This window comes from Micromonospora sp. NPDC005174 (assembly GCF_040608495.1).
GTDB lineage: Bacteria > Actinomycetota > Actinomycetes > Mycobacteriales > Micromonosporaceae > Micromonospora.
Window position 1 is genome coordinate 1 of record NZ_JBEXIJ010000036.1, and the last position, 57,671, is coordinate 57,671.

A 57,671-nucleotide genomic window follows, 5' to 3' on the forward strand; every position below is an offset into this window, starting at 1 on the left:
GGCGCGGGGCGCGGGGCGCGGGGCGCGGGGCGCGGGGCGCGGGGCGCGGGGCGCGGGGCGCGGGGCGCGGGGCGCGGGGCGCGGCGATCTTGCACTTCCTGCGCCGACAAAGCACGCAAACCTGAACACTTCGTCGACCGTAAGTGCAAGATCGGCGCGAGCGAGTAGGTCCTACGGGGTTCTTGCCCGGCGGGGTTCAGCATGATCGTGCTCGATCCAGGATCTAGTGGCCTCACCTTGCGCCGATACAACTAGATCCAGGATCGAGCACGATCTTGACGTCGGCGACGTCCCTCTCGGCGTCGATCTTGCACTTTCGGTGGCGACATAAGGTGCGAAACCGGATCGATCGGCATCCGCAAGTGCAAGATCGGCGCAGCGGCGGCGCGCGCGGGCGCAGCGGCGGCGCGCGCGAGCGCGACGGGCACGGCGGCGGCGCGCGAGCGCGACGGGCACGGCGGCGCGCTGGCGTGTGCAAGGTAGTTGCGGCGGGCGCGCGGCAAGCGCTACGGGGCAGGGTCGGCGCGGCGGGGGGGCTTATATGTCGATGTTGAAGCGTTGCAGGACTGATGGGGCGATCAGGCCGGCGGTGGCGAGTACCACCACCACGGTCAGTACGGCGCGCAGCACGACTACCTCGGTCTTGCTGCCGGTGCGCAGAGCGATGCTGTTCGGGAGACCGATCATCGTCCACATGCGTCTGCGGATCGGAATCGGCCAGAGGATCGGCACCCCGGCCCTGGTGATCATGTCGCCGAGGATGTGCACGAAGCAGCCCACCCCGACGGCCGTGCCGATCAGCGGATATCCCCGCCCGCCCGGCAGGTTGGCGAAGGTGAACCAGGCGGCGCCGGCTGAAGCGAGCGTCACGATCACCCAGCCGGCCCGTTCGGCCCAGTCGTCGAAGAGCCCGCGTAGGGCGAGGCCGAACATGAAGAACAGGATCGTGATCACTGCCCACTTGCCGTACGCGGCGCAGAGCGCGGTGGTGCCCCAGCCGACCAGCAGCGTGAACGGGAGCGTGTGGGTGAGCGTCCGGTGCCCGTTGTTGCGACGAGGGTCCTTGCTGAGCTTCGTCGCGTAGTAGACGCCGAGGGAGATCTTTTCCATCACCTCGGCGACGAAGAGCGAGAACACCCCGAACGTACGGGCGACGGTTGCGCCTCCCTGGTTGCGGGTCACCTTGCCGGACAGGTCGAGGTCCGGAAAGAGCGCCCCACCGGCGCACACCGCTGTGCCCACCGCGAGCGCCAGGGGCGACTGGTGGTAGTCGGCGAACTGGTCCAGCGCCCAGGACCCGGCCAGCCATACCGCCGCGCCGGACAGCGCGTGCGACGGTCCCATCATCTCGGCTCACCCTCCCCAGGGATCTTGAGCGCCAAAACTACGCCACTGTAGTCAGCGCCGGTGTCGCAGGGGCGTCAGTTCGATCGTCTACAACGGACAGTGTCAGAGGGTGGGGGTGAAGCTCTGCCGGATCATCACGAAGTATGCCGCGTTGACCTGCCAGTCGAACTCCTTTGTCAACCAGGAGACGGTGTAGGCGCGCCCGGCCGAGGTGTTGGCGAGCAGTCGGATGCTGTGCACCTGGTCGCCGGCGGCATTCTCCCAACCGCACTCCCAGAGGGCCCCGCCGTCGAAGACGTCCAGCGCTGAAATGTCCACCTTGCGATAGCCGGGCAACGCTCCGGCGTTGACGAGCCGCTTCTCCTCGGTCTTGAGGTGCGCCAGCGGATCGGCCTGCGTCGGTCCTGCCTCGACGCTGAGTATGCGTGCCCCGCTGGGTTCCCGGAAGCAGGTCACCGCCCCTTCGGTCCAGCGTGCCCAGGCGACCGGCGCGGCGATGCGGAAGCCGGTCGGGTCGTCGTGCCAGGTCCAGCCCTCCCGCAGCCCGTACCGCGCGTCCTTTGGAGGTGACACCGAGGGCACCGGCGTGGCCGTCGGCGGCGGGGGTGCGGCGCAGGCGAACGCCGCCGGTCGGGTGGCGGTCGCGCCTCCGCCGGAACCGGACGGTGGCGTGCGTTCGTCCGGTCGGTGGAGCAGCGCCACCGTGACACCCCCGGCGACGAGCAGCGACACCGCGGTGGCCGCACCGCCCCACGCGATGAGCCGTCCCCGTCGGCCCACCGGGCCGGCGGCCGGCGGGCGGGCCGACGTCGCCTGGTCTCGGGGGAGACCCGGCTCGTCGACCCGGGCGGGCGCGGCGGCCCGGCCCGCACTACGGACCGCCGCCACCGCCGTCGAACGCTCGGGCGTCGACGAGGGCGGCCCATCCTGGCGGGCCGCCGCCGCGCGGAGCAGCGGCTCGGCCTCGACGGCGGTCAACCGCCGCCACGGATCGCGCTGCAACAGGCCGCTGATCGCCGGGCGCAGGGGGCCGGCCCGGCGCATCGGATCTGGCGGCTCGGTGGCCAGCGCGCTGAGCGTCGCCATCGCGCTGGATCTCGCGTACGGGGACTGTCCCTCGACGGTCGCGTAGAGCGTCGCGCCCAACGACCACAGATCGGTGCGCGGATCCGACACGCCGTCGCGCGCCCGCTCCGGTGCGACGAACTGCGGGGAGCCGAGCACCAGGCCCGGGCCGGTCATCGCCCCGTCGCCACCGTCGAAGGTCGCCAGTCCGAAGTCGGTGAGCACCACCCGACCGTCGTCGGCCACCAGTACGTTGTGCGGCTTCACGTCGCGGTGCAGGACACCGGCGGTGTGCGCGGCCCGCAACGCGGCGAGCACCGCCAGCCCGATCCGGGCCGTACGGGCGGGGCTGAGCGGGCCTTCGGCGTTGATGATCTGCTGGACCGACCGGGACGCCACGTACTCCATCACGATCCACGGGTTCTCCCCGTCGTGCACGACGTCGTACAGGCGGACGACGTTGGGATGGTTGAGGCGCGCGGCGGTGCGCGCCTCGCGGAGCGTCCGCAGTCGTAGCTCCGCGCGCTCGGCCTCGGCCAGCCAGGCCGGCGGCACGACCTCCTTCACCGCCACGTCCCGGTGCAGCATCTCGTCGCGGGCCAGCCACACCCGGCCCATCCCGCCGGTGCCGACCAGGTCGAGCAGCCGGTACCGACCCGCGATCAGCAACTGCTGCACGGTCGCTCCCCCTCGGTCACCCTGCGTTACACGATAGCCACCGCCGCCGGTTTTCTCATCCGCTGAGCGGCCTAGATCCACGCCGGACGGAGGGCCGAGCAGGGCCATACGGCGCAGGTCAGCGAGGTGGTCGGAAACTCTTTCGCACGGTGGTCCAGTCCGCGCTGGCGGCGGTCCAGTCCCGATCGTCGGTGATCCAACCCAGCGTCCAGCGCTCCGCGCCCACGATCTGTTGCCGTGCGTGCAGCCGGGGGCCGTTTGGGGCATCCCACCGGCACTCCCACTCGACGCCACCGTCGCCGGTGCCGAGCCGGATCTCGTCGTAGCCAGGCAGTGCCCCGGCGCGGGAGGCCTCGTCGCGGACCGCGCGCAGGCGGGTCAGCGGGTCCGCCGCGCCGCCCTCGGCGACGCTCAACGCCCGGCCGGTGGCCGGGTCCTGGAAACAGGCCACCGTGCCCTCGCGCGAGTAGTACCAGGTCGCCGGGACGGAGACCCGGAAGCCGGTCGTGTCGGCATGCCACACCCAACCCGGCGGCGGCCGGAACCGCTCGCCGGCGTCGGGTGCCCCGACCGTGACCGGTGCGCCGGTGATGTCCGGGTGGACGCAGGGAAACGGCGGCGGGGGAACGTCCCGGCCCCCGGGCGGCGGGCCGGGCCGGCCCGGCCCGCCGCGGTGCGGGCCACCCCGGTCGTCGCCGTCCGGCCCGCGACCGTCGTCCACCTGCCCGGCGGTCGGGGTGGCGGACGGTCCGGCGGTGCCGGTCGGGCCGTCGTCGGCGACGGCCAGCGCGGTGACCACGCCAGCGGCGACGGCCACGAGCAACGCCGTGACCACAAGCGCCGCCTGCCGCGCCGGACGTCGGCGGCCCGCCTGACCCCCGCCGGCCGCGTCCGTCGGGGCCTGCCCACCCGGGCCGGTGCCCGACTGGTCGTCGGACCGAGCGTTTCCGCGCGCGCCCACGCCAGCGTCGGTCGAGTCGGACTCCGGCTGCCAGCGGCCGGCGGCGTCCACCTCCCCGGAGGTGGACGTCCCCGAAGCAGCGGAAGCAGCGGACGCCCCGGAGGCAGCGGACGCAGCGGACGCCCCGGAGGCAGCGGACGCGGGGGCCGCCCCGGAGGCAGCGGAGACAGCGGGCGCCCCGGAGGCAGCGGACGCGGGGGCCGCCCCGGAGGCAGCGGACGCGGGGGCCGCCCCGGAGGCAGCGGACGCCCCCAGGGCAGGGGAGGCAGCGGAGGCGGGGAAGGCAGCGGAGGAGGAGGCGGGGGATGCAGGGGAGTACGGCGTACTGGTCGGGCCTGCGGGGCTGGTCGGACCTGCGAGGCCTGCGAGGCCTGCGAGGCCTGCAAGGCCGGCGAGGCCGGTCGTGGGCGAGGTGGAGTCGGCTACGCCGTGCGGCGGGTGGTCCGGCAGGTTGGTGCGGCTGGACGCGGCGGCGGTGAGCAGCCGGCGAGCCCCGTCGTGGTCGAGGCGGTCGTCGGGGTCGCGGCGCAGCAAGCCGTCGAGGACCGGCGCGAGCGGCCCGGCGTGAGGGGCCGGGTCGGGTGGCCCGGCCGCCAGTGCGCTGAGGGTGGCCATCGCGTTGCTGCGGGCGTACGGGGAGCGGCCCTCCACGGCGGCGTGCAGGGTGGCGCCCAGCGACCACAGGTCGGCCGCCACCGTGGACACTCCCTCGGCGGCCCGCTCGGGTGCGACGTACTGCGGGGAGCCGAGCACCATCCCGGGGCGGGTCATCGCGCCGTCCCCGCCGTCGAAGGTGGCCAGGCCGAAGTCGGTGAGCATCACCCGGCCGTCGTGGGCGACGAGCACGTTCTGCGGCTTGATGTCGCGGTGCAGCACCCCGGCCGTGTGGGCGGCTTCCAGCGCGTCGAGCACGGCCAGGCCGATCTGGGCTGCGCGGGTCGGCTCGAGCGGCCCCTCGGCGTCGATGACGTCCTGCAGGGTGCGCGACGGGACGTACTCCATCACGATCCAGGGACTGCCCTCGACCTGGACGACGTCGTAGAGCCGGACCACGGCGGCGTGGTTGAGCCGGGCCGCGGTGCGCGCCTCGCGCATGGTGCGCGAGCGCAGTTCGGCTCGCTCGTGGTCGGCCAACCAGGTCGGCGGTACGACTTCCTTGACCGCGACCTCGCGGTGCAGCATCTCGTCGCGGGCTCGCCAGACCCGACCCATGCCCCCGCGGCCCACCAGGTCGAGCAGCCGGTACCGACCGGCGATCAGCACCTGCGCACGCTCCTCCTCAGCCGCTGTCCGGTGTACACCCTAACCAGCGGATCGGAGGGTACCTATAGGTCGTCCGACCCAGGGCCTGTTTCATAAGAACTGGTCGGCCTGCGGCGGGCCCGGACGGCGCCCGGCGGCGTTGCGGTTGTGTCCGGATACAACACCGGTATCCGGACACAACCGCGCCTTGCCGGATCGCCGCCCGGACTCCGCCTCGGCTCGATCGCCCTTATGAAACAGGCCCTACCTCAGCAGGCGGCGTGGTCGGCGGCGGCGAGCAGATTGCCCTCTGGAATGGCGATCCGGTCACGTCCGCCGACCAGCCGGGCGGCGGCCCGGCGGGCCTGGAGTGGGCCGTGCTCGCGGCGGGCCGTGGCGTAGCTGGCGGCGGTGCGGGCCGCGATGGCTGCCCAGCCGTACCGTTCGCCGACCATGGTGCGGGCTCGCCGGGCCACCCGCCGGGCGAAGACCTCGTCGCCGAGCAGTCGGTCGACCGCGCCCGCGAGAGCGACCGGGTCGCTGTGCGGGAACGTCACGCCGGTGACGCCGGGCTCGACGATCTCGGCGAGGCCGCCGGTACGGGCCACCGCGAGGGGCGCTCCGGCCGCCGCGGCCTCCAGGGCCACCATGCCGAACGGCTCGTAGAGGCTGGGGACCACCGTCGCGTCGGTCGCGCCGAGCACCGCCGGCAGTTGGGTGGCGTCGAGGAAGCCGGTGAAGCGGACCGTCGAGCCGAGGGCCAGCTTGCGGGCCTGGGCCTCCAATTCGGGGCGGTACGGGCCGTCACCGGCGATCACCACGCGCAGTCCGGGGTGCCGTTCGCGCAGTCGGGGTACCGCGTGCACGAGGTGCTGCACGCCCTTCTCGTAGACGAGCCGTCCGGCGTACCCGACGAGGGGGCCGTCCGCGGCGAACCGGGCGCGGGCCGACGCGACGGCGCGCGGTCGGGCCCGCCAGGCCCGGTCGTCGACGCCGTTGGGGACGACGTCGACAAGCCCGGTCGGTACGTCGAACAGCGCGCTGACCTGGTCGCGCATGTAACCCGAACAGGTGATCACCCGCGTGGAGGTTCCGCTGAGCCAGTGCTCGACGCCGTGGATGGTGCGGTTCATCTCCTCGGGCAGCCAGCCCTGGTGCCGGCCCGCCTCGGTGGCGTGGATGGTGGTGACCAGCGGCAGGTCGAGGTGTTCGGAGAGGGTGACCGCAGTGTGGGCGACGAGCCAGTCGTGGGCGTGGATGACGTCGTACGCGCCGGCCTGGGTGGCGCGCAGGGCGGTGCGGGTGAGGGTGTGGTTGAACGCCATGGTCCAGGCCAGGAGTGAGCCGGTGGCCAGGGGAAAGGCGACGGGGTCTTCGGGGGCGCGCAGGATGCGGACGCCGTCGGCGTACTCCTCCAGGGGCGCGCCCTCGGCGTGGCGCGTGACGACGGTGACCTCGTGCCCGGCGGCGGCCAGGGCGACGGACAGGGCGTGGACGTGGCGGCCGAGGCCACCGACGAGCACCGGCGGGTACTCCCACGACAGCATCAGCACCCGTAGCTGGCGGGCGGGGTGGATGTCGATCACGTGGGCATCGGGTGACATGCGGTCCCCTTTGAGTTGTCCCCGGGCGCGCGCCGACCGACACCGGAGTCGGTGTCGCCGTCGCGTCTGGATCGGGGCCAATCCTGCCGGGGCCGAGATAACCAGCGGAGACACCGCCGTTGCGGTCGTGTAAAGCGCTACTGGCCTTTTCGGCGTACCCGCAGCAACTCGGCCACCGACCACGCCTGGAACGGGCAGCCGGTCGCGGAGTGCGGCGCGACGCCGTCGGCCGTCTCACTGACCGAGCCTAGCCCATATTCGGTCAGATGGGACTCAATACCGATCAATACGTCATCGACTGACATCTTGCCCCGGCGGGCAGCGTCCACGTACGGCCCGAGCAGCCACGGCCACACCGTGCCCTGGTGGTAGCCACCGTCCCGCTCGGCCGGACCGCCCCGGTGACGTGCCACGAACTCGGGCGAATCCTCCGCGAGGCTGCGCGGCCCGAGCGGGGTGAGCAGCCCGGCCGCGATCCGGCGCAGCGCCGTCTCGTCCGGCTCCAGCGGCGCGAACGGCAACGACCAGGCGAGCAGCTGGTTGGGGCGCAGCGCGTCGTCGTCGTGCAGGGCGGCCCCACCCAGGGGGTACGCGGGCGCGGGCGCGTCCAGCACGTCGTGCAGCCACCCGGTCGGTGCCGGGAACCGTGCCCGGAACGAGGAGCTGGCCGTGCCGTGCAGTCGCCACAGCTCGCCCGCGTCCTGCCCGGCCAGCTCGGTCAACTCGGCGAGACCGGCCAGCCCGTTGATCCACAGCGCGTTGACCTCGACGGGCTTGCCCGTGCGGGGGGTGACCGGCACGCCGTAGACGCGGGCGTCCATCCAGGTCAGGGCGGTACCCGGGGCGCCCTGGGTGAGCAGCCCGTCGGTCGTGTCGACGGCGATCCCGTAGCGGGTTCCGGCGACGTGCGCCTCGACGACCCCACGCAGCGCGGGCAGCAGCTCGTCGCCGAGATCGGTGTCGCCGGTGACCGTCACGTGCCGGCTCACCGCGTGCAGGAACCACAGCGTGCCGTCGACGGTGTTGTACTCCACCCGACCGGTGTCGGCGGTGTTGGCGAGCATCCCCTCGGACAGCGTCGCCGCGTACGCCCGCAGCAGCTCCCGCCCCTCGGTCGCCCGACCCGTGCAGAGGAACAATCCCTCGTACGAGATCATCGTGTCCCGCGCCCAGGCCCCGAACCACGGGTATCCGGCCACCACGTCGACCGCCGCCTGCTGGGTGCGGACCACGAACGCGTCGGCGGCCAGCGCCAGCGTCGCGTCCAGGTCGTCGGCCGGCTTCGCCGCCGTCACCACCTGCCGGTTGCGTCGCCGAGCCGCCGCCACGATCTCGTCGGCCGGCGGCGGCTCCTCGTCCAGCGGAGCGGCCCAGGCCCGCACCGACACCGTGTCGCCGGGGCGCTCCAGCTTGCCGGCGAAGCGGCCGGCGTACCAGAGGTCCTCGTCCGGGTGCAGCCCCCGGTTGGCCTCCTCGCGGTGGTGCACGCCCAGCCACCACTGCCCCTCCGGCGTCCAGCCGGGGCCGGCGAGCCGGTAAGCGCCCTCGACCACCGCGCCGTCGCCGACGGCCTCGACCTGCGGCGTCGGGCCGTCGGCCCGCCGCTCGCCGTGCGCGTCGCGCCAGGTGCACGCGGCGGACAGCTCCAGCCGGACCGGACCGCCGGCGACCAGCCGGTGCACGACCGCCACGCAGGAGCGGCCGGGGAGCATGGCCAGTTCACGTTCGATCACGACCGCGCCGATCCGCCACCGCCAGCGGGGCAGCCCGTCGACCAGTTCGAAGCGCTCCAGCAGCTCGAAGCCGCGCGGGTCCACGTCGCCGGAGGACCACTCGTGCGCGCCGAGCCGTACCCGCGCCCCGGATGGCAGGGTGACGGCCGGGTCGAGGCTGACCAGTCCCACCTGGCGGGACGCCGGAGTGTCACCCGGCACCACCAGCAGGCCGTGGTAGCGGCGGGTCCGCAGCCCGCCGACGGTGCCCATGGCGTACCCGCCGAGGCCGTCGGGCACCAGCCACTCCCGGCTGGACGCGCTGGTCAGGTCGCCGCAGACCTGCGGACCGAAACTAATGTCGATCAACTTTCCTCCACCGCCGTCGAGGTGTAACACGCCACGGCGAGAATGGCCGCTGTGGTGAAGTACCTCGGCGGCGTCAAAGATGTGCACGTGATCACTGACGGATCGTCCTCCGACGCCTCGCCACCCGACGCTGAGCGGCTTCGGCTCGCCCAGGCCGACTCGGGGGAGCAGGACTGGCGTGCATGGGGTCCCTATCTGTCCGAACGGGCGTGGGGGACGGTACGGGAGGACTACAGCGAGCACGGTACGGCGTGGGACTACTTCCCACACGACCATGCGCGGTCCAGAGCCTACCGGTGGAACGAAGACGGGATGGCCGGCGTCTGCGATGACCGACAGACGTTCGCGTTCGCCCTGGCGCTGTGGAACGGCAAGGACCCGATCCTCAAGGAGCGGATGTTCGGCCTGGGCGGCGACGGCGGCAACCACGGGGAGGACGCCAAGGAGTACTGGTGGTACCTCGACAGCACCCCGACGCACTCCTGGATGCGCTGGCGCTACCACTACCCGCAGGCCGCCTTCCCGTACGACCAACTCGTCGCGGTGAACGCGCTGCGGGGCCGGGACGACACCGAGTACGAGCTGGTGGACACCGGCATCTTCGACGACGACAGGTACTGGGCGGTGACCGTCGACTACGCCAAGGCGTCCCCGACCGACCTGTGCATGGTGATCACCGTGGCCAACCGGGGCGACCAGGCGGCGACCCTGCACGTGCTGCCCACCCTGTCGTTCCGCAACACCTGGGCCTGGGGGCTGCCCGGCGGTGACCGGATTCCCCGGCTGACCGGTGAGGGCACCCGGCTGGTCGGTGAGCACCGGGTGCTCGGCCAGCTACTGCTGGAGGGCGACGGCGGACCGGTGCCGCTGCTCTGCGACAACGACACCAACGCCGAACGGCTCTGGGGGCTGCCGGGCCGCTCGCCGTACCCGAAGGACGGCATCAACGACCACGTCGTCAACGGCGCGCCGACGGTCAACCCCGCCCGCGAGGGCACCAAGGGGGCGCTGCACTACGTGCTCGACGTGCCGGCCGGCGGACAGCGCCAGATCCGCCTGCGGCTGACCCGTACCGCGTCGCCTCCGGCCGCCGGCCCGCCGCCTCCGGCCGACCTGCGCGACGGCTTCGAGTCCGTGGTGTGGGCCCGGCGGGCCGAGGCGAACCGCTTCTTCGCCGGCGTGATCCCGGAGGCCGCCACGGCCGACGAGGCGCTGGTGGCCCGGCAGGCCATCGCCGGGCTGATGTGGGGCAAGCAGTTCTACCATTTCGACGTCAAACGCTGGCTGGACGGCGATCCCGGCTCGACGCCACCGGCCGGCCGTCGGCACGGGCGCAACAGCGCCTGGTGGCACATGACCAGCTTCGACGTCATCTCCATGCCCGATCCCTGGGAGTACCCCTGGTACGCGGCCTGGGACCTGGCCTTCCACTGCGTGAGCATCGCCCGGGTCGACCCGGGCTTCGCCAAGGAGCAGATCCTGCTCCTGCTGCGCGAGTGGTACCTGCACCCCAACGGGCAGATCCCGGCGTACGAGTGGGCGTTCGGCGACGTGAACCCGCCGGTGCACGCCTGGGCGGCGCTCAAGGTGTTCGAGATCGACGGCGGCAAGGACTTCGAGTTCCTCGGCCGGGTGATGCACAAGCTGCTGCTCAACTTCACCTGGTGGGTCAACCGCAAGGACACCGGCGGCAACAACGTCTTCGAGGGCGGCTTCCTCGGGCTGGACAACGTCGGGCCGTTCGACCGCTCGGCGGCGCTGCCGGTGGCCGGCGTGCTGGAGCAGTCCGACGGCACCGGCTGGATGGCGATGTACGCGCTCAACCTGCTCGACATGGCCATCGTGCTGGCCGAGCACGACCGCACCTGGGTGGACACGGCCACCAAGTTCTTCGAGCACTTCCTCTACATCGCCGCCGCCGCGTACGAGCAGGGGTTGTGGGACGACGAGGACGCGTTCTTCTACGACGTGCTGCGGCTCGCCGACGGCACGAAGGTGCCGCTCAAGGTCCGCTCGGTGGTCGGGCTGCTGCCGCTGGCCGCCACCACCCGCCTCACCGCCAAGACCCTGCACCACCTGCCGGAACTGGGGGCGCGGCTGCGCTGGTTCCTCACCAACCGCCCCGAGTACGCCGAGGTCATCGGCACCCGACGGATGGGCCCGGACGGCCGCCAGCAGCGGCTGCTGTCCATGGTCGGCCAGGATCAGGTGGTACGGCTGCTCGCCCGGATGCTGGACCCCGACGAGTTCCTCTCCGACTTCGGCCTCCGTACGCTGTCCCGCGCACACCTGGACAAGCCGTTCTCGGTCAACCTCGGCGGGCAGGAGTTCTCCGTCGGCTACGAGCCGGCCGAGTCGACGAGCGGCCTATTCGGGGGCAACTCGAACTGGCGTGGGCCGATCTGGATGCCGACGAACTTCCTGCTGATCAGCGCGCTGCGCGACTATGCGGCCTTCTTCGGGGACTACCTCCAGGTGGAGTATCCGACGCGCTCGGGGGTGAAGCTCTCGCTGGACGAGATCGCCGACGACCTGTCGAGCCGGCTGATCTCGCTCTTCACCCAGGACGACTGGGGCCGCCGACCGATCTACGGCGCGGCGCGGCTGTTCCAGACCCACCCCGACTGGCGGGACCTGATCGCCTTCCCGGAGTACTTCCACGGCGACAACGGCGCCGGCCTGGGCGCCTGGCACCAGACCGGCTGGACGGCCCTGGTCGCCGACCTGATCCTCACCCTGCGCCGCTGACCGCCCCCGACCCGCGCCGCGCCGGCCCGCGCCGCGCCGGCCCGCGCCGCGCCGGCCCGCGCCGCGCCGCGCCGCGCCGGCCCGCGCCGCGCCGCAAGATCCGCGCAACTTCAGGGATGTTGCTGCATCACGGCGGCCGGAGGCAGCAACATCCCCGAAAGTGTGCGGATCTTGCGGGCGGGTTCCGTCATGATCGCGCTCGATCCTTGTTGTAGTGGTGTCCTCGGCGCGGGAGGCCACTACATCCTGGATCGAGCACGGGCGTGCGAGCACGCGAGCACGGGCGTGCGGGATGACGCGGAGGCCATGCCGGGGTCCGCCGGGACGATCACGCATGCCGGACGGGCTTGACCAACGAGCCCGAAGCGGGCGTGGTGTCAGGACCCGCGCCGGTGTTCAATGGCGCGTTATGGAGTGGACAGTGCCCATCGCCGTCGTCTTGTCGCTCGTGCTCGTGTTCCTGGTCGCGGGAGGTGGCCGTCGTTCCGACGCGGATCAGCTGGCTCGCCGGCTCGCCGTGGTCGAGCGCAAGCTGGATCTGATCATGGCGCACCTCGACATCCGCGAGCCGGAGCTCGAGGCTCCCGGGGCGGTCCTGCAAGAGCTGCTCGCCGGCCGCAAGATCCAGGCCATCAAGGCGTACCGGGAGGCGACCGGTGTCGGTTTGCGGGAGGCCAAGGACGCCGTCGAGCTGCTCGCCCGGCAGCGCGGCCTGGGCTGATTGTCGGCCCCGGTAGGCCGTCGCCGCTGCCCCCGACCCTTGCCGCGCTGCGCCGTGAGCGCCGCTGCGCCGCTGCATCGACGCAACTTCAGGGTTGTTGCTGCATCACGGCGGCTGGAGGCAGCAACTTCACCGAAAGTGTGCGGATGTCGCGGGGCGGCTCACTCGTAGCCGACGTAGATGACCAACTGGCCGTTCCTGGGTTCCGCCACCACGTAGACGGACCCGGGGTCGAACAGCTTCGGCGGCAGGTCCTGCTGCTCGGCGAGACCCATCCGCTCGGCGAGTTCCTCCGGGGACTGCCCGGCCGGGGGCGCCACCGTGACCTGCCACGAGCACCCGCCGGAGGCGCACGTCTCGCTCTGGTCGACGACTGTCGCCCCGGCGGGCACGTCCGGGATACGCCACTTCGGCGGCAACGAACCCTCGTCGCCGAACGCCCACAGAGACAGGAACCACAGGCCCCACCCGCAGGCCAGCAGGCCCACGACGCCGAGCCCGGCCACGAAGAGGCGTCGCGTGCGTCGACGTGGCGGGGTCGGCGGGGTCGGCGAGGTCATCGCGCCAGGCTAGCGAGGCGATGTGGATTTCCAGTGCATGTCAGCCGCTGAAGGACTCGGGGCCGAGCCGACCCCAGGCCACGAAGGCGGCCAGGGCGAGGTACACCGCGTTCACCGCGACGAACCTCGCCTCCCTGTAGCGCAGATGGGTGATCATCGCGCCGATCATCAGCAGGACCCAGCAGATGGCGGTGACCGGCACCAGGACCGGCGCGATGTCCAGCACCGCGGGCAGGATCAGGCCGGCGGCGGCCAGGAGTTCGAGCACCCCCAGGGTCCTGACGAAGCCGTCGCTGGCGTCCCCGGTCCACCCGCCGCCGCGGTGCGAGGCCAGCTTCTTGCGGGGTACGAACGTCTTGGTGATGCCGCCGGCCAGAGCGACCGCCGCCAGCAGTCCGGCCGCGATCCACAGCGCGATGTTCATGGAAGTTCCCTCCGGGTTGGGGTCGACCAGGAGACACCGCCGGCCCGGTGGCTGTGACGCTCCGGCGGGTGATGTGCTGCACAGGCCCGTGGTGTCACAGGTGGGGATCGACCGGTGTCGGGTGGTGGTGAACCGACGTCGAGGCCAGGAGTCGCGCATGGATCCCTTCGTGGACGCGTTCGTCACGCACCGGAACCTGCTCTTCACCGTCGCGTACGAGATGCTCGGCTCGGCGGCCGATGCCGAGGACGTACTCCAGGAGACCTGGCTGCGGTGGGCGGACGCCGACCACGCGGCGGTACGCGACCAGCGCGCCTACCTGGTCCGGATCACCACCCGCCAGGCGCTGAACCGGCTGCGGACGATCGGCCGGCGCAGGGAGTCCTACGTCGGCTCGTGGCTGCCCGAGCCGCTGCTGACCACGCCCGACGTCGCCGAGGACGTCGAGCTGGCGGAGAACGTCTCGACGGCGATGCTGCTGGTGCTGGAGACGCTCGGCCCGACCGAACGGGCGGTGTTCGTCCTGCGGGAGGTGTTCGAGGTGAGCTACGACGAGATCGCCGCGACCGTGCAGAAGAGCCCGTCCGCGGTTCGCCAGATCGCCCACCGGGCACGGGCACACGTTGCCGCACGCCGGCCGCGCGGCCCGGTCTCGGCGGCCGAGGCGCGCCGCGCGTTGGAGGCGTTCCAGCGTGCGGTCGACCTGGGCGACGTGCAGGGCCTGCTCGACATCCTGGCACCCGACGTCGTCCTGCTGGGCGACGGCGGTGGCATCAAGCAGGCGGTGCTGCGGCCCGTCGTCGGCGCCGACAAGGTGGCCCGTCTGCTGGCCTCGCGAAAGGTGGAGGTCGCCGCGCTGTCGCTGCACCCCGCCGAGGTCAACGGCTGGCCGGCGTTGATCGTCCGGTTCGACGGCGAACTCGACACCGTGCTGACGGTGCGCGTCGACGACGGTCTCGTCACCGGCCTGTACGCCGTCCGCAACCCCGAGAAGCTGGCACACATGCGGCAGGCCACCGCGTTGCGCCGTTGAACGACCGCGCAGACGTCCCGAGTGCTCGGGCGTCGGTTCGCCTCGGGACGGTAATCCGTTGGCACTATCGCTGTCGTGGTCGGACACTGCGGCAATGGGACCTACGCAGACTGCGCTGATCGTGCCGATACCTGACGCGGAGCCTGCGGTGGGGCGGTTCCGCGCGTCGCTGGACCGCGCCGCTTCCTGGGGCGTGCCCGCGCACGTGACCGTGCTCTACCCGTTCCTCCCACCGGAACGGATCGATGCGGCGGTGCTGGCGACCGTACGGGACATCGTCGCGGCGGTTCCACGGTCCGACATCTCGCTGACCCAGGTGGGCTGGTTCGGCGATGCCGTCGTCTGGCTCGCGCCGCAGCCGGACGATCTGTTCCGAGAACTCACCGCAGCGGTATGGCACCGTTTCCCCGAGGCGCCTCCATACGATGGCACGCACTCGGACGTCGTGCCGCACCTGACGATCGGTCACGACGCTGCGCGGTCGGTGCTGGAGGACGCCGCCGAGGCGGTCGCGGAACATCTGCCGCTCAGGGCGACCGTCGAGGTGGTCAGGCTCATCGCGGGAACACCGGACGTTGCCCCGTGGCGCACGGTGTGTGAGTTCCCGATGGGGACTTCTCCGGTGACGCGGAGCAGGTGAAGAGTCACCAATCCGTCACGACGCCGGTGCGGACAGTGCGGGTCGTTACGCTCGGCCGGTGTCCGTACCTGCCGAGGAGGCCACCGACCAGGAGCGACGCTTCGTCATCGTCACCGCCGCCCGTGAGCTGGCCGAAGCCGAGGGCTGGCTGGGACTGAGCGTCCGTCGGGTCGCCGAGAGGGCCACCATGGACATCGGTGATCTCTACCGGCATTTCGCCGACCAGGATGCGCTACTGGCCGCCGTCGCGGTGCACGGCTTCGCCGAGCTGGCCGCCGCGCTGACCGCGGCGCACGCCGACAACCCGTGCCCCGAACGGGCGTGGGCGGTGATGGCGGGGGCGTACCTCGACTTCGCGTACGCCAATCCGGCTGTCTACGACGCGATGCTCGCGCTGACCCCGGACCTCGCCCTCGGCGTGGCCGGGGTGCCGGCGGCGCCGAGGGCCGTCTTCGCCGCGCTGCGGGCGGCCCTGCTCCCGCTCGCGCACGGCCGCGACCCGGACTCGCTCGCGGAGGTGGGCTGGAGTCTGCTGCACGGCGTCGTCATGCTCACCCGGGGTGGTCGCCTGCGCCCGGAGGCGCAGGAGGAGCGGGAGACGATGATCACGGAGAGGCTGCTGTCGTGGCCCTGCCCGGCGAGCGGAAACCCGGTGGGTGCGGGGCAGGCGATGCCCTAGAGTCGCGTCCGCACGAGCATGATCGCGAGGAGGCCGGCATGACCGTCGACCAGGAGGCCCGCCGACGGGCGCAGGTGCTGATCTTCGACGCGGACGACACGTTGTGGGAGAACAACGTCGTCTTCGAGCGGGTGATCGACGACTTCCTGACCTGGATCGACCACCCCACGATGAACCAGGTGGAGATCCGGACCATCCTGGACGACATCGAGCGGGCCAACGCGGTCGCGCACGGGTACGGCAGCAAGGTGTTCCTGCGCAGTCTCGGCGAGTGCCTGGAACGGTTGCGTGAACGGCCGGCCACCGACGCGGAGCGCCAGGAGATCGACCGGCTGGCCCTGGCGTTGGTGGAGCACCGGGTGGAGTTGATGCCCGGCGTCGCCGAGGCCCTCGACGAGTTGGCGCAGCGGCACGAGCTGCTGCTGCTGACCAAGGGTGACCGGGAGGAGCAGCAGCGCAAGCTGGACGCCTGCGGCCTGCTGCACCACTTCGGGGCCGCGCACATCGTCGCCGAGAAGGACGTCGACACGTACCGGTGGCTGGTCCGCGAACACGGGTTCGAGCCGGCCCGGGCGTGGATGATCGGCAACTCCCCGAAGTCGGACATCCTGCCGGCGCGGGCGGCCGGTCTGAACGCGGTGTTCATCCCGAACGACAACACCTGGGTGTTGGAGCACGACGAGTTGGACCCGACCGACAACGGCGTACTGCGGCTGGCCGCCTTCCCGGATCTGCTCCGGCACTTCTGACCGTCGAACCCGAACAGCGTCGGCGATCATGGTCGCGTTACGCGTACCTGCCGCTTTTTGCCCTTGAGATCAGTCACGCTCTGACCGGCCCGGCGACGCTTGTCCGGCCCGGCGCGATCCGCCTAGCCTGGGCCGGCGTTCGCGGCCTTTCGGGGTGTGCCGGGGACGCACCGGCGTCCGGCAGGCGGGCACCGTGGAGCTGAGTGCAGGGCGGCCCGGGCCTCCCCACCGAGCCGCGTGGCGTCGTGCCACGCCTACGCGCGTGGTGAAATGCCTGAGCTGTCCGCTCCCCCGTCGGACGGCCGGGGGTCAGGGCCGGGTAGTTGCGGACCCGGTCCTGACCCGGCCACCGGAGATCGCTGTGCCTAGGCGCGGTGCCGGCCGTCGCCGGCGTGGTGGGTGTCCGGCTCTCCCTCGCCGCCGCGGACGATCGAGATCGCCACGCGGCAGAACTCGTCCATGTCCGGGTTGAAGCCGGCCGCGATGTCGGGGTGCAACCCAGATCGGGTCTCGTCCAACAGCCGCTGGCACACCTGCTCGACCGGTTCACCAGCGTAGCTGGCTCGAATTCGGTCGGTGGCTGCCTGGAGAGCCGAGGTCAGCTGGTCCTCCAACGGGCCGCGCAGCTTCTGTTGCACAGGATCGAGCCCGCGTGGGTCGAGCGTGACATGTGGCTCCGACATCGGTGCTCCCTTCGTCGGCGTCCGCGATACCCCACCGCGGCCGTCGGTCAAACGCCGGTCGGTACGGCGGCGACCCGCACCTGGTAGGAGAAGTCCTCCGCCGGCTCCTCGTGGTACGACAACCGGCGGATCTGCCGGTCGTCGTCGTAGAGGGCGACGTCCACCAGGACGCCGAGATGCGCCAGGCCGATGGTGGCGACGCGCTTCTTGTCCTGGAGTACCGCGCAGACGCCACCGAGCAGCGTGCTGGCGTCGGACGTACGGTGCCCGGGCGGGCACCGCAGAATCACGTCCACCTCGATCGGCCCGGGCAGTGGCGTCCAGCCGGTGCGCTGGGCCGCGCCGAGGGCGGCCTGGAGCAGGGTGCGGACCCTCGTCGCCTGCCGGTGCCCGGCGGCGAAGATGGACAACGCTTCGGTCTTGACCGGTGGCAGGCCGCTCACCTCGAACGTCAGGGCGAGAGCGCGGGTGTCCTGCACGGCGGCACCTCCCTCATTGGGACGATCCTGCCGAACCGGTGCGGTGGCGCAGGGACGTTCCCGCGATAACCAACCGATCGGGCAGGCTGGGTCGGCCGGAGGCGTGTCGACGTCGGCGGCGAACGCGCTGGCTGCGGCGCTGGGAAAGACGCTAGTGCAGACCGCCCGCGCTCGGTAGTCGGTCGTTCACCCGGTGGTCGGCGGCGAAAAGGCGCAGAACTCGTTGCCCTCCGGGTCGGCCAGCACCCACCAGTACGCCCTGTCGACCGGCTCGCGTAGCAGCGTCGCGCCAGCGTTCAGCAGGGCGGTCGGCTCCGGGGCCACCATCTCGACGTCCCAGTGCATCCGGTTCTTGACGGCCTTGGGCTCGTCGACCCCGTCGAACACCCAGGCCTCCCAGGGAAAGCCGGCGGCGTCGTGCAGCGACGCGGTGTTCGGGCCGGAGGCGGTCGTACCGCCGAGCAGGCCGGCCCACCAGGCCGCCTGAGCGGCCGGGTCGACAGCGGCCACCACCAGCTCGACCGGGCCGGGGTGAGCCTCGTCGCCGGCCGGGAGCACGCAGAACTGGTTGCCCTCCGGGTCGGCCAGCACCCACCTGTCGACGTCGCCGTCGGGCTCGCGCACCGCCCGCGCGCCGGCCGCGAGGAGCGCCGCCGGGTCCGCGTCCGCCAGGCGCACATCCAGGTGTACGCGAGTGCTGCCGACCCGGGGCTCGGGCACCCGGTTCACCCAGATCGACTCGGCGTCCGAGCGCGCCGAGCGGGGGTCGAGCCGGGTGTCGCCGTCACCGGCGTCGGCGACGTCGGCGTCGAGCACCCGCGCCCAGAAGCCGCCCAGGGCGAGCGGGTCGACGGCGTCCAGACAGAGGTCCTTGAAGCGTGCGATCACCGTCCCAGCATGCCCGACCCGGGGCTGACCGTGGGGCAAGCGCCACGCCCGCCGGAGCCAGTGCGGCACAAAGCCCCGCTCGCCGCACGGAGCCCCGGTGGATCAAGATCGACCGGCGCCCGACCGCGATCTTGCACTTTCTGTGCCGACATAGGCCGCATTCCAGGCTTTTCGACGACCGGAACTGCAAGATCGGCGCGGGCGGCCGGGGCGGGGACGGGGACGTCGGGGTGACGTGCAGGGTGCCGCCGTCGCGGTGCTTGGTGTCGCGGACCAGCACGACGTGCGGCAGGTTGTCGGCGACCTCGACGCAGGAGCCGCCGTTGCCGCCCGACCGTGTCGACTTGCGCCACTGCGGGTCGTCGACGTGTCGACGAACTGCGCGGTGAGCTGGTTGTCGGCGTGCGCCACCCGCTCGCCGTCCGGCATCTCGGCGAGCTTCCTCTCGTGGGCGCGAGCCCGGGGCTGACGCTGTCGGTCGGGACGGGCAAGATCCGCGCAGTTTCGGTGATGGTGCTGCCTCCGGCCGCGCGAAGGCAGCAGTTTCCGGGATGTTGCGCGGATCGTGGGGGTGCTCGTCCTGCCCGTTGCGGGCAGGTTTCGTGGCTCGGCGAGCGGGGCAGTGTAGCCGCACGGAGTATCCGAGCGGAGCGTTTCCGCAGCTCCTCGGCTCGGAGGAAGCTCGCCGTGCGCCGGGGCACGGATGCCCTCCCCGGTCTGTTGCGCCAAGGAAGGGGGAGGGCGATGACGGACCCCGAAACGGCTCGACACCGACGCCGGCCGGTTGGACGGCTCGGCGCGGCGGCTGCCGCGTTGGCGTTGGTCGCGCCGCTGGCCGCGTGCGGCGGCGGCGAGAGTGGCGGCCCACCGACGCTCAACCTGTACTACCCGCCGGAGCAGAACCTGCAGAAGGTCGTCGACGACTGCAACACGCAGGCGAAGGGGCGGTACGAGATCGCCTACCGGGTGCTACCCCGGCAGGCCGACGACCAGCGGGTGCAGATGGTCCGCCGGCTCGCCGCCGAGGACACCGGAATGGACATCCTCGGGCTGGACGTCACCTGGACCCAGGAGTTCGCCAGCGCCGACTGGATTCGTGAGTGGACCGGTCAGGACAAGAGCGAGGTCGAGCAGGGCACCCTCGCCGGGCCGCTGGAGACCGCCCGCTACGAGGACAAGCTCTACGCCGCGCCGAAGAACACCAACGTGCAGCTCCTCTGGTACCGCAAGGACCTGGTGCCGCAGCCGCCGACCACCTGGGACCAGATGATCACGGCGGCCCGGCAACTCAAGGACCAGGGCAAGCCGTACCAGGTGCTGACCATGGGCGCGCAGTACGAGGGCCTGGTCGTCCTCTACAACACGCTGGCCGAGAGCGCGGGCGGAAAGGTCCTCTCCGACGACGGCAAGAAGGCCGTGATGGACGACGGCACGGTCCGGGCGCTGGAGCAGTTGCAGCGGTTCGCCACGTCGGGCGTGACCTCACCGTCGTTCAGCAACGCCACCGAGGACCCGGTCCGGTTGGAGTTCCAGTCCGGCGCCGGCGCGTTCCAGGTGAACTGGCCGTTCGTCTATCCGGCCCTGCAGGAGGCCAACCCGGAGCTGGCCAAGCAGGTCGGCTGGGCCCGCGTGCCGGGCGTCGACGAGGGCACCCCCAGCAAGGTCACCATCGGTGGGGTGAACCTGGCCGTCAGCTCGTACTCGAAGCACCCGGAGCTGTCGTTCGAGGCCGCGCGGTGCCTGCGCAGCGCGGAGCACCAGAAGTTCTCCGCGATCAACGACGGCGTGCCACCGACCATCGAGGCCGTCTTCGACGAGCCCGAGATGACCGAGGCGTACCCCATGAAGGACACCATCCTGGAAGAGCTGAAGGACCCGGCGACGCGGCCTCTGACGCCGGCCTACCAGAGCATCTCCACAGTCATGTCGGCGCTCCTGTCGCCGCCGTCCGGTATTCGTCCGCAGCAGACCGCCGACGAGCTGCGCGACGCCATCGCCGACGCCCTGGAGTCGAAGGGGGTGCTGCCATGACCCGGCCCGCCACCACGCAGACACCGGAGAGGACCGACGGCCAGCGTGCCGCGGTGCCCACCCAGCGAGGCAGCCGCCGCAAGGCGCCGCTGAGCGAGAACAAGAAGGCCGAACGTCGACTCGGCTGGCTGCTCTGCGCGCCCGCCGCCCTGGTGATGGTCGCGGTCACCGCGTACCCGATCGTCTACTCGGTCTGGCTGTCGTTGCAGCGCTACGACCTGCGCTTTCCCGACCAGCGCGAGTTCATCGGGCTGGAGAACTACGTCACCGTGCTCACCAACGAGTTCTGGTGGACGGCGTTCGGGGTGACCACGCTGATCACGGTGGTCACCGTGGCCGTCGAGCTGGTGCTCGGCATGGGACTGGCGCTGATCATGCACCGTACGCTCGTCGGGCGGGGCATCGTCCGTACCTCCGCGCTCATCCCGTACGGCATCGTCACGGTGGTCGCGGCCTTCTCCTGGCGGTACGCCTGGACGCCCGGCACCGGCTACCTGGCCGACCTGTTCAGTGACGGCGCGCCCCTCACCGAGCGGGCCAGCTCGCTGGCGATCATCATGTTGGCCGAGATCTGGAAGACCACGCCGTTCATGGCGCTGCTGCTGATGGCCGGGCTGGCCCTGGTGCCGGACGACCTGCTCAAGGCCGCCTCCACCGACGGCGCGACGGCCTGGCAGAAGTTCACCAAGGTGATGCTGCCGGTGATGAAGCCGGCGATCCTGGTCGCGCTGCTGTTCCGCACCCTGGACGCGTTCCGGGTGTTCGACAACATCTTCGTCCTGACCGCCGGCGGCAACGAAACGTCGTCGGTGTCGATGCTCGCCTACAACAACCTGCTGCGGGGTCTCAACCTCGGCATCGGCTCGACGATGTCGGTGCTGGTCTTCATCACGGTGGCGATCATCGCCTTCGTCTTCGTGAAGCTGTTCGGCACCGCTGCCCCCGGCAGCGACGATTCCGAGAGGCGCTGACATGGCTGCGGAAACCACCACCCGGGCGAAGCTGCGCTGGGGCCTGCTGGACATCCTCGTGGTCGTCTTCGCGCTGGTCCCGGTGCTGTGGATCGCCTCGCTGTCGTTCAAGACGCCGGCCACCCTCACCGACGGGAGGTTCTTCCCCCGGGAGTGGACGCTGGACAACTACCGCACGATCTTCGACACCGACCAGTTCGTGCGGGCACTCGTCAACTCCATCGGCATCGCGCTCATCGCCACCCTGATCGCGGTGGTGCTCGGGGCGATGGCCGCGTACGCGATCAGTCGCCTGGACTTCCCGGGCAAGCGGCTGCTGGTCGGCATCTCGCTGCTGATCGCGATGTTCCCGCAGGTGTCGCTGGTGTCGCCGCTGTTCGAGATCGAACGGCAGGCCAGGATCTTCGACACCTGGCTCGGGCTGATCCTGCCGTACATCACCTTCGCGTTGCCGTTGGCGATCTACACGCTGTCGGCGTTCTTCAAGCAGATCCCGTGGGACCTGGAGAAGGCGGCGAAAATGGACGGCGCGACGCAGGCGCAGGCGTTCCGGCGGGTGATCGCCCCGCTGGCCGCTCCCGGCCTGTTCACGACGGCGATCCTGGTCTTCATCTTCTGCTGGAACGACTTCCTGTTCGCCATCTCGCTGACCTCCACCGAGCGGTCCCGCACGGTGCCGGCGGCGTTGTCGTTCTTCACCGGCGCGTCACAGTTCGAGGACCCTACCGGGGCGATCTGCGCCGCCGCCGTGGTGATCACCGTGCCCATCATCCTGTTCGTCCTCTTCTTCCAGCGCCGCATCGTGTCCGGCCTGACCTCCGGCGCAGTCAAGGGATAGGTGAGTAGTCATGGCTGACATCGTGCTCGACAAGGTGAGCAAGAGTTTCCCGGACGGGACGGTCGCCGTGCGGGACGTCGACCTGGAGATCGCCGACGGTGAGTTCGTGATCCTGGTCGGCCCCTCGGGCTGCGGAAAGTCCACCACCCTCAACATGATCGCCGGCCTGGAGGACATCAGCTCCGGCGAACTGCGCATCGCCGGCAAGCGGGTCAACGACAAGGCCCCCCGGGACCGGGACATCGCCATGGTGTTCCAGTCGTACGCGCTCTACCCGAACATGACCGTCCGGGAGAACATGGCGTTCCCGCTGCGCCTGGCGAAGCTCGACAAGGAGACGATCAACTCCAAGGTCGACGAGGCCGCGAAGGTGCTGGAGCTGACCGCGCTGCTGGACCGCAAACCCGCGAACCTCTCGGGTGGCCAGCGGCAGCGGGTGGCGATGGGCCGGGCGATCGTCCGCCAGCCCAAGGCGTTCCTCATGGACGAGCCGCTGTCCAACCTCGACGCGAAGCTGCGCGTGCAGATGCGTACGGTGGTGTCCCGGTTGCAGAAGCAGCTGGGCACCACCACCGTCTACGTCACCCATGACCAGACCGAGGCCATGACCCTCGGCGACCGGGTAGTGATCATGCGGGGTGGCGCGGTGCAGCAGGTCGGCCCGCCGCAGGAGCTGTACGACCGCCCGCGCAACCTCTTCGTGGCCGGTTTCATCGGCTCCCCGTCGATGAACTTCCTGCACGCCGCCGTGCAGGACGGCAGCCTGCGTACCGCCCTGGGTGACGTGCCGCTCGACGACCGGGTCCGCCGGGAGTTGGAGGCGGCCGACGCGCCCCGCGAACTGATCCTCGGCATCCGTCCCGAGCACTTCGAGGACGCCGAACTGATCGACGACGACACCCGCCGCCGGGGCCTGGAGTTCGAGGCGCCGGTGGAGATCGTCGAGTCGATGGGCTCGGACAAGTACGTCTACCTCACCGTGGAGGGTGAGCGGGCCACCGCCGCCGAGCTGGAGGAGTTGGCCGCGGACGCGGGCGCGGGTGACTTCGCCGGCGGCGGCGGCAACCTGGTCACCCGGCTGTCCGCCGAGTCCGGCGCGACCGAGGGCGATTCCCGCCGAGTCTGGTTCAACCTGGAGAAGATCCACCTGTTCGACCCGTCCACCGGCCGCAACCTGACCCTGCACGAGGACTGAACCCCGACCCCCGACCCCCCGAACCCGAACCCCCGCCCCCTGCTCTCGCCGATCTTGCACTTTCTGTCGTCGACATAGGTGAAATGCCCTTTAGGTCGCCACAGAAAGCGCAAGATCGGCGAGAGCAGGGGGTGGGGGTGAGGGCGCGGGGGTGAGGGGGTGGGGGTGGGGGCGGGGGCGCGGGGGTGGGCTGCGGCTTGTGGCTGGGCGTGGCAGGGTGGGCGAAGGTTGTGGTGTTGGCGGGGAGCGGGGGACTGATGGATCGGCGACTTGTTGCGTTGGCCACCGCGCACGGTGTGTCCACCTGGTACGAGGACTGGCGACACCGCCGCGTCGAGGTCGCCCCGGAGACCGTCGTGGGTGTTCTCGGCCTGCTCGGCGTGGACGCCACCAGCCCCGCCGCGATCGCGGACGCGCTCGCCGCCGCCCGAGCGGTGGACCGGACCACGCTGCCGCCGACAGTGGTGCTCACCGAGGGCAAAACCCGCGCCCTGCCCGGCCCGGGCGTGGTGTCCCTGGAGGACGGCGGCCGACGGGCGGTCGACGGCGAGCTGCCCGGGGACCTGCCGCTGGGCTGGCACCGACTGGCCTGCGACGGCCGGGACGTGACCCTCGTCGTGGTGCCCCGGCGGCTGCCGGTGCCCCCGCGCACCTGGGGCTGGATGCTCCAGCTCTACGCGCTCACCTCCGAGCGGTCCTGGGGCATGGGTGACCTCGGCGACCTGGCCGAGTTCACCGAGTGGGCGGGAGCGACGGGCGCCGGGCTGGTGCTGCTCAACCCGCTGCACGCGGTCGGGCCGGCGCACCCGGTGGCCGCGTCGCCGTACTCGCCGGCCAGTCGACGCTTCGTGAACCCGCTCTACCTGCGCGTCAGTGACACCGCCGCGTACGCCTCGGCCGACCCGGCGACCCGGGCGGTGGTCGACGCGTTGCGTCCGGACCGTGGCGACCTGATCGACTACGACGAGGTGTGGACCGCCAAACGGCGCGCGCTGGAGCTGCTGCACCCGTACGCCCAGCCGGTTGACCTCGCCGCGGACCCGGCGCTGACCAGCTTCGCCACCTGGTGCGCGCTGGCCGAGCGGCACGGCAACGACTGGCGGGCCTGGCCGGCGGAGCTGCACCACCCGGACGCCCCGGCGGTCGCCGAGCAGCGTCGCGAACTCGCCGACCGGGTGGCCTTCCACGCCTGGCTGCAACACCTGTGCGACGAGCAACTCGACGCCGTGACGGCGGCAGCCCGCTCGGCCGGCATGCCGGTCGGCGTGGTGCACGACCTCGCCGTCGGCATCGACCCGGGCGGCGCGGACGGCTGGCAGCTCGCCGACGTCCTGGCCCAGGGGGTACGGGTCGGCGCGCCGCCGGACGACTTCAACCAGCTCGGTCAGGACTGGGGGCTCGCCGCGTGGCGACCGGACCGGCTCGCCGAGACCGGGTACGCGGCGTACCGGGACATGCTGCGGCGGACCCTGCGGCACGCGGGCGGCCTGCGCGTCGACCACGTCGCCGGCCTGTGGCGACTGTGGTGGGTGCCGCCGGGCGCCGGCGCGGCCGAGGGCACCTACGTGCGCTACGACGCCGAGGCGATGCTCGGCATCCTGGCCCTGGAGGCGCACCGGGCCGGCGCGGTGGTCGTCGGCGAGGACCTGGGCACGGTCCAACCCGCGGTGACGCGTGGCCTGCGGGGGCGCAACATGCTCGGGTCGACCGTGCTGTGGTTCGCGCGGGACGACGACGGCGCGTTCACCCCGCCGGCCCGTTGGCCGCGCAACGCCCTCGCCACGATCTCCACGCACGACCTGCCGACCGCCCCGGGCTTCCTGACCGGCGAGCACGTGCGGGTACGCGACGAGTTGAAACTGCTCGGCACCGATGTGGCCGTCGAGCGCGCCCGGGCCGCCGCCGACCGTGAGCGGCTGCTGGCGATGCTGCGCGACGAGGAACTGCTGCCCGAGGCGCCCGACGCCGGGGCGGTGGCCGACGGTGAGCCGGACGACGGTGACGTGGTGGTGGCGATGCACGCCGCGCTCGCGGCCAGCCCGGCGCGACTGCTCGGCGTGTCCCTCTACGACGTGCTGGGCGAGGTGCGCCAGCCCAACATGCCGGGCACGGTGGACGAATATCCGAACTGGCGGCTGCCGCTGCCGGCGAGCGTGGCACAGATCCGGACGGACCCCGGCGTGACCCGGATCGTCGACCTGCTCACCGCCGCCCGTCCTCGGCGCACCTCCCCCGACCGAGCCGGCCGGCGGACCAGCGCCGACCCGGCGGGGGAGTAGCCCGCCCGCTCAGGTCGCCCAGTCGAACCGCGGCGGCAGTCCGAGGAAGTCGGCGTACCGCGTCAGCGCCCGCTCGACGTCGGTCCGTCCGCCGGCGGTCAGCGGCGTCAACGGCCGTACCGTCAGGGTGACGGCCTCGCGGCCGGCCTTGCGCTTCCACACTCCCACCACCCGGCCGGCGCGAACCACGGTGGCCTGGAAGATGCCGTTGTTGCCGGGCACCACGGCCGCCCGGTGCGCGGTGTCGAGCATCAACGTGCGGTCCCGGTAGCCGAGGAGGTACTCGTCGAAGCCCGGCAGCGCCACCACACCGACCGCCGGGACGCGCGGGGTGTCGGCCAGCGCCGCGTCCACGTACATCGGCTCGCCGTCGACACGTACCGTGCCCAGCAGGTCGTCGGCGGCGGCCAGGCCGCGCCGCGCGTCGGTCAGGGTGAGGCCGCTCCAGCCGGCGAACTCGCGGTCGGTGACCGGTCCGTGGCCCCGCACGTAGCGGTGGGCGAGCAGCGCCAACGCCTCGTCCCGCTCCGGCCTGCGTTGCTCCGGCGCCCACTCGTCGAGCAGGACGAACGTCTGCTCGGTGCCGACGTTGGGCGCCACGCAGGTCACCCCACGCACGCTCGCGTACCAGAGCAGGTGGTAGCCGCGCTGGCCGTCGGTGCCGATCCCCGCCGCGCGCAGAGTGGCGAGGCACTGCGCCCGGGTGAGCCGGCCGCCCCCGGCCAACGCTGCGCCGAGCACGTCGAGCGCCCGGGCCTCGTCGGCCTCGGTCAGCCCGAGCTGCGCCCGCCGGGTCGCCGAGCCGGACATCGCGCGGACGCCGGTCAGCTCCAGCATCCACCGGGTGTCGGCGGGCGGGACGAGGTGCACGGTGCCGCGCATCGGCCAGGTGCGCAGCGCTTCGCGGCGCTCCAGCGCGGCCTGTACGTCGGCCACGGTCGACCCCGGCAGCCGGGCGCCCAGCGACCACAGGCCGCTCGCCAGATCCTGCGCCTGCATCGCGCCGAACCACTCGACCACCTCGGCGACGGTGCCGGGCCGGGTGGCGGGATGCGGTCGCAGCAGCAGGCTCGTCATCCGCAGTGCCAGCGCTTCGGCCGCGCTGAGGTCGGCAGGCATCGCGACGTCCCCTCTCCGGTGGTCGGAGCCCGTCAGCGTAGGCCAGGACCGGGCGTCTCCAGTTGCCCTCCAGAGTGTCGCGTTAGCGTCAGGATCGCCGACCACAGCCACCGGAACGAGGACAGCCATGAGCAGTGACGCCTCCGACGAGACCGAACCACCGCGGCACCCGTTGCCGCCCTTCACCGACCAGAGCGCGCGGATCAAGGTGCAGGCCGCCGAGGACGCCTGGAACACCCGCGACCCGCAGCGCGTTGCCGCCGCCTACACACCCGAGAGCGTGTGGCGCAACCGGTCGACGTTCGTCACGGGTCGCCGGGAGATCGAGGAGTTCCTGACCGACAAGTGGGAGCGCGAACGCGAGTACGCGCTGCGTAAGCAGCTCTGGGCGTTCCACGAGAACCGCATCGCCGTACGGTTCCAGTACGAGTGGCACGACGCCACCGGCCAGTGGTGGCGGAGCTACGGCAACGAACAGTGGGAATTCGACGCCCGCGGTTACCTGGCCCGGCGTGAGGCCAGCATCAACGACGTACCCATCACCGTCGAGGAGCGTCGCATCTTCGGCCCGAGGGCGACCGGGGACGACTCCGACCTGCCGCTTCGCTGACCTGACCTGCGGCCCGCGCCTGGATCGCGCCCACAGATCGTGGCGACACGAGGCGTAACGGTGACCGTCGTGGGAATGCCGCCGGCCGGAAGTACGCGCGCCGCGCGTACGGAAGGGAGTCTCATGACTGCCGCAAGCGAGCCGGCCCAGGGTGCCGGCGTACCGGCCGATTCTCGGGCCCGTCGGGCGTCCACCGGCGCCAAGACCAGCGCGGCCGCCACTTTCGCCCTGGTCTTCGGGGTTGCCGGCCTGTTCAGCGTGCTGACCGCCATCCTCGCCTGGCTGGGGCTGGTGCTCGGCATCATCGGCATCGTCCTCGGCATCGTCGGGCTGAAGATGGCCCGCCGACCGGGTGTGACCGGCCGGGGCGTGTCCATCGGTGGCCTGGTGCTGAGCATCCTGGCGGTCCTGATCGGCCTGGGCCTTGCCGCGGGCATCACCACGTTCGTCAACAACGAGAACGCGGTGGACCGCCTCCAGACCCAGGTCAACAACCTGCGGGACAAGCTCGACTGACACCGGTCCCGGCGTGTGGGGGGCCAGGGCGTGCCACTGGCCCCCCAGTAGGGTGGACGGCGTGCTCCGCCAGGTCACCGCGATCCGCTACGTCACCCCACTGCGGGAGGGTGGCTCGCTGCCGGGCGTCGTCGAGGCCGACGACCTCGGCACGTACGTGGCGAAGTTCTCCGGCGCGGGGCAGGGGCCCAAGGCGCTCGTCGCCGAGGTGATCTGCGGCGAGCTGGCCCGCCGGCTGGAGCTGCGGGTGCCGCCGCTGGTGGTCCTCGACATCGACCCGGTGATCGGGCGGGCGGAGCCCGACCAGGAGGTGCAGGAGCTGCTGCGCAACAGCGGCGGCGCCAACCTCGGGATGGACTTCCTCCCGGGTGCGCTCGGCTTCGACCCGGTGGCGCACCCCGTCGATCCGCTGCTGGCCTCGCGGGTGCTGTGGTTCGACGCGTACGTGGAGAACGTCGACCGGAGCTGGCGCAACCCGAACCTGCTCGTCTGGCACCGGGAGCTGTGGCTGATCGACCACGGTGCCGCGCTCTACTTCCACCACAACTGGCCGCGCGCCGAGGCCGCCGTGCACCGCGCCTTCCGGGCCGAGGACCACGTGCTCGCGCCGTACGCCGACCGGGTCGCCGAGGCCAACGGCGAACTGGCCGCCCGGGTCACCCCGGACCTCCTGCGGGAGGTGCTGGCTCTGGTGCCGGCCCAGTGGCTGACCGCCGCCGACTTCGACTCGGGCGACGCGGCGCGCGAGGCGTACGTGGCGCACCTGTCGCGGCGGGTCGCCCGTCCGGCGGACTGGCTACCGGCGGGGAGCGTGGCGTGAGGCATCCGTTCGAGTACGCCGTCATCCGGCTGGTGCCCCGCGTGGAGCGCGGCGAGCAGATCAACGTGGGAGTGCTGCTCTACTGCCAGCAGCGTGACTTCCTGGCCGCGCGGACGCACCTGGACGCCGACCGGGTGCGCGCCCTCGCGCCCGACGTCGATCTGCCGGCGGTGGCCGCGGTGCTGGATTCTCTGGACAGGACCTGCTCCGGTGACGGGCCGGCCACCCGGATGCGGCTCGGCGAGCGGTTCCGGTGGCTGGCCGCGCCGCGCAGCACGATGATCCAGGCCGGGCCGGTGCACACCGGCCTCACCGTCGACCCGGCGGCCGAGTTGGACCGGCTGATGGTGGCGCTGGTCCGCTGAGCGGGCAGTGACCCCTGATCGCGCTGCGCCAGCGCCGTTGCCGGCGGAGCGCGATCCCCCGTTCAGGCGCCGGTGCCAGGGGGGCGGCGGGATCGCGCGCCGGCACCGGTTGGCCTCAGGATCGTCGTCCGCGCGGGCGACCGGATCGGAACGTCCGGGAACTTGCGGAAAACTTGAGACCGGACGGCCGGAAGCCACCAATCTGTCGTTTGTCGCCGCGCCCCAGGGGTAGTCGCGGGAGCCGACCCGAGACGAGAAGGGGACACATCTGATGGCTGCCCAGACGAAGGTGGCGGTGATTTACTACAGCGCCACCGGCATCACCTACCAGATGGCGCAGGCCGCGTGTGAGGCCGCCGGGGAGGCCGGTGCGGACGTGCGCCTGCGCAAGGTGCGCGAGCTCGCACCGGACGAGGCGATCCGCTCGAACTCCGGTTGGCAGGCGCACCACCTGGACACCCAGGACGTTCCCGAGGCGATGATCGACGACCTGGCGTGGGCCGACGTGGCGCTCTTCGGATCGCCCACCCGGTACGGCATGATCGCTGCCCAACTGAAGCAGTTCATTGACACCACCGGACCGCTGTGGGCGCAGGGCGCGCTGGCCAACAAGGTCTACGCGGCCTTCACCTCCACGGCGACGTCGCACGGTGGGCAGGAGACCACGCTGACGTCGCTCTTCAACGTCTTCTACCACTGGGGCGGTGTCGTGGTGCCCCCCGGTTACACGGACTCCAGCCAGTTCATCGCCGGTAACCCCTACGGCGCGTCGCACACCAGCAACAACGGAGAGATCGCACCGGACGCGGTGGCGCTGGAGGCCTGCGGCCTCACCGCCCGCCGGGCAGTGCTGATCGGCACCGCGCTCAAGCAGGGCCTGGGCGGCTGACGAACGGGCGACCGGTGGCACGGGCGGGGGGCTCTCGGCCCGCTCGCACCACCGGTCGCCCCAGCCCTACCCCGCGACGGTGGTCCCCATACCGGACGAGCCGCGGCTAGGCGTGGTGGGCCGCGCGCGACGCCGGCAACAGGTCGGCCAGCAACTCGGTCAGCACGGTCACCCCGTCCGGGCTGAGCACCGACTCCGGGTGGAACTGCACCCCGGCGAAGCCCTGCCCGCGCAGGGCGTGCACGGACCCGTCGCGTACGTCCCGGGCCAGCTCCACCGTCCCGTACGCGGTGTCCAGCCGGTCCATCTCGGCGCGGGCGGTGAACGAGGAGTAGAAGCCCACCCGGCGGGACCGACCGAACAACGCGACCTCCCGTTGCAGCCCCTGATAGGGCGCGTCCCGGCGGTGCAGGCGCAACCCCAGCAGTCCGGCCAGCACCTGGTGCCCGAGGCAGACAGCGAGGGTGGGCCGGCCGGTCGCCAGCAACTCGTCCAGCAGTTCCCGCAGCGCCGCCATCTTCGGATCGTCCGGGCTGCTCGGATCACCCGGCCCGGGACCGGCCACCACCAGGTCGTACCCGTCCAGCGGGCCGCCTTCGTGCCACGGACGTAGCGTGACGGCGAGACCCAGCGCGCCCAGTTGGTGTGCCAACATGCCGGTGAAGGTGTCCTCCGCGTCCACGATCAGCGCCCGCAGACCGACCAACCCCGGCAGGCCGGGCGCGTCCGGCGCCCGCTGGTCCAGCCAGAACCGGGCCAGCGGCGTGTTACGCGCGGCGAGCGCGTCGCGTACCTCCGGGTCGTCGGCCAGCCGCACGACCGGCCCGCGCTCGCCGACGGACGCCGCCGGGCCCAGGCCGAGCGCGGCCAGCACCCCGGCCGCCTTGGCGTGGGTCTCGGCCACCTCGCCGGCCGCCGTCGAATGCCGGACCAGGGTGGCCCCCACCGGCACCCGCAGGCGGCCGGCGCCGGAGATCTCGGCGGTACGGATCAGGATCGGCGCGTCGAGCGTCTGCCGGCCCGCGTCGTCGTGACCGAGCAGCGCCAGCACGCCCGCGTAGTAGCCCCGACCCCGGCGCTCGTGCCGCGCGATGACCCGACAGGCGTTCTCCATCGGACTGCCCGTCACGGTGGGCGCGAACATCGTCTCCCGCAGCACCTCCCGCACGTCGCGGGTGCCCCGCCCGGCGAGCAGGTACTCGGTGTGGGCCAGGTGCGACATCTCCTTGAGGTACGGGCCGATGACCTGACCGCCGTGCTCGGCGACGGTCGCCATCATCTTCAGCTCCTCGTCGAGCACCATGTACAGCTCCTCGATCTCCTTCGGGTCGGCGAGGAACCGCAGGAGCGCCGACCGGTCCGGGGTGCCGCCGGCCGGTCGGAAGGTGCCGCTGATCGGGTTCATCATCACGAGCCCGTCGTCGACGCTGACGTGCCGTTCCGGGCTGGCGCCGACCATGGTCCGGGTGCCGGTGTGCACCACGAACGTCCAGTAGGCGCCGCGCTCGGCGACCAGCAGCCGGCGCAGCGCGGCCAGCGCGGCGACCAGCGGCGCACCCTGCACGGTGGCGTGCAGGGTGCGGTGGATGACGAAGTTGGCGCCCTCGCCGCGACCGATCTCGTCGGTGAGCACCTGCTGCACGATCCGCGCGTACTCCTCGTCGCTGACGTCGAACGCGGCGTCCCGGGTGCGGACCGGCTCGTCGGGCAGCGCGGCCAGGGCCTCGGCCAGCGGAATCCGCCCGTGCTCGCGGATCTGGAGGCACTCCAGCGGCGCGTCGTCGTCGACGCAGGCGAAACCGCGCTCGGCGATCTGCCGGTACGGAACCAGGGCCAACGTCTGCGCCCCGGGCGCGCCCGGGGGCAGCGGGATGTCGGCCAGCCGGTCGACGACGGCGACGGGGCCGGTGAAGAGTTCCAGGTCGTCGGCGCCCTCGCGGCGCAGCAGCGCGAAGGGGCCGGGGTCGTCGCCGCGGGAGATGGCGGCGAGCAGGTCGGTCAGGCTGGTCATCGTGGTCTCCGTGGATGCCGGGTGCCGCCAGCGTGGGCGGCCATCCGGGCCGGAGATCCGGCGGCCGCCTCGATGGCGGCCGCGTGGGTGAAGCTACGCGCGGGGGGTGGCCGCCGGGTCGGCGGGCCACCAGGAGGTCGGGTGCGCGAGCATGCGGTTCACCTTACGCGGTGACGGCCCGACCCGGGACCCCTTCGGACGTACGGGTGTGCCGGGGCGGACCACGGTCCGCGCCAGGCCGGCACCGGGTAACTTGACCGGCGATGAACATTCTCGCACTCGACCTGGGCACCTCCTCCGTACGCGGGCTGGTGCTGGACGGGGCAACCCGCCCGCTGCCCGGCGCCCTGGCCCGGCGGAAGGTCCGACTCGCCATCGGGGACGACGGCACCGGCACCCTCTCCGGACCCGACTACCTCGCCTGCCTCATCGAGTGTCTGGACGAGCTGGCCGAGGCGGGGCACCTGCACGACGTCGACATGGTGGCGACGTCCGCGCAGTGGCACTCGGTGCTGCCGCTCGACCGCGACGGCACTCCGCTGGGACCGGTCGTCACCTGGCTGGACACCCGACCCACGCCGGTCGGCGACACGTCCGGTCCGGCCGACCCGGACGGCTTCCACCAGCGCACGGGCTGCTGGTGGCACCGCTCCTACTGGCCGGTGCGCCTGCCCTGGCTGCGGGAACAGTCCGGCACTCCGATCGCCCGGTTCGTCGGCCTCCCGGAGTACGTACTGGGCGAGCTGCTCCAGACGGCGCCCATGTCGATCTCGCAGGCCTCCGGCACCGGTCTGCTCGACCTCGCCACCCTGCGCTGGGACGAGGAGGCGCTGACGCTGGCCGGCGCGCGACCCCGCGACCTGCCGTCCCTCGGCGAGTTGGACTGGCACGGCCGGCTACGTCCCGACCGGGCCCGCCGCTGGCCGCAGCTGGCCGAGGCCCGCTGGGCGCCGCCGGTGGGCGACGGCGGGGCATCCAACGTCGGCTCGGGCTGCGCCGACCCGAGCCGGGCCGCGGTCACGGTCGGCACCTCCGCCGCCGTACGCCTGATGCAGCGCATCCCGGCCGGCGAGCCGCTGCCGCGGCTGCCCGAACGCCTCTGGCGCTACCGGGTCGACCACGACCACGTGGTGACCGGGGCGGCGTACTCCAGCGGTGGCAACCTGTTCGCCTGGGCCAACCGGGAGCTGCGGCTGCCCGAGGGGGACGAGTTGGACGCGGCGCTGGCGCTGGTACCGGTGGGCGGTGGCCGGCCGGCCGATCCCCGTTTCGGCGGCGACCGGGCACCCGGGTTGGCGCCGGCCGGCACCGGCGAGCTGCGCGGTCTGAGTTTCAGCACCACGGCCGTGGACATCCTGGCCGGGCTGATGCAGGGACTGTGCGGCCTGGTCGCCGAGGACCTCGCGGTGCTGGAGTCCACGATCGACAAACCGGTCGGGGTGGTGCTGGGCGGCGGTGCGGTGGCCGCGTCGGTGTGGTGGCGGCAGGCGTTCGCCGCCGCGCTCGCCCCGCGACCGGTGTCGCACCAACGCAACCCGGAGATCGGTGCGACCGGGGCCGCGTTGGTGGCGCTGGGCCGCTTTGGTGCGGCGGCGGCGCTCGCCGACATCGGCCGGACGGACGAGCTGGTCTCACCGACCACGACAGGACGTTCCCACCCGCAGTATCCTTCCTGAACTTTCGGCCTGCCCGGGCCGTTGACAGTGTCACCGAGCCTGGTTGGATGGACTCCGCTCCCCGGGTCGCGGTGGACGCGGCAGGACGGAGGAGGCAGGGTGGCGGCAGGTCCCGACCCGGTGGCCGGTGCGGTGTCGAACCACCGCCGGCGTCGTTTCGACGTCCGGGTCGTTCCGCATCGACGCCGCTCGCCGTTCCGACTGCGGGACTGGCGGATGAGCACCAAGCTGGCCACCGTGCTGCTGGTGCCGTCGATGGCGTTCCTCGTGCTCGCGGGCGTGCAGACCAGCACACTTGTCGGGCGGACGGCCACGCTCAACGACTTCTCCCAGCAGGTCGGCATCGGCCGGCAGATCACCGCCGTGGTCGACCAGCTCCAGCAGGAGCGGGACCGTTCGGCGGGCGAGCTGGGGGAGCTGCGCCGTGGTGGCGACCGGGAGTCGGCGGCCACCGCCCTGCGGCCGTTGCAGTCTGCCACCGACCGCGCCGTCGAGGACCTGCGCCAGGCGGCCGAGCCGTTGGCCGACGCCGACGCCTCCTGGCGGGTGGCCTTCTCCGAGGTGCTCGAGGCGTACGACCAGGTGATCGACATCCGACCGGCCATCCCGCCGGCGGTGCTCAGCAACGACACCATCCTGAGCAACTACCACCGGGCGGTCGACGCGCTGCTGGACCTGCTCGCCGAGCCGACGCCGGGCCAGGGCCAGCCGGGGTTGAGCGACGCCGTACTGCGCTACGTCCAGATCGCCCGGGTCAAGGAGCTGTCCTCCCGGGTCCGGGGGCAGCTCTACGCCGCCGGTCGGGCCGGCCGGTACGGCACCGAGGACCGGGTGATCCTCTCCGACCTGCGCGCCCAGCAGCTCACCGCGCTCGGCGCGTTCCGGGTGTCCGCCACCAGCGACCAGATCCGGCGGTACGACGAAACCTCGGTGAACCCGATGTTCCAGGTCGCCACCCGCCTGGAGGAGCGCAGCCTCCCGGTGGGCGACGCGGCGCCGGAGGTGCTGCCCTCGGAGCAGTGGTGGTCGGCGAGCCAGCAGCGTCAGGATCTGCTGCGGCAGGTCGAGGCGAGTGTGCTCGACGACGCGGTGCGCCAGGCCGACGATGCCAGCAGTGGCCAACTGCGGACCACCCTGCTGGTGGTCGGTGGCGTCGTGGCGGTGCTGCTGGTCGCCCTGCTGATCTCCCTGCTGGTCGGGCGGTCGGTCGCCCGGTCGATGCGGCTGCTGCGTAGCCAGGCGCTGCGGATCGCGCAGGTGGAGCTGCCCGACGCGCTGGACCGGCTGCGTACCGTCACCGGTGGCGTGCCGAGCATCGACGTGGCGCCGGCGGTGGTCCGGTCGCTCGACGAGATCGGTGAGCTGGCCGAGGCATTCGTCGCGGTGCACCGCAGCGCCGTGACGGTCGCCGTCGAGCAGGCGCTGATGCGTCGCAACGTCAACGCGATGTTCGTCAACCTGGCGCGCCGCAGCCAGGTGCTCGTGGAGCGTCAACTGGAGCTGCTCGACGACCTGGAGCGTGAGGAGAGCGACCCGGACCAGTTGGAGAACCTGTTCAAGCTCGACCACCTGGCCGCCCGTATGCGCCGTAACGACGAGAGCCTGCTGGTGCTGGCCGGTACGGATTCCACCCGCCGGTGGAACCGCCCGGTGGGTCTGGGCACCGTGCTGCTGGCCGCCGCCGCCGAGATCGAGCAGTACCAGCGGGTACGGCTGGAGTCGATGGGCGCCGTCAACGTGGTCGGGCACGCGGTCGGTGAGCTGGTGCACCTGCTGGCCGAGCTGCTGGAGAACGCCACGGCGTTCTCGCGTCCGGACACGTCCGTCGTGGTGACCGCCCGGGTCGAGGCGTCCTCGGCGCTGATCGAGATCGTCGACGACGGCCTGGGCATGAGCTCGGCCGCGCTGGCCGAGGCCAACGCGATGCTGGCCAGCCCGCCGGCCGCGGACGTCGCGGCGGTCGAGCGGATGGGCCTGTTCGTGGTGAGTCACCTGGCGAGCCGACTGGGCGTGCGGGTACAGCTCGAAGGACGCCACAGTGGCCTCGTCGCGCGGCTCGTGCTGCCGCCGACCCTGCTGGCGCCCGGCGGCACGGTGGAGCTGGATCCGCCGGCGTCCGCCCGGATGCTGGCGTCGAGCGCCGCGCGGGGCGCCGCGTCGCAGCGCACACCGGGGGCGTCTCCGCCCGGCGGCGCCCGCGGGCCGGCCGCCGCGCCGCTGGACCTCCCGGTGGCCGGTCGTCCGCCGTCTGCCGCCGTGCCGCGCCAGACCCGTCCCGTGCCGGTACGCGCCGATGACGTCCTGTCCCCGACCGCTGCCTCCTCGAACGACGGCGGCTGGTGGTCCCGGCAGGGTCCGACCGGTCCGGCCGCCCCCGTCCAGCCCGTGCCGCCCGCCACGCCGGTGACGGCCGGCACGAACGAGCGAGGGCTTCCGGTACGCGTGCCGATGGCGCAACTCTCCGCGGTCACCCGCCCCGCCCAGCCGGGCTCGGCGTCGCCGCGCGCCGAACTCGACCCGGACGCGGTCGGTGGCATGCTTTCCCGGCTCTACAGCGGGGTACGGCGTGCCGAGGCCGAGGACACCACCGAGATACCGGTGCCACCCTCGTGGGGGCACGACGAAGGAGGACGACGACAGTGACGACGTTGAGCCAGGAGGCACGTGACCTGAGCTGGCTGGTGAGCGCCTTCGCGGATCGTGTGCCGGGCGTGGCGCACGCGGTGGTGGTCTCCTCCGACGGACTGCTGGTGGCGATCTCCGACCATCTGCCCCGCGACCACGCGGACAAGCTCGCCGCGGTGACGTCCGGGCTGATGAGCATCACGGCGGGCGCGGCGCAGATGTTCGACGGCGACATCGTCAAGCAGACGGTGGTCGAGATGGGCCGGGGCTACTTCCTCGTGATGCAGGTGCGCGACGGGTCGATCCTGGCCACGCTCGCGGCCGGAGACGCCGACATCGGCGTGGTGGGCTACGAGATGGCGCGGTTGGCGAAGCAGGCGGGGGAGATGCTCACCCCTGCGCTGCGGGCGGAGTTGCAGCAGGCGCTGCCCCGCTGAGTCTTCCGGCCGTGACCCGGACGGTCACCGGCTCACCCGAGCCGAGCCGTCCGGGCCCGGCCGTCCGGGCGGCCCGTTCAGAAGCCGCCCTCGGCGATGACGGAGCGGTACCAGTGGGCGCTGCGCTTGAGGACGCGCCGCTGGGTCACGTAGTCCACGTAGACCAGGCCCCAGCGCTGCTCGTATCCCTCGTCCCACTCGAAGTTGTCGAGCATCGACCAGACATGGAAGCTCTCCAGCGGCACCCCGTCAGCGATGGCGCGGTGCGCGGCGGCCAGGTGGTCGCGCAGGAAGGTGATCCGGCCGCTGTCGTCGACGGTGTCGTCCGCGGCCAGGGTGTCGGGGGTGGGCAGACCGTTCTCGGTCACGGTGAGCGGGATCGGGCCGTAGTCGCGGGTGACCCGGGTCAGGATGTCGTACATCCCGTCGGGGTAGATCTGCTGCCAGCCGGCCTCGGAGGTGGGCCAGCGGTGTTCGGTGCTGCCGTCGGCGGCGACGTAGATCGGGGTGTAGTACTGCACCGCCAGCAGGTCGATCGGCGACGAGATCACCGCCAGGTCGCCGTCGCGGATGCCGCGGACCATCCGGCTCTGCGGACCCAGGTCGGCCAGGACGTCCTGCGGGTAGCTGCCCTTGAGCAGCGAGTCGAGGTAGAGCCGGTTCTCGTAGCCGTCGTAGAGGAGTGCGGCGGCGGCGGCCTCGGCGGAGTCGTCGGTGGGGTAGCAGGGGTGCAGGTTGAGCGCGGGGCCGATCCGTGCGGTGCTGTCCGAGGCGCGGAGCGCGCGCACCGCGAGGCCGTGGGCGAGCTGCAGGTGGTGGGCGACGAGGTAGGCGGCGTCCGGGTCCTTCCGGCCGGGGGCGTGGTGACCCATGAGGTAACCGTTCTGCACGACGGTCTTGGGCTCGTTGATGGTGAGCCAGACCGGTACCCGGTCGCCGAGGGCCGTGAAGACGGCGTCGGCGTAGTCGGCGAAGCGGTGGGCGGTGTCGCGGGACTCCCAACCGCCGGCGTCCTGCAACGCCTGCGGCAGGTCCCAGTGGAACAGTGTCGCCATCGGGGCGATGCCGCGCTCGTGCAGGCCGTCGAGGAGTCGCCGGTAGAAGTCGAGCCCGCGCTGGTTGGGCTGGCCGCTGCCGTCGGGTTGGATGCGGGGCCAGGAGATCGAGAAGCGGTAGCTGCGCAGACCCAGGTCACGCATCAGGTCGAGGTCTTCGGCGTACCGGTGGTAGTGGTCGGCGGCCACGTCGCCGGTGTCACCGTTGCGGGTACGTCCGGGGAGGCGACTGAAGGTGTCCCAGACCGACTCGCCGCGGCCGTCCTCCTTCGCGGCGCCCTCGATCTGGTAGGCGGAGGTGGCCGCGCCCCAACCGAAGTCGCGGGGGAAGCGCAGCGGGCCGGCGGGCCCGGTAGGTATCGACATGGATTCTCCTCGTGGATACGGGGCCACCGCCGAGATTCGGGAGCGCTCCCAGGATAGGCCAGGAGCGCCCGACCCGGTCAGCCGGCCGTCACGGCGGCCGACGTTGGCGGGTCGAGGCGGATGAGGGCCCCGGACAGCGAACGAGGCCGACCGGGCGGCGCATCGCGCCTGTCCCGTCGGCCTCTTTTCCCATCGTGTACGGGGGTTTAGTGTGGGGACGGGGGAGGGCAACCCCCGTCCCCACCGTAACTGCACACACACGGGCGGAATTGGGTCCTGCCGTGCGTGTCGCGCGGGAGCCGGGCCACGCGAGTGGCTCTGGTTCCACCTCCCTCCCTGTGGCGGGATGATGGCTGACGGCGGCGTCCGGGCTGGCCCGCCGTCGGCCTTCGGATGGTTCCCCGGGTCCGCCACGAGGACGGTCCCGGCGATCTTCCAGTTGGAACCTTTGTCGATGGAAGCGCTCCCATCGACCGATGTTGCGACTGTAACGCCCGTCACGCCTTTGTGAAAGACCCAAAACGAGATCGAAACAACTGGCGGATCCTGCCCCCTCCCCGCTTGTTGTGGGAGCGCTTCCATGGCAGACTGTCGATTCCACGCGACAGGAGCCAGATCGCGTGGTCGCGGGACCGCCGAGGGCAGCCGGCAGCACGACTTCCGGTCACGGCACCCGAATAGCGGCCGGCGGGACCCCCTCCCGCACGGACCGCATCGCACCCCCGGCCGGGCCCGGGGCTACCACCTTCCCGGCGCCTCGAATCCCCGCGTACCACCACCTGTGGGCAGGCGCCTCGCCGGGAACAACCCGGCCTGGTCCGAGGAGACACCGCGCACATGAGACATCTGGCACGACGCCGTCGAGTGGCGATCCTCGCCGCCGCCGCGCTCGCCGTCGGCGGGGTGACCCTGCCCGCTGGCGCCGCGCAGGCCGCACCGGCCTGCGACGTGGTCTACGCGACCAACGACTGGAACACCGGCTTCACGGCCAACGTGACCATCAAGAACCTGGGCGACCCGATCAGCAACTGGACGCTCAAGTGGACCTTCCCGAACAGCGGCCAGCGGGTGACCCAGGGCTGGTCGGCCCGGTTCAGCCAGTCCGGCAGCGAGGTCACCGCGACCAACGAGTCGTACAACGGCAACCTCGGCACCGGGGCCTCCACCACCATCGGCTTCAACGGCTCCCACACGGGGAGCAACCCGAAGCCCACCTCGTTCACCCTGAACGGCACCCCCTGCAACGGCACCCCGGCCAACCAGCCGCCGACCGTCTCGCTCAGCCTGCCCTCCGGGCCGTTCACCGCGCCCGCGGACGTGCCGCTGACCGCGACCGCCAGTGACCCGGACGGGACGATCAGCAAGGTCGAGTTCTACCGCAACGGCCTGCTCATCAACACCGACACCACCGCGCCGTACTCCTACACGCAGGAGGACCTGCCGGCTGGCAGCTACACGGTGCAGGCCAAGGCCTACGACAACGCGAACGGCATCGGGGTCGCCGAGAAGTCGTTCACCGTCGGCGCCGCCAGCGGTCCGACCCTGATCGCCACGCCGTCCGCGGTGAGCGTCAACGAGGGTGGCACCTCCACCTTCAACCTCAAGCTCAGTGCCGCGCCGACGACAAGCGTGCCGGTCACCCTCACCCCCAGTGGGGACAGCGACGTCACGGTCTCGCCGAGCACCGTCACGCTGACGCCCACCAACTGGAACACCGGGGTCACCGTCACGGTCGCCGCGGCGGAGGACACCGACACCGTCGGCGGTAGCGCCACCATCACCGCGTCGGCCACCGGGCTCGCCTCGCTGGCGGTCGCCGCCACCGAGATCGACAACGACACCCCCGGCGGCGACAACGCCTACATCAAGAAGTTCCTCGACCAGTACGGCAAGATCAAGAACTCGGGTTACTTCAGCCCCGAGGGCGTGCCGTACCACTCGGTGGAGACGCTGATCGTCGAGGCGCCCGACCACGGTCACGAGACCACCTCGGAAGCGTTCAGCTTCTGGATCTGGCTCGAGGCCCAGTACGGCCGCGTCACCCAGAACTGGGCGCCGTTCAACAACGCCTGGACGGTGATGGAGAAGTACATCATCCCGTCGCACGCCGACCAGCCAACGGCGGGCTCCGCCGGCACCCCGCAGTACGCCGCGGAGTACAACCTGCCCAGCCAGTACCCCTCGGCCCTGAACCCGAACATCTCGGTCGGGCAGGACCCGCTGCGCTCGGAGCTGCAGTCCACCTACGGCACCGGCGACATCTATGGCATGCACTGGCTGATGGACGTCGACAACACGTACGGCTTCGGTCGCTGCGGCGACGGCACCACCAAGCCGGCCTACATCAACACCTTCCAGCGGGGCACCCAGGAGTCGGTGTGGGAGACCATCCCGCAGCCGTCCTGTGACACCTTCAAGCACGGCGGTCAGTACGGCTACCTCGACCTGTTCGTCAAGGACACCGGCGCTCCCGCCAAGCAGTGGAAGTACACCAACGCGCCGGACGCCGACGCCCGTGCGGTGCAGGCCGCGTACTGGGCGCTGACCTGGGCCAAGGCGCAGGGCAAGCAGGCCGACGTCGCCGCCACCGTGGCCAAGGCCGCCAAGATGGGCGACTACCTGCGGTACGCGATGTTCGACAAGTACTTCAAGAAGATCGGCAACTGCGTCGGGGCCAGCACCTGCCCCGCCGGCAGCGGCAAGGACTCGGCGCACTACCTGCTGTCCTGGTACTACGCCTGGGGTGGCGCGTACGACACCAGCCAGAACTGGTCCTGGCGCATCGGCTCCAGCCACAACCACTTCGGCTACCAGAACCCGTTCGCGGCCTGGGCGCTGACCAACACGCCGGAGCTCAAGCCCCAGTCGTCGACCGCGGTCTCCGACTGGACCAAGAGCTTCGACCGGCAGCTCGAGTTCTACACCTGGCTCCAGTCGTCCGAGGGCGGCATCGCCGGTGGCGCGACGAACAGCTGGGACGGCAGCTACGCCCAGCCGCCGTCGGGCACGAGCACCTTCTACGGCATGTTCTACGACGTCGACCCGGTCTACAACGACCCGCCGTCGAACCAGTGGTTCGGCATGCAGGCGTGGTCGATGCAGCGGATCGCCGAGCTGTACCTGCAGACCGGCAACACGAAGGCCAAGGCGCTGCTGGACAAGTGGGTGCCGTGGGCCATCGCCAACACCACGATCGGCACCAACTGGTCGATCCCGTCGGACATGAAGTGGACCGGCCAGCCGACCACCTGGAACCCGAGCAGCCCGCAGCCCAACACCAACCTGCACGTCGAGGTGATCAGCAAGGGCCAGGACGTCGGCGTCGCCGCCTCCTACGCCCGGATCCTGATCGCGTACGCGGCCAAGTCGGGCAACGCGGCGGCGAAGACCACCGCCAAGGGTCTGCTGGACGCGCTGGACGCGGCCAGTGACTCGAAGGGTGTCTCCACCACCGAGACGCGTGGCGACTACAAGCGCTTCGACGACGTCTACGACGCCTCCAGCGGTCAGGGCCTCTACGTACCGCCGGGCTGGACCGGGAAGATGCCCAACGGCGACGCCATCGCCGCCGGGAAGAGCTTCCTGGACATCCGGTCGTTCTACAAGAACGACCCGGACTGGCCCAAGGTGCAGGCGTACCTGAACGGTGGCCCGGAGCCCACGTTCAACTACCACCGCTTCTGGGCCCAGGCCGATGTGGCCATGGCTTACGCCGACTACGGGAGCCTGTTCCCGAACGGCTGACAGCGACCCGGGATGGGTGGAGTGCCCCGCCCATCCCGGGGTTCGGCCGGGTCCGGGGGAACGACGGGACCCGGCCGGCGGACGGCCTGACACCCACGGTCAGGCCGGGGTGGGCCGGTCATCTGGCCAACGCAGCGGGTCGACCGGCCCACCCCACCGCCCGGACTGAAGACTGCCGCGAAAAAGCCCAGAAATTCCGGCTGTCGCGGGATCACAACAATGAGGATGACGGAGTAACGTACGTCACCGGAGAGGCCGCTCCCCCCGTGGCGGCCTCTCCACTTTTATGCCCGTCGGCGTTCCCGTCCGGCCGTCTCGTCGGGCCCGGCGCCCGGCCCGATCGGGTGGCGCAGCCCCGGGTGACCCGGTGGCAAGGACCTAACCGGCGGGAGCCGGTGGGCCACCGATCGACCGGTCCGGCATGGCCGCTACGGTGTGCGGATGCGCGCGACGGCACGGGGTTGGACCGCGGTCTGGTTGGTCGTACTGGCCCTCGTCCAGGCGGCCGCCTTCCTTGCCGTCTGGCGGGTTGCCGTGCACACCGGGACCGGTCAGTGGGTCGACACGGTCGCCCTCACCGGCAACCAGATCGGTCACGACCGCATCGACGGGCCGGTGGACCGGATCCTCAACGCGATGTCGGTGGTGTCGCTGCTCGCCGCCACGGCGACGATCGGCTTCATCGCGCTCATCCGGGGGCGGATCGCCCTGGCGGTCACCGCGACCCTGCTGATCGCCGGAGCCAACCTCTCCACCCAACTGCTCAAGTACGGGTTGAGCCGACCCGACTTCGGCGTCGACCCGGAACGCACCGCCCTGGGCAACAGCCTCCCCAGTGGTCACACCGCTGTCGCCGCGTCGGTGGCGGTGGCGCTGATGTTCGTCCTGCCGCGCAAGGTGCGAGCCGTCGGTGCCTTCGTCGGCGCGTTCTACGCCGCCGTCGCCGGGGTGGCCACCCTCTCCGCCGGTTGGCACCGTCCCAGCGACGCGGTCGCCGCCTACCTGGTGGTGGGTGTCTGGGCGGCGCTGGCCGGGCTGCTCCTGCTGATCACCCAACGGGAACAGGCCCAGATCGAGCCGGGCGACGCGCACCGCCTCGCCGCCGTCGTGCTCGGCGTGGTCGGCGTGCTCGCCCTGGTCGCCTCCGGCGTGGCGCTGTCCTGGCTGGTGGACCTGCGCACGATCGGCCCGCAGGAGTTGGCCCGCCGACCGTTGTTCATCGCGTACGCGGGCAGCGCCGCCGGCATCGCCGGGACGATGTCGGTGGTGATGGCGCTGGCGCTGATCGTCGTGCACCGGCTGGTTCCCCGGGTGAAGGGCTGACCCGGCGGGCGTCCGGTGATCAGGCGCCCTGGCGGGGAGCGGGCACGTGTGGGGCGACGCCCCGCAGGTGGCTGAGCACGACCGGATCGATCCGCCCCGGCACGAGGCGCTCCTCCAGGTTCTCCAGCCCCGCCCAGGAGACCAGCGCCGCCTTCGGCCCGGTGTGGTCCACCGGGTGACCCAGAGCGGTGAGCAGCGCCGCCACCTCGTCGGCGACCGCTCCGCTCAGGTCGAGCAGCGTCGCCGGGTCGGGCCGACTGAACAGCATCGTGTGCACGGCCAGCAGCCGACCGAGTTCGGCGACCGGATCGCAATGGTCGTCCACCCGCAGGTCGACCAGGACGTCGCTGGTGCCGCCGTATCCGCCGCCGCGCTCGACCACCAGCAGGCCGGCGCTCTGCCGACCGCGCCGGTCCCCGCCGGCCTCGTCACCGGCGCGCAGCGCGGCGACCAGTCGCTGGGCGAACGGCAGCGTCGACGAGGCCAGCCACGCCTCGCCCATCGCGTCGACCACCTCCGGGCCGGTCAGAATGTTGCCCTGCGCGGCCCAGCCGTCGCCGGTGCGCCCGCCGGCCCACGGGTGGCAGGCGGGGCCGGTCCAGCTCGCGCCCGGGCCATCGGAGCCCACCACGCCGAGCTGTCGGTGCTGCCGCTGCGGGTCGGCGGCGACCAGGCCGGCCACCACCTCGGCGGCGGCCACCCCGGTACGCAGCAGCGTGAGCCCCTGCGGGCGGTAGGCGAGGTTGACGTGCGCCTGGGTGGCCAGCGCCCCGACCTCGGCCTCCGCGGCCGGCACCAGCGCTCCGGCGGCGAGGAACTTGCTGGCCACGGCGACACCGTGGCGGCGGCCGTCGGCGGAGCGGGCGACGAGGGAGAAGGTCACGGGCCGAGACTAGCCGGCCTCGACGCGTACGCCGATGGCTCAGAAGGGCGTCGCGGCGGCCTCGGGCGGCGCGCCGCGCGCCCGGCGGGCGTCCGCGACCGCGACGCCGCCCAGCACGATCGTCCCGGCGACCGTGGCGACCAGGCCCGGTAGGAACAGCAGCGGTACGGCCGCCGCCGCGAGCACTCCGATGGCGATCCACCGCGACGGCGAGACCCGGCCGAAGACCTCGTACTCGAAGCGGGCCCGGCCGGCCAGGAACAGCGCGGGCCCGCCGAGCACCATGACCACCCACGGCGCCGGGGCGTGACCGAGCGGATGCTCGATGACCAACTCGTAGCCGACCGCCGTCGCGGCCAGACCGATCACCATGATCAGGTGGGTGTCGGCCGCCGAGCGCCCGATGTTGGCCGGGTGGCGGGCCATCTTCACCGCCTCGGCCAGGATCTGCCCGGCGCGTTGCACGTAGATCCGCCACAGCATGATCGACGTGGCCACCGCGAACGCGAACGCCCACATGTGTCCGGAGCCGTACGGGCCCTTGCTGTACGCGAAACCGGCCACCAGGATCGTCTCGCCGAGCGCCACGAGGAAGAACTGCTGGTACCGCTCCGCCAGGTGCTCCCCGGCGATCTCCCACTTGGAGACCGTGGAACGGCCCAGACCCGGCACCGGCCAGCCGAACCGTGCGGCCAGATACTCGACGAGCAGCGCCACGGCCCACAGCACCACCTGCTCGTTGGTGGGCAGCAGCGCCCCGCCGATCCACAGCACCCCCGTGACGGCGAACACCACCGCCATCCGCACCTTGAGCCGGCGGTACGGATGCGGCCCCAGCGCGATCGACAGGATCACCGGCCGAGTCACCTGCGCGATCACGTACGCCGTGGCGAACATGAGCGACGTCTCGCTGAACGCCCGGGGGATCGCCACCCCCATCACCATGCTGCTCACGAGCGCGGTCAACACGACGATCTGTAGCGGCGCACGGTACGGGTCGTAGCGACTGGTCGTCCACGCGGTGCCCTGCCAGACCGACCAGAGCGCCAGCAGCAACAGCAGCGTCTTGCCGCTGCCGGTGATCGCCGCAGCGGCGTGGTCGCGGGCCGGCTCCCTGCTCAGATCCTCGAACGCCCGGGCGGAGATGCGGGTGAGCGCGAAGACGTACACCAGGTCGAAGAAGAGTTCCAGGAACGTCGCCCGACCGGGCGCGGCCGCCGCCGGGACCGGCTCCAGGTGTCCTGCCGCCCTGGAACCCATGGTCAGCGGCCTGCGCCGGTGCTCCGGTCCACCTCGCAGTGGTAACACCTCCGCCGACGGCCGCGCGGCCAACCGGCGATTACACCCACTAAGGGGATCTTGCTCATGGGTACCGTCAACGGGCACGATCGATCAGTGACGAATCGATGGGGCATGACGGTGCCGATGGGTGGAGTCCCACTGGCCGACCACCAGGCGATCTACGCGACGCTCGCTGGCGCAGGGTTCACCGACGTGTGGTCGTCCGAGGTCGCCGGGACCGACGCGTTCACCCCGCTGGCCCTCGCCGCGGCGTGGCAGCCGCAGCTACGGCTGGGCACCGCGATCACTCCGGTCTTCACCCGCGGCCCGGGTCTGCTCGCGATGAGCGCGGCAGCGCTGGCCGAGGCGGCCCCGGGCCGGTTCGCGCTCGGCATCGGCGCGTCCTCGCCGGTGCTCGTGCGGGACTGGAACGCTCTGCGGTTCGACGAGCCGTTCCGGCGTACCCGCGACGTGCTGCGTTTCCTGCGGGCCGCGCTGCGCGGCGAGACGGTGGACGAGGTCTACGACACCTTCACGGTGCGTCGGTTCACCCTCGAACGCCCACCGACTGTTCCGCCGCCGATCCTGCTCGCCGCGCTGCGCCCCGGGATGATCCGACTGGCCGGCGCCGAGGCCGACGGCGTCATCCTCAACTGGCTCAGCGCCGACGACGTGCCGCAGACCCTCGCCGAGCTGGGTGAGCGACGCCCCGGCTTCGAGGTCGCCGCACGGATCTTCGTCTGCCCCACCGAGGACGCCGCGTACGCCCGTACGCTCGGCCGCCGGCTGATCACCAGCTACCTGACCGTCCCGGCGTACGCCGAGTTCCATCGCTGGCTCGGCCGGGGCGAGGCGCTCGCCCCGATGTGGGAGGCGTGGGCGGCCGGCGACCGGCGCGGCGCGGGCGCGGCGGTGCCGGACGAGGTGGTCGACGCGCTGGTGCTGCACGGCTCACCCGAGCGGTGCCGTGCCCAGGTGCGCCGCTACGCCGAGGCGGGCGTGGACGTGCCGATCCTCGCGCTGCTGCCCACCCCGGAGGTGACCGCCGGCGGCGTGGCCGCGCTGACGACTCTCATCGCCCAGTTGGGCACCGAGCCGGTGGGAGTGTCCGCGTGAATCTGACCGACCGGATCGTGGTGGTCACCGGGGGCGCCGGTGGTATCGGGGCGGCCCTGTCGCGCCGCTTCTCCGCCGAGGGCGCGGCCGCCGTGGTCGTCGCCGACCTGGACGCCGACGCCGCGCACGCCGTGGCCGAGGGCATCGGCCCGGTGGCGCACGCCGCCGCGCTCGACGTCACCGACGAGGCCCAGGTCCGGTCGCTCGTCGACGACACCGAACGCCGCTTCGGCCGTATCGACCTGTTCTGCGCCAACGCCGGGGTCACCACCGGCGGGGGAGTGGAGGTCGACGACGCGGCCTGGGACCGGGCGTGGCGGGTCAACGTGCTCGCCCACGTCTACTCGGCCCGTGCGGTGCTGCCCGGCATGCTCGTCCGCGGCGGCGGCCACCTGCTGCACACCTGCTCCGCGGCTGGGGTGCTGACCGCGGTGGGCGACGCCGCGTACACCGCCACCAAGCACGCCTCGGTGGGTTTCGCCGAGTGGCTGGCCGTCACCTACCGGGACCGGGGCATCCGGATCAGCGCCCTCTGCCCGCAGGGGGTGGACACCCCGATGCTCGCCGACGGTATCGCCGAGGGGCACCTGGGCGCTCGGGTGATCACCGCGTCCGGTGCCGTGCTCACCCCGGACCAGGTGGCCGACGCGACCATCGCCGGGCTGGCCGAGGAGCGGTTCCTGATCCTGCCGCACCCCGAGGTCGCCGACTACGCCCGCCGCCGCGCCGAGGACCCGGACGGCTGGCAGGCTGGCATGCGCAAACTGGTCCGCCGCCTGACGAGCTGAGCGAGCACCGACGATGTCGTCCTAGACAGTCGATCGGCCGCGACGGCGAAGGCCGGGGGCGATCCCCCTGCTGCGGGAGCGCGTTCCCTTGGGTCGGGGAGGAGAAGCAGGCACGGCCGCGCAGACCATGAATCCGTGACAGGTTCTGGTCGTGTTACCTCGTCCGCCGCGAGTCGGTGGGCCGTCGCCTGCGTCGTCTTCGTCCTCACCGAGGCGGCGTTGCGGCTGTCCTGGATCGCGGGCGGCCGGTGGGCGTACACCGCCTGCGACCGCACCCAACTCGTCGATCCGTCCGGCGGATGCGGCGCGGACCAGGTGCGGACACTGCCGTTCTGGGCGGGTTGGGGAGCCGTCGCCGCCGGAGTCGTGCTCGCGGTGATCGTGCTGGCCGCGATCCGGGCCCCTGGCCGCGCCGCGTCCACCGTCACCTGGGTCGCGGCGGCGCTGCTCGCCATCCTCGCGTTTGCGTTGCATCTGCTCTTCGAGGTGCCTCGCCGGCCTGCTCGTCCTCGGGCTGGCACAGCGGCGGGGCCAGCAGTTCCCGCGCTGGGTGCCGGGGCTGCGTGGCCGAGCGGTTCCCCGGCTGCTCGCGGTGGTCCCGGCCGGGATCGCGGCGCTCACGCTCGTCACGTACGGCGTGCTGAGCGTCGCCGTGTTCCTCGGCCAACTTCGCAGCGGTGAGGTGCGGTGGCCGGACGTACGCGAGGGGTGGGCCACGACCGCCACCCTGCTGGTGTTCCTCGGCTGGGGGGTGGCGCTGGCCGTCACCACCATCGGCTACGCGCTCGCCACCCGGCCGGGCACGGAGAAGACCCCACCGCCGGCGCCGCAGGGGCCCGGGCCGTTCACGATCGGAGCACGCCCATGAACCGCACCTCGCCCGCCGACCCGCCACGGTGGGCGGTCTGGGCCGCCTACGCCGTACCCCTCTGTGTCCTGCCGTCCGCGGTCTGGCGGCTGACCCTGCTGGTCACCGAAGACGCGGCCACCGGGTGGTACATGATCCTCCTGTCCGTCCTCTCGATGGGGCTGGCGCTGTCGACGCTCGGCCTGGTGCACGACTGGGGACGACGGCTGCCGCACTGGGTGCCGCGACTCGGAGGCCGCCCGATCCCCGCGCGCCCGGTCGTGCTCGTCGCGCTGATCGGCGGTTCGGCGCTCGTCGCCATCTGCGTGTACCTCCTGCTCAACAGCAGATTCCACGTCGTGCAGCGCGGCTGGGTGGGGATCGGCCGCGACGAACCGGCCCATCCCACGCCAACCTGGGAGGTGCTGCGGTACTACGCGCCGATGGCCGCCTGGGGCCCGCTCGTCATCGCCGTGGCCGTCGACCACGCCCGCCGCGTCGCCGCCCTCCGGCGGCGCTCCGGGTGACGCGGAGCCGCACCACCGCCGGCGCCACCCCCGCGAGGGGGATGGACGAACGCCTGCTCACCTCTGCGAACGGCGGGCGCGACGCAGGGGAGCGGGGTGCACGGACCAGAGCAGGCGATGCCACCAGGGGCGGGCCGACCGCAACGTCGTCACGTAGACGGTGGCCACCTCGGCGGCACGGGCCGCCTGGTCGTCCGTCGCGGTGCCGGGGGCGAAACCCACCTGGTTGAGCAGCGTCGCCAGCTCGTCGACAGCGGGATCGGTCGCCGCCTCCGTGTCGGGCCGCGAACCGTCCGTGCGCCGGTTCCGGGCGTCCACGAGGGCCTGTCGGGCCCGCCCGGCCACCTCGGTCGCCGCCAGGTCGTCGCCGGCCGGGCGGCCTGCCAACCGCAACGCGTCGGTCACCTCCCGCCAGGCGCCCGCTATGCGCTGGCCGGGGTCACCCCGCACCAGCCGGTCGCGGGTCAGCGAGCGGCGCATCGCCAGCAGGGTGAGCAGCAGCGCCCCCACGACCAGCAGCAGAGACCCGCTGCCGCCCGCCACCAGCACCGGCGTGGACACGCCACCGGGCGCGGGCGGCCCGTCGGGAGCGGCCACCGGCTCCGGCGACGCGGTCGGCTCCAGGGTGGGCGCCGGCACCTCCGACGGCGGTGGGTCGTCAGGTGTCGGGCGGAAGTCCTCCTCCACCGGCCGTGGCTCGTTCTCCGGGCGGGGCAACGGCTCGAACGCCACCCAACCCAGCCCGTCGAACAGCACCTCCGGCCAGGCGTACGCGTCACCGGCTCGCACCGGCCCCTGACCACCGGACTCAAAGCCGACCACCACCCGCGTCGGCAGCCCGGAGAGTCGGCCGAGCACCGCGAACGCCGCCGCGAACTGCTCCGACGTACCCCGCTGCCCGCCACCGTTGCGCGGGCCGAAGAGGAAGAAAGCCAGATTCGGGTACGCGTGCCCGCTCGGCGCGTCGGCCACCACCCGGTAGTGCTCGGACAGGAACTGCTCGATCGCCGCCGCCCGCGCGTACGGGGCGCCGTTCTCCTCGGCGAGCTGGGTCGCCAGCCGGCGCATCGGGTCCGGCACCCCGTCGGCGACCCGCAGCACCCGGGCCACCTCCTCGCCGGCGGGCACGTTCGCGGTGGCCAGCAGGTTGTTGGAGGGGCGCTCACGGACCGACGTCACCTCGTACCGCAGCCCCGGCGTCAGCCCCTCCGGCCGGATCAGCGTCCCCGTCGCCGGGTCGTACGCCACCCGCGCGCCGCTGACCTCACGGGGCGTCGCCACGGCCGGCAGCAGCCGCCCGGTCAGCTCCGCCACGGTGATCTGCTGCCGGACGGTGTCCACCGTGCTGTCCCGGGCCGGCTCGCTGGCCGGCAGGATCCGCCCCGCGTTGCGGTACGTCGCGCCGACCCGCCAGGTGATCCCGTCGTAGTCACTGAGCACCGCCAGCCGGATCCGCGGACCGTGGGCCGCGTCCGTGCCCTCGGCCGGTGGGGCGGCGCCCTCCGTGTCCACGTCGAGGAGCTTCTGCTCCGGGTGCAGCGTCCACCCGGAGATCCGGATCAACGGGTTCTCGTCGAGAGTCTGCACCTGCGGCGGCTCCACGTACCGGCGCGGGTCGACCGGCCGTCCGTCGACCTGGTCGGCGACCACCGGACCGAGCAGCGCGACCAGACCGATCACCAGGGCGACGCCGAGCGCCGCCGACACCGCCAGCCGGAGGTGCACCGCCGCGCGTACCCCGGGGGCCAGGCCGGCCGCCGGATCGCCGCCGGTCGGTGACCCGCCGGTCGAAGCGGCCAGCCCGACCGCCGCTACCGCGACGAACGCCACCGTCGCCCCGATCGCCGGTTCGGCGTTCGGGCCGACCACGTAGAGGGCCGCCGCGTACAGCCCCGCCGCCGGCAGGTAGCCGAGCAGCACCCGGCCGGTGCGCAACGCGACCTCCGCCCCGGCCAGACCGGCAAGCCAGGCCGCCACCACCGGCACCAGCACCGTGTCCGGCGTGGGCTCCACCGGGATCATCGCGGTGAGCAGGCGGGGAATGCCGTTGCGCGCCGCGTCCGCGCTCACCTCCAGCAGGCTGCCCGGCAGGTCGGCGCGGGCGGCGGCCAGGCGCAGAGACCACAGTGCCCAACCGGCCAGCGCCGCCATCGACACCGGCGCCACCAGCCACGACGGCAGCCGTCGGGCAGCCACGCTGACCAGCACCGAGCCCACCGCCGCGCCGATCACCAGCCGGGTCAGCAGGTCGCCCGCGTACACCCGGCCGAGCACCACCCCGGCGAGCGCGGTGAGCACGACGAGCGTCAGCGGCACGACGGCCGCCCGCAACGCGCGTACCACCCGCCCGGCGGCGCTCGGGCCGCCCGCCGCCGGCGGTCGCGGGGCCGCCGTCTCCTGCTGCGGCGCGAGGCCCGTCACCACCGGCGTACCCCGTCCCACTCGGCGGCGAACTGCGCGCCGTCCGCCGCGTCGACCACCACCAGGCCCGCCGTGCCCGCCGGAGTCGGGTCGGTCGCGCCGAACACCCCGACCACCACCGACGGGTACGCGCCACGCAGCGCGCCCACGTGCCCCAACCCGTCCCGCCCACCGGGGCCGGTCAGGAAGATCAACGTGTCGCCGAGCCGGTCCTGGCGCAGCCGGGTGGTGACCCCGCGCAACGCGTCGTCCTCGTCGGACAACTCGGCGGCGGCGAGCCGGTCCAGCGGCCCGAGGGCGGGGCCGTCCCGGCCGTCCCCGTGCTCCGGGCCGACCAGCAGCAGCACCACCGGCAGATCCGCGCGGAGCGCTGCCGTCACGACCGACGCCGCCGCCTCGCACGCCGACTCGAACGACTCCGACACCCCGCCGGAGCGGTGCGGATGCGCGGCGGCGCGATTGTCGAGAAGGACGATCAGGCGGGGCAGGCTCGTGTCCACGTTCTCGCGCACCATCAGCTCACCGACGCGGGCGCTCGTGCGCCAGTGCACCCGCCGCAGATCGTCGCCGACCACGTACTCCCGCAGCGAGTCGAACGTGATCGACCCGTGCGGCACACCGTCCACCCGGCCGTCGAGGCTGCGCCCCGCGCCCGTCGGCACCGCCGACAGCGGGTGGATCCGGGGGTGCACCCAGACCGGGGCCGTCTCCCCGTACGGGCGGGCGAGCGCCACCAGGCCCAGCGGGTCGCGCCGGGTCACCCGCAGCGGACCGACCGCCACCACCCCACGGCGATCGGTCGGCACGTCGTAGCGGACCTCGGTGTCTCGACCCGGACGCAGGCGCAGCAGTGGCACCGGCACCGCGCGGCTCCCGCACCGGTCCTCGGCCAGCAGGTTCGCCGAACGCAGCCGGCCGGCGTTGCGGACCGTCAACGTCATGCTCGCCGGCTCCCCGCGCGCCACCCGGTCCGGATCGGCCCGTCGGGCGACCACCAGCCGGGGCCGCCAGGCCGCCGTCAGCGCCGCGTAGCCGACGGCCGCGCCGGCCGCCGCGCCCAGCAACGTCAACTCTGGGTACGCGAAGTGGAAACCCGCCCCCAGCAACACGGCGGCGGCGACGAGCAGCCCGACCCCGCGGGCGGTGATCCCCATGGCGTTGCCGCCGGTCAGCCCTGCACCGGGGCGGGCTGCCCGGACGGCAGCGGCACCGGCACCGAGGCGACGGCCTGGCGCAGCACCTCCGCGGCGGTCACCCCGCGCACCTGCGCGTCCGGGGTCAACAGCAGCCGGTGCGCGAACACCGGTTCGACGAGCGCCTTCAGGTCCTCCGGCATGATCCAGCCCCGCCCGTCGATCAGCGCGTACGCACACGCCGCCCGCGTCAACGCGATCACACCCCGAGGGCTGACCCCGACGCGTACCTGCGGATGGGTACGGGTCGCGGCGGCCAGCCGGACCGCGTACGCGTAGAGCGGCTCGGCGATGTGCACCCGCCGCGCCATCCGGACCATCTCCCCGACGGTTGCCGTGTCGGTGATCGGGGCGAGCGCCTCGGGGGAGCGGACCGTCGCCCCGCGCAGCACCTCCACCTCGACCGCCTCGTCCGGGTAGCCGACGGACAGCTTCACCAGGAAACGGTCGAGCTGCGCCTCGGGCAGCCGGTAGGTGCCGTCCATCTCCACCGGGTTCTGCGTCGCGACCACGAGGAACGGCGCCGGCACCGGATGCCGGACCCCGTCCACGGTGACGGTGTGCTCCTCCATCACCTCCAGCAGCGCCGACTGGGTCTTCGGCGACGCCCGGTTGATCTCGTCGGCGATCACGATGTTGGCGAACACCGGGCCCGGATGGAACTCGAACTCCCTGCTCGCCTGGTTGAAGATCGTCACGCCGGACACGTCCGAGGGCAGCAGGTCGGGCGTGAACTGGATACGTCGCCACTGACCCTTGACGGTCGCGGCGATGGCCCGCGCCAGGGTCGTCTTACCGACCCCCGGCACGTCCTCCAGCAGCACGTGCCCCTGGGCGAACAGCGCCGTCAGCGCCAGCCGCACCACCTGCGGCTTGCCGAGCACCACCGCGTTGACGTTCTCGGCCAACCGGGCGGCCAGGGCGGCGAAGCCCTGCACCTCCGGCTGGGTGAGCGGCTCGTGGGTGTTCACGGTCGGCGGTGCTCCTCGGCTGGTGGTTCAGCAGGTGGGCAGGACGTTGATGTTGTCGCCGCCCTCCAGGTTGAGCCAGGCCCACGGGATGTAGTTCTTCCCGCTGTACTCGACCTGCACCCACCAGGTGCTGCGCTTCTGGTCGTTGTAGATCCAGGAGTCGACGTCCTCACCGGACTTCTTGCAGTACGCCTTCAGACGAGTGCCGGGCTTCGCCCAGCCCTCCTGTTTGTCGTTGTCCTGCCGGGTCACCGAGAAGATCTCGTTGCCGTTGCGGCCGTCGACCTCCTTGTTGCAGTACGTCCGCTGGTCACCGTCCGGACCGTTGTTGCACGTCGCGATCCCGTACAGCGGCTCGGTGCTGTCCGCCCGCTGCGCGGTGCCCTTGCCGGCGGCGTTGGTCGCCGTCACCGTGAACGTGTACGCCGTCCCCGGCGTCAGACCCGACATCGTGATGCTGGAACACGCCCCGGCCTTCGCCGGCTCACCCGACGTGCTCAGCGAGCAGGTGGCCCTGCCGCCGCCCGCGTCCACGGTGAACGTGACGGTCGCCGACGTGGCCGTCGCCGACGAACCGGTGACCGTGACCCGGGGCGCCGCGACCGTACGGGCCGTGGCGGTGGCCTCCGGACCCGGTCCGGCCTCGTTGACCGCCTTCACCTTCACCGTGACGTTCTGGCCGTTGCCCAGCCCGGTGACGGTGGTGCGCGTCTCGGTGACCTCGCTGGTCCGGCCACCGACGTCCACCTGGTACTTCGTCACCGGCCGGCCGTTCGCCTCCGCCGGCGACCACTGCACCGTGACCGCGCCCGGCTGGTCGGCGACCGTGCCGGCCTGCAGGTCGAGCGGCCGACCCGGCGCCGCGAACGGCACCACCGTGTTGCTGACCGGCGACGCCGCCGAGCCAGCGCCCTTGTCGTTGACCGCCACGACGGTGAACGCGTACTGGGTGCCGAACTCCAACTCACCGGCCGGCACCACCAGCTCGGTCTTCGTCGACTCGCCGGCCGGCGCGTTCGTCCCCGCCGACGTGGCCGTCACCGCGTACTTGACGATCTTGTTGCCCTGCGCGTTCGCGGCCGGCCACTTCACCACCACCGTGCCGTCCGGCCGCTCCTGCGCCGTGATGCTGGCCGGCGGATCGGGCACCGCGGCGGTCGGGGTGACCGGGTTGCTGCTGCGCGGCGGCCCGTCCCCCTTGGCGTTCACGGCGTGCACCGCGAAACGGTACGTCTCGCCGTTGGTCAGCCCCTTGACCTCCACCGAACGCTGGTTGGCGCCCACCTCCAGGCGCTGGCCGGCACCCTCTACGACGTACTTGATGATCTCCGCGCCGTTCGCGGCGGCGGGCCGCCAACTCACCCGGGCCTGGGCGTTGCCGGCGGCTGCCGTGACGCTGCGCGGCGCGCTCGGCTTGCTCACCCGGGGCTTCTTCGGCGGGGGCGGCGGCGGGGGCGCCGGCGGCGGGTCGCCGCCCAACACGTCGTTGGCGTACTTGTCGACCTCGCGGACCTGGTGCTTGTCGTCCACCACCCGGGCCGTCGCCGAGTCGGGCGAGTTGATGAAGAGGTGGTTCTCGCGGACCTCCATCTCCAACGGGCCGTTCGCCTTGCCCTTGATGGTGTCGACCAACTGGCCGCCCGCGTCGAAGGAGTAGATGGTGCCGGTGGTCTCGTCGGCACAGTAGAACCGGTCGGCCCATGCCACCGCCGGGCTCAGCCGGTCGCCGTCGCCCGGCACCGTGAACGCCTGCTCTTCACCGACGTCACCCACCACCAGCACGCGCCGCTCGGCGGGCACCGTCACCGGCACCCGCGGTCCGGAGGTGCGGGCCGGCAACGCCGCCGGGCCGGGCAGCGTCAACGGCGTCGGACGTACCTCGCCGCGCTGCACCCGCAGAAGCCGGCCTGCCGTCCGGTCCAGGATCGCCACGCCGTCGTCCAGGGTGGAGACCCCCAGATCGTGGCTGGGGTCGGCGACGTCGTACGTCTCGACCCGCTCCGGGCTGATCCCAGCGCCGGCGGGCGCGGCCGAGGCCGGCACGGACGGCAGCTTCGCGGCGGTGACCGCCGAGACCGTGCCCTCGCTGGGCACCGCGATCCAGAGCCGGCCCTCACCGTCGAACGCGCCGCCGGTGATGCCCGGCGGATAGCGCACCGGCTCACCCACCGGGCTCAACGACCGGGGGTCGAGCTGCCGCACGATGCCCTGCACCGCGTCGACGACGAACGCCGCGTCCTCGTGCAGGGCCACGCTCACACCCAGACCGGGCGTGGTCGGCGTGGTCGCCGTGAGCTGCAGCGTCGCCAGATCCAGTGAACTGATCTGCCCGGTCTGCAGGTCCCGCAGGATCAGCAGCCGATCGGTCTGGGCGACCTGCATCGGGTGCCGACGGGCACCCGGAATCTCGGTGCGGGTGTCCACCCGGGCCGTCACCCCGTTGACCCGGGCCAGCTCGCTGCGCACCCCGCTCCACAGCCAGGAACTCGCGTCGTAGTTGGCCACCGCGTTGTCCGCCGCGCCCAACCCCAGGACGGTCAGCCCCATGGCGGCCAGCAGCGCGGTGACCGTGCCGACCGTCACCAGCCCGCCGCGCAGTCGGGACCGGGAACGGGGGGCGTCGGTCCGCTCGGCGTCGTCGATGCTGGCCACAGCCGGCTGCCTTCCCTGAGTCGTGGCAGGTGGCGTACGCCTCGCGGCGACCCCTCCCCTGAGCCGGGTGCCATCATATGGCCCGGCCGGGAACGGGGGAACCCGCACCGTCACCCCTGTGGATACCGAGCGTGCGCGGTGGACGCCCAGCTCAGCTCCACAATCGTCAATCCGACGTCGGCCAGCGCGAAAGCGTGGACCGTTCGCGTCGTCCGCGCGACAGTGCTCCCGTGACGGTCAGCTCGGCGGCGTGGACCGCTCGCGGTCCGTGCAGACCTGACCCGAGGTGGCGAAGCTGTCGGTGGAGTAGACGGCCAGCACCGTGAAGCAGTAGTCCACCCGGGAGCTGAGCCCGTTGACCGTGTGGCTGGTCCGCCCCGGCTCCACGGTGGCCATCACACCGAGCGCCGAGCCGGCCCGCCCACCCGCGACCATGAACGGCACCGCGCCGCCGGACGGGTCCGTCCAGCTCAGCGTGATCGTCACGACGTCGTCGCGGAGCTTCAGGTCACCGGGAGGGGGACCGGTCGCCGCCGGCGCCGCCGTCACGGGCGTACCGGACGGCGGAGGCGGCGTGTCGTCGCGGCTCAACACCACCGCACCCAGCCCGGCGACCGCGACCAGGGCAACCCCCGCGGCCACCGCCGCGCCGATCACCGTCGCCCGGTTGCGGCCCGTCGAGCCACCTCCGTCGGTGTACGCCTCCGGCGCGTAGTACTGGCCCGGGTACACCTCGTGGCTCGGCGGGGCATGCTGCCCCGGGTACTGCTGAGCGGGCGGATACACGGGCGCGACCAGCGGTCGGTACGGCGCGACCGGCCCCGGCATCAGGTCGTCCACCGGGGTCGACGCAGGGTTGCCCGGTCCACCCGCGACCGTCGCCGGGTTGCCGTATCCACTCCCGACCGGTGGTGGACCGTCGTGCCCGCCTGAAACCGGGGTGGTGGACGTCGTAGCGGCCGGGCCGAGGCCCGGTCCCCAGGTGGTGCCGGCTGCCGCCATAACCGGCTCGCCGGGGTCAGCTCTTCCGGGCCGGGGGGTTTCCGGGCCGACGGCCGGGAACACCTCCGTCGACGCGGAGGCGAACCCCGGCGGCTCGCTGTGCACGGTCGATCGCGCGGCAGTGCTCTCGCTGCCCGGCACGGGCGTCTCGGACACGCTCGCCGGCCCGCTCAGGGTCGCCTGCCCGTCCACGATGGCCCCCGGACCCGCCGCGGTCTCGGCGACCGGTGTGGTCCGTGTGTCCGTCGGCTCCACGGCGGCACCGCCGGACGTTGGCATCGGTTGTGGCGGCGCGCTGCTGCTCCAGGGCGGGGCGGTCAGTCCCCACGGCGGTGCGCTGACCGGAGGGGCCGAGACCGGCTGACCGTGGCTCGGCGGTGCAGAGACGGGGTACGGGTAGCCGGGTGGCCCGGAGACGGGGTGACTCTGACCGGGTGGCGCCGAAACGGGCAGGCCGGGTGGTCCGGAGACGGGGAACGCCTGGGCTGGTGGTCCGGAGACGGGGTGCGGCGGGCCGGACACGGGGATCGCCTGGGCC

At 72.4% G+C, this 57,671-nt stretch carries 45 protein-coding genes and 1 pseudogene (1 of these 46 running past the window's edge); 25 read left to right on the forward strand and 21 right to left on the reverse strand.

The genetic code is table 11. The features are described 5' to 3' along the window. Positions 1-537 precede the first annotated feature (537 nt). The 5 genes from ABZU91_RS28260 to ABZU91_RS28280 all read right to left on the reverse strand — a co-directional run bounded on the left by ABZU91_RS28260 (position 538) and on the right by ABZU91_RS28280 (position 8,978). Positions 538-1,347: a metal-dependent hydrolase gene (locus ABZU91_RS28260; protein ID WP_355246775.1), complete on the reverse strand. Its 810-nt coding sequence runs from the start codon at positions 1,345-1,347 to the stop codon at positions 538-540. 102 nt (positions 1,348-1,449) lie between these two features. Further along, positions 1,450-3,090 carry a protein kinase gene (locus ABZU91_RS28265; protein WP_355246778.1) on the reverse strand — a complete coding sequence of 547 codons (1,641 nt, stop codon included), beginning with the start codon at positions 3,088-3,090 and terminating at the stop codon, positions 1,450-1,452. Positions 3,091-3,208: 118 nt separating this feature from the next. Further along, the gene (locus ABZU91_RS28270; RefSeq protein ID WP_355246780.1) at positions 3,209-5,314 is read right to left on the reverse strand and encodes a serine/threonine-protein kinase; all 2,106 of its coding nucleotides are present in this window, start codon (positions 5,312-5,314) and stop codon (positions 3,209-3,211) included. Between the two features lie 248 nt (positions 5,315-5,562). Further along, a complete protein-coding gene (locus ABZU91_RS28275; RefSeq protein ID WP_355246783.1) occupies positions 5,563-6,897 on the reverse strand; it encodes a glycosyltransferase family 4 protein in 1,335 nt (444 codons plus the stop codon). Positions 6,898-7,034: 137 nt separating this feature from the next. After that, complete coding sequence (locus ABZU91_RS28280) at positions 7,035-8,978, reverse strand: amylo-alpha-1,6-glucosidase (protein ID WP_355246786.1); 1,944 nt, start codon at positions 8,976-8,978, stop codon at positions 7,035-7,037. 42 nt (positions 8,979-9,020) lie between these two features. Here ABZU91_RS28280 and ABZU91_RS28285 point away from each other — a divergent pair, with 42 nt between their 5' ends. Together ABZU91_RS28285 and ABZU91_RS28290 are read left to right on the forward strand one after the other, a co-directional pair. After that, entirely contained in the window at positions 9,021-11,726 is a 2,706-nt protein-coding gene (locus ABZU91_RS28285; protein WP_355246789.1) for a glucosidase, read from the forward strand. A gap of 421 nt (positions 11,727-12,147) precedes the next feature. After that, a complete protein-coding gene (locus ABZU91_RS28290) occupies positions 12,148-12,447 on the forward strand; it encodes a ribosomal protein L7/L12 (RefSeq protein WP_355246792.1) in 300 nt (99 codons plus the stop codon). Positions 12,448-12,608: 161 nt separating this feature from the next. Here ABZU91_RS28290 and ABZU91_RS28295 read toward each other — a convergent pair whose 3' ends face one another. Continuing rightward, positions 12,609-13,007 (reverse strand): hypothetical protein, encoded by a 399-nt coding sequence (locus tag ABZU91_RS28295; protein WP_355246794.1) that lies wholly within the window; start codon positions 13,005-13,007, stop codon positions 12,609-12,611. A 40-nt stretch (positions 13,008-13,047) separates the two neighbouring features. Next, positions 13,048-13,431 carry a DoxX family protein gene (locus tag ABZU91_RS28300; RefSeq protein WP_355246797.1) on the reverse strand — a complete coding sequence of 128 codons (384 nt, stop codon included), beginning with the start codon at positions 13,429-13,431 and terminating at the stop codon, positions 13,048-13,050. Positions 13,432-13,588: 157 nt separating this feature from the next. Here ABZU91_RS28300 and ABZU91_RS28305 point away from each other — a divergent pair, with 157 nt between their 5' ends. The 4 genes from ABZU91_RS28305 to ABZU91_RS28320 are packed head-to-tail and all read left to right on the forward strand — an operon-like array spanning position 13,589 to position 16,532. Then, the gene (locus ABZU91_RS28305) at positions 13,589-14,464 is read left to right on the forward strand and encodes an RNA polymerase sigma-70 factor (RefSeq protein ID WP_355246800.1); all 876 of its coding nucleotides are present in this window, start codon (positions 13,589-13,591) and stop codon (positions 14,462-14,464) included. 58 nt (positions 14,465-14,522) lie between these two features. Further along, on the forward strand, positions 14,523-15,104 hold the full coding sequence (locus tag ABZU91_RS28310) for a 2'-5' RNA ligase family protein (protein ID WP_355246803.1): 582 nt from the start codon (positions 14,523-14,525) through the stop codon (positions 15,102-15,104). 58 nt (positions 15,105-15,162) lie between these two features. Further along, positions 15,163-15,783, forward strand: coding sequence for a TetR/AcrR family transcriptional regulator (locus ABZU91_RS28315; protein ID WP_355246806.1), 621 nt, complete (start codon positions 15,163-15,165; stop codon positions 15,781-15,783). Between the two features lie 38 nt (positions 15,784-15,821). Then, positions 15,822-16,532, forward strand: coding sequence for an HAD family hydrolase (locus tag ABZU91_RS28320; RefSeq protein ID WP_355246809.1), 711 nt, complete (start codon positions 15,822-15,824; stop codon positions 16,530-16,532). 365 nt (positions 16,533-16,897) lie between these two features. Here the strand turns inward: ABZU91_RS28320 and ABZU91_RS28325 are convergent, their stop codons facing one another. The 4 genes and pseudogenes from ABZU91_RS28325 to ABZU91_RS28340 all read right to left on the reverse strand — a co-directional run. Further along, the gene (locus ABZU91_RS28325) at positions 16,898-17,215 is read right to left on the reverse strand and encodes a hypothetical protein (protein ID WP_355246812.1); all 318 of its coding nucleotides are present in this window, start codon (positions 17,213-17,215) and stop codon (positions 16,898-16,900) included. Between the two features lie 47 nt (positions 17,216-17,262). Next, complete coding sequence (locus tag ABZU91_RS28330; RefSeq protein WP_355246815.1) at positions 17,263-17,694, reverse strand: hypothetical protein; 432 nt, start codon at positions 17,692-17,694, stop codon at positions 17,263-17,265. A gap of 186 nt (positions 17,695-17,880) precedes the next feature. Further along, entirely contained in the window at positions 17,881-18,582 is a 702-nt protein-coding gene (locus tag ABZU91_RS28335) for a VOC family protein (RefSeq protein ID WP_355246818.1), read from the reverse strand. Between the two features lie 238 nt (positions 18,583-18,820). Further along, a pseudogene (locus tag ABZU91_RS28340) lies at positions 18,821-18,949 on the reverse strand (DUF397 domain-containing protein); the annotation flags it as partial. Between the two features lie 377 nt (positions 18,950-19,326). Between ABZU91_RS28340 and ABZU91_RS28345 the strand changes: the two are divergent. The 5 genes from ABZU91_RS28345 to malQ all read left to right on the forward strand — a co-directional run bounded on the left by ABZU91_RS28345 (position 19,327) and on the right by malQ (position 25,896). Continuing rightward, on the forward strand, positions 19,327-20,613 hold the full coding sequence (locus ABZU91_RS28345) for an ABC transporter substrate-binding protein (protein ID WP_355246821.1): 1,287 nt from the start codon (positions 19,327-19,329) through the stop codon (positions 20,611-20,613). Continuing rightward, positions 20,610-21,584 (forward strand): sugar ABC transporter permease, encoded by a 975-nt coding sequence (locus ABZU91_RS28350; protein WP_355246824.1) that lies wholly within the window; start codon positions 20,610-20,612, stop codon positions 21,582-21,584. Before ABZU91_RS28345 ends, ABZU91_RS28350 begins: the two co-directional genes overlap by 4 nt. A gap of 1 nt (position 21,585) precedes the next feature. Then, entirely contained in the window at positions 21,586-22,422 is an 837-nt protein-coding gene (locus ABZU91_RS28355; RefSeq protein WP_355246827.1) for a carbohydrate ABC transporter permease, read from the forward strand. 10 nt (positions 22,423-22,432) lie between these two features. After that, positions 22,433-23,617, forward strand: coding sequence for a sn-glycerol-3-phosphate ABC transporter ATP-binding protein UgpC (gene ugpC, locus ABZU91_RS28360; protein ID WP_355246830.1), 1,185 nt, complete (start codon positions 22,433-22,435; stop codon positions 23,615-23,617). A gap of 257 nt (positions 23,618-23,874) precedes the next feature. Continuing rightward, complete coding sequence (gene malQ / locus ABZU91_RS28365) at positions 23,875-25,896, forward strand: 4-alpha-glucanotransferase (RefSeq protein WP_355246834.1); 2,022 nt, start codon at positions 23,875-23,877, stop codon at positions 25,894-25,896. A 9-nt stretch (positions 25,897-25,905) separates the two neighbouring features. Here malQ and ABZU91_RS28370 read toward each other — a convergent pair whose 3' ends face one another. Next, the gene (locus tag ABZU91_RS28370) at positions 25,906-27,015 is read right to left on the reverse strand and encodes a winged helix DNA-binding domain-containing protein (RefSeq protein WP_355246837.1); all 1,110 of its coding nucleotides are present in this window, start codon (positions 27,013-27,015) and stop codon (positions 25,906-25,908) included. A gap of 127 nt (positions 27,016-27,142) precedes the next feature. On the opposite strand from ABZU91_RS28370, the gene ABZU91_RS28375 reads away from it, so the two are divergent. The 5 genes from ABZU91_RS28375 to wrbA all read left to right on the forward strand — a co-directional run bounded on the left by ABZU91_RS28375 (position 27,143) and on the right by wrbA (position 30,215). Next, positions 27,143-27,625, forward strand: a complete 483-nt coding sequence (locus ABZU91_RS28375; RefSeq protein ID WP_355246840.1) for a nuclear transport factor 2 family protein — start codon at positions 27,143-27,145, stop codon at positions 27,623-27,625. Between the two features lie 123 nt (positions 27,626-27,748). Continuing rightward, positions 27,749-28,141, forward strand: a complete 393-nt coding sequence (locus tag ABZU91_RS28380; protein WP_355246843.1) for a DUF4190 domain-containing protein — start codon at positions 27,749-27,751, stop codon at positions 28,139-28,141. A 61-nt stretch (positions 28,142-28,202) separates the two neighbouring features. Continuing rightward, complete coding sequence (locus ABZU91_RS28385) at positions 28,203-28,961, forward strand: HipA family kinase (protein WP_355246846.1); 759 nt, start codon at positions 28,203-28,205, stop codon at positions 28,959-28,961. Next, positions 28,958-29,326 carry a DUF3037 domain-containing protein gene (locus tag ABZU91_RS28390; protein WP_355246849.1) on the forward strand — a complete coding sequence of 123 codons (369 nt, stop codon included), beginning with the start codon at positions 28,958-28,960 and terminating at the stop codon, positions 29,324-29,326. Before ABZU91_RS28385 ends, ABZU91_RS28390 begins: the two co-directional genes overlap by 4 nt. Before the next feature lie 271 nt (positions 29,327-29,597). Further along, positions 29,598-30,215: an NAD(P)H:quinone oxidoreductase gene (wrbA, locus tag ABZU91_RS28395; RefSeq protein ID WP_355246852.1), complete on the forward strand. Its 618-nt coding sequence runs from the start codon at positions 29,598-29,600 to the stop codon at positions 30,213-30,215. Positions 30,216-30,321: 106 nt separating this feature from the next. On the opposite strand, the gene ABZU91_RS28400 is transcribed toward wrbA, so the two are convergent. Then, positions 30,322-32,226, reverse strand: coding sequence for an anthranilate synthase family protein (locus tag ABZU91_RS28400; RefSeq protein WP_355246855.1), 1,905 nt, complete (start codon positions 32,224-32,226; stop codon positions 30,322-30,324). A gap of 263 nt (positions 32,227-32,489) precedes the next feature. On the opposite strand from ABZU91_RS28400, the gene ABZU91_RS28405 reads away from it, so the two are divergent. The 3 genes from ABZU91_RS28405 to ABZU91_RS28415 all read left to right on the forward strand — a co-directional run bounded on the left by ABZU91_RS28405 (position 32,490) and on the right by ABZU91_RS28415 (position 36,964). Then, positions 32,490-33,902, forward strand: a complete 1,413-nt coding sequence (locus ABZU91_RS28405) for an FGGY family carbohydrate kinase (protein ID WP_355246857.1) — start codon at positions 32,490-32,492, stop codon at positions 33,900-33,902. 99 nt (positions 33,903-34,001) lie between these two features. Beyond that, a complete protein-coding gene (locus tag ABZU91_RS28410) occupies positions 34,002-36,545 on the forward strand; it encodes a nitrate- and nitrite sensing domain-containing protein (RefSeq protein WP_355246860.1) in 2,544 nt (847 codons plus the stop codon). A 5-nt stretch (positions 36,546-36,550) separates the two neighbouring features. Continuing rightward, positions 36,551-36,964, forward strand: coding sequence for a roadblock/LC7 domain-containing protein (locus ABZU91_RS28415; RefSeq protein ID WP_323178473.1), 414 nt, complete (start codon positions 36,551-36,553; stop codon positions 36,962-36,964). A 77-nt stretch (positions 36,965-37,041) separates the two neighbouring features. Here ABZU91_RS28415 and ABZU91_RS28420 read toward each other — a convergent pair whose 3' ends face one another. After that, entirely contained in the window at positions 37,042-38,385 is a 1,344-nt protein-coding gene (locus ABZU91_RS28420) for a GH1 family beta-glucosidase (protein ID WP_355246863.1), read from the reverse strand. Positions 38,386-39,231: 846 nt separating this feature from the next. On the opposite strand from ABZU91_RS28420, the gene ABZU91_RS28425 reads away from it, so the two are divergent. Both ABZU91_RS28425 and ABZU91_RS28430 read left to right on the forward strand, forming a co-directional pair. Further along, positions 39,232-42,129: a glycoside hydrolase family 48 protein gene (locus ABZU91_RS28425; RefSeq protein ID WP_355246914.1), complete on the forward strand. Its 2,898-nt coding sequence runs from the start codon at positions 39,232-39,234 to the stop codon at positions 42,127-42,129. Positions 42,130-42,564: 435 nt separating this feature from the next. Continuing rightward, the gene (locus tag ABZU91_RS28430; RefSeq protein ID WP_355246866.1) at positions 42,565-43,452 is read left to right on the forward strand and encodes a phosphatase PAP2 family protein; all 888 of its coding nucleotides are present in this window, start codon (positions 42,565-42,567) and stop codon (positions 43,450-43,452) included. 19 nt (positions 43,453-43,471) lie between these two features. Here ABZU91_RS28430 and ABZU91_RS28435 read toward each other — a convergent pair whose 3' ends face one another. Then, positions 43,472-44,335, reverse strand: coding sequence for a DUF1028 domain-containing protein (locus tag ABZU91_RS28435; protein ID WP_355246868.1), 864 nt, complete (start codon positions 44,333-44,335; stop codon positions 43,472-43,474). Positions 44,336-44,374: 39 nt separating this feature from the next. Next, positions 44,375-45,595, reverse strand: coding sequence for a low temperature requirement protein A (locus tag ABZU91_RS28440; RefSeq protein WP_355246871.1), 1,221 nt, complete (start codon positions 45,593-45,595; stop codon positions 44,375-44,377). 153 nt (positions 45,596-45,748) lie between these two features. Here ABZU91_RS28440 and ABZU91_RS28445 point away from each other — a divergent pair, with 153 nt between their 5' ends. From ABZU91_RS28445 to ABZU91_RS28460, 4 genes are all read left to right on the forward strand, one after another. Beyond that, entirely contained in the window at positions 45,749-46,732 is a 984-nt protein-coding gene (locus ABZU91_RS28445) for an LLM class F420-dependent oxidoreductase (RefSeq protein ID WP_355246917.1), read from the forward strand. Beyond that, a complete protein-coding gene (locus ABZU91_RS28450) occupies positions 46,729-47,520 on the forward strand; it encodes an SDR family oxidoreductase (RefSeq protein ID WP_355246875.1) in 792 nt (263 codons plus the stop codon). Before ABZU91_RS28445 ends, ABZU91_RS28450 begins: the two co-directional genes overlap by 4 nt. A 463-nt stretch (positions 47,521-47,983) precedes the next feature. Beyond that, positions 47,984-48,388, forward strand: coding sequence for a hypothetical protein (locus ABZU91_RS28455; RefSeq protein ID WP_355246878.1), 405 nt, complete (start codon positions 47,984-47,986; stop codon positions 48,386-48,388). Next, positions 48,385-48,894 carry a hypothetical protein gene (locus tag ABZU91_RS28460; protein ID WP_355246881.1) on the forward strand — a complete coding sequence of 170 codons (510 nt, stop codon included), beginning with the start codon at positions 48,385-48,387 and terminating at the stop codon, positions 48,892-48,894. The genes ABZU91_RS28455 and ABZU91_RS28460 overlap by 4 nt, the downstream gene beginning before the upstream one ends. 57 nt (positions 48,895-48,951) lie before the next feature. Here ABZU91_RS28460 and ABZU91_RS28465 read toward each other — a convergent pair whose 3' ends face one another. The 5 genes from ABZU91_RS28465 to ABZU91_RS28485 form a co-directional block, all read right to left on the reverse strand. Continuing rightward, positions 48,952-51,336: a transglutaminaseTgpA domain-containing protein gene (locus ABZU91_RS28465; RefSeq protein ID WP_355246884.1), complete on the reverse strand. Its 2,385-nt coding sequence runs from the start codon at positions 51,334-51,336 to the stop codon at positions 48,952-48,954. After that, positions 51,312-52,469, reverse strand: a complete 1,158-nt coding sequence (locus tag ABZU91_RS28470) for a DUF58 domain-containing protein (protein ID WP_355246887.1) — start codon at positions 52,467-52,469, stop codon at positions 51,312-51,314. The genes ABZU91_RS28465 and ABZU91_RS28470 overlap by 25 nt, the downstream gene beginning before the upstream one ends. A gap of 14 nt (positions 52,470-52,483) precedes the next feature. Continuing rightward, positions 52,484-53,479, reverse strand: coding sequence for a MoxR family ATPase (locus ABZU91_RS28475; protein WP_355246890.1), 996 nt, complete (start codon positions 53,477-53,479; stop codon positions 52,484-52,486). Between the two features lie 27 nt (positions 53,480-53,506). Further along, positions 53,507-56,131 carry a fibronectin type III domain-containing protein gene (locus ABZU91_RS28480; RefSeq protein ID WP_355246893.1) on the reverse strand — a complete coding sequence of 875 codons (2,625 nt, stop codon included), beginning with the start codon at positions 56,129-56,131 and terminating at the stop codon, positions 53,507-53,509. Positions 56,132-56,368: 237 nt separating this feature from the next. Further along, on the reverse strand, positions 56,369-57,671 hold the 3' portion of the coding sequence (locus tag ABZU91_RS28485; RefSeq protein ID WP_355246896.1) for a tetratricopeptide repeat protein. 1,493 nt of this gene lie beyond the right edge of the window; only the last 1,303 of its 2,796 coding nucleotides appear in the window; its start codon lies off the right edge, out of view; it ends in the stop codon at positions 56,369-56,371.

What these genes read in the sequence shown, in the direction of transcription:
- ABZU91_RS28260 (WP_355246775.1), bottom strand. Translation starts at nt 1,347, where the DNA reads ATGATGGGACCGTCGCACGCGCTGTCCGGCGCGGCGGTATGGCTGGCC.
- ABZU91_RS28275 (WP_355246783.1), bottom strand. Translation starts at nt 6,897, where the DNA reads ATGTCACCCGATGCCCACGTGATCGACATCCACCCCGCCCGCCAGCTA.
- ABZU91_RS28285 (WP_355246789.1), top strand. Translation starts at nt 9,021, where the DNA reads ATGGCCGCTGTGGTGAAGTACCTCGGCGGCGTCAAAGATGTGCACGTG.
- ABZU91_RS28295 (WP_355246794.1), bottom strand. Translation starts at nt 13,007, where the DNA reads ATGACCTCGCCGACCCCGCCGACCCCGCCACGTCGACGCACGCGACGC.
- ABZU91_RS28300 (WP_355246797.1), bottom strand. Translation starts at nt 13,431, where the DNA reads ATGAACATCGCGCTGTGGATCGCGGCCGGACTGCTGGCGGCGGTCGCT.
- ABZU91_RS28305 (WP_355246800.1), top strand. Translation starts at nt 13,589, where the DNA reads ATGGATCCCTTCGTGGACGCGTTCGTCACGCACCGGAACCTGCTCTTC.
- ABZU91_RS28320 (WP_355246809.1), top strand. Translation starts at nt 15,822, where the DNA reads ATGACCGTCGACCAGGAGGCCCGCCGACGGGCGCAGGTGCTGATCTTC.
- ABZU91_RS28325 (WP_355246812.1), bottom strand. Translation starts at nt 17,215, where the DNA reads ATGTCGGAGCCACATGTCACGCTCGACCCACGCGGGCTCGATCCTGTG.
- ABZU91_RS28345 (WP_355246821.1), top strand. Translation starts at nt 19,327, where the DNA reads ATGACGGACCCCGAAACGGCTCGACACCGACGCCGGCCGGTTGGACGG.
- ABZU91_RS28350 (WP_355246824.1), top strand. Translation starts at nt 20,610, where the DNA reads ATGACCCGGCCCGCCACCACGCAGACACCGGAGAGGACCGACGGCCAG.
- ABZU91_RS28355 (WP_355246827.1), top strand. Translation starts at nt 21,586, where the DNA reads ATGGCTGCGGAAACCACCACCCGGGCGAAGCTGCGCTGGGGCCTGCTG.
- ugpC (WP_355246830.1), top strand. Translation starts at nt 22,433, where the DNA reads ATGGCTGACATCGTGCTCGACAAGGTGAGCAAGAGTTTCCCGGACGGG.
- malQ (WP_355246834.1), top strand. Translation starts at nt 23,875, where the DNA reads ATGGATCGGCGACTTGTTGCGTTGGCCACCGCGCACGGTGTGTCCACC.
- ABZU91_RS28370 (WP_355246837.1), bottom strand. Translation starts at nt 27,015, where the DNA reads ATGCCTGCCGACCTCAGCGCGGCCGAAGCGCTGGCACTGCGGATGACG.
- ABZU91_RS28375 (WP_355246840.1), top strand. Translation starts at nt 27,143, where the DNA reads ATGAGCAGTGACGCCTCCGACGAGACCGAACCACCGCGGCACCCGTTG.
- ABZU91_RS28380 (WP_355246843.1), top strand. Translation starts at nt 27,749, where the DNA reads ATGACTGCCGCAAGCGAGCCGGCCCAGGGTGCCGGCGTACCGGCCGAT.
- wrbA (WP_355246852.1), top strand. Translation starts at nt 29,598, where the DNA reads ATGGCTGCCCAGACGAAGGTGGCGGTGATTTACTACAGCGCCACCGGC.
- ABZU91_RS28400 (WP_355246855.1), bottom strand. Translation starts at nt 32,226, where the DNA reads ATGACCAGCCTGACCGACCTGCTCGCCGCCATCTCCCGCGGCGACGAC.
- ABZU91_RS28405 (WP_355246857.1), top strand. Translation starts at nt 32,490, where the DNA reads ATGAACATTCTCGCACTCGACCTGGGCACCTCCTCCGTACGCGGGCTG.
- ABZU91_RS28420 (WP_355246863.1), bottom strand. Translation starts at nt 38,385, where the DNA reads ATGTCGATACCTACCGGGCCCGCCGGCCCGCTGCGCTTCCCCCGCGAC.
- ABZU91_RS28440 (WP_355246871.1), bottom strand. Translation starts at nt 45,595, where the DNA reads ATGGGTTCCAGGGCGGCAGGACACCTGGAGCCGGTCCCGGCGGCGGCC.
- ABZU91_RS28445 (WP_355246917.1), top strand. Translation starts at nt 45,749, where the DNA reads ATGACGGTGCCGATGGGTGGAGTCCCACTGGCCGACCACCAGGCGATC.
- ABZU91_RS28460 (WP_355246881.1), top strand. Translation starts at nt 48,385, where the DNA reads ATGAACCGCACCTCGCCCGCCGACCCGCCACGGTGGGCGGTCTGGGCC.
- ABZU91_RS28470 (WP_355246887.1), bottom strand. Translation starts at nt 52,469, where the DNA reads ATGGGGATCACCGCCCGCGGGGTCGGGCTGCTCGTCGCCGCCGCCGTG.